Raw genomic sequence first — 57,671 nt, forward strand, 5'->3', positions numbered from 1 at the left:
CGCGCAGGCCGGCGTCCTGGAAGGCGCTCATCATCAGCATCGCGAACTCGTCGTTGTAGCTGAAGAGCGCCGTCAGGCCCAGTCCGGGCCAGCGGGCCGCCAGCTCCGCGGCGGCCGCCTCGGTGTAGTCGAGGTCCAGGCGGGCGACGGTGACCCCGCCGCCCGCCGAATCGGCTGCGGCGCGTACCCCGGCGAGCCGGGGGAGGCTGAAGAGGTCGAGGGCGTGGTCGGTGGGCACGATCACGCCGATGGAGCGGTGGCCCCGGCCGAGCAGGTGCTCGGCGGCGACCACGCCGACCTCCCGCTGGTCCATGAGCAGGGCGTGTGCGCCCGGGACCGGCGGGCCGCCGAGGGTGATCACCGCGCGGGTTCCGGAGCGCTTCAGCAGCTCGGCCGAGCGCGGGGTGAGCGAACCGCCCGGGCCGGCCAGGACGGCGGTCGGGCGCAGCTCGGCCCAGGCCCGCGCTGCGGACTCGCCCTGGTCGTTGCCGTCGCCCGCGTCGCCGTAGAGCACCACGGTGTAGCCGTGGGCGTGCAGCCCGGCGCGCAGTTCCGCGTAGAACTTGTTGAACAGCGGCCCGAAGGGGATGTCGGCGGCGGTCAGCAGCACGATGCCGCTGTGTCCGGCGCGCAGCGCGCGGGCCGCGGCGTGCGGGATGTAGCCGAGTTCGTCGGCCGCGGCGCGGACCCGCTGCCGGGTCTGCTCGCTGACCCGCCCGCCGGCGGTGTCGTTGAGCACGTACGACACGGTGGCCCGGGAGACGCCTGCCCGCCGGGCGACGTCGGCGCTGGTCGGAGAGCCGGTGCCGGCTGCTGATCGCTGTGTCATGTCAATCGGCATCTTTGCAGAACGAAGGGCTGGTGCGGGGGCGGATTGGGTGTTAAATATGGGATTACACGAGTCATCATGACACGTGTAACCAAACCGAAGACGTGTAACCGTGGACCTGGGGAGCCGACCATGGGCAACCACTGCCCCGAGCAGGACGCCATGCGTGAGACCGCCGTCGAAGCCGCCCTGGGGAAACTCGATCTGACCGCCAAGGTCGCCCTGCTCGCCGGCGCCGACATGTGGTCCCTGCCCGCCAACGAGGACATCGGGCTGGGACGGCTGGTGATGTCCGACGGCCCGGCCGGCGTCCGCGGCGAGCGCTGGACCCCTGACGACCCGTCGGTCGCCATCCCGTCGCCGACGGCCCTGGCCGCCACCTGGGACCCGGAACTGGTGCACCGCGTCGGCGGCCTGCTGGCGCAGGAGGCCCGCCGCAAGGGCGTGCACGTGGTCCTGGCACCCACCGTCAACCTGCACCGCAGCCCGCGTGGCGGACGTCACTTCGAGGGCTACTCCGAGGACCCGCTGCTGACCGGCGAGATCGGCGCGGCCCTGGTCGGCGGCGTCCAGGACGGCGGTGTCGCCACCACGCCCAAGCACTGGGTCGCCAACGACTCCGAGACCGAGCGCTACACCGTCGACGTCCGCGCCGACGAGCGCACCCTGCGCGAGCTCTACCTGGCCCCGTTCGAGGCCATCGTGCGCAAGGCCCGCCCCTGGGGCCTGATGGCCGCGTACAACCGGGTCAACGGCCGCAGCATGAGCGAGCACGACGAGCTCAACAACGGTGTGCTGCGCGCGGAGTGGGGCTTCGACGGGATCCTGGTCTCGGACTGGACCGGCGCCCGCGACACCGTCCGCGCCGCCCTCGGCGGCCTGGACATCGCCATGCCGGGACCGGTCACCGTCTACGGCGAGCACCTGGTCGCCGCGGTCCGCGACGGCCGCGTCCCGGAGCAGTCCGTGGACGAGCTGGCCCGCCGGGTGCTGCGGCTGGCCGCCAGGGTCGGCCTGCTGGCGGACGCCCCCGCCGTCGTCGCCGAGCCGCCCGCCCCGGTCGACGGCGAGGCGCTGGCCCGCGAACTGGCCGCGCGCTCGTTCACCCTGGTCGGCAATGACGGCATCCTGCCGTTGGAGCCGGGCCTGGGCTCGGTCGCGCTGATCGGTGCGGCGGCCGCGGAGGCGCGGATCGGCGGAGGCGGCAGCGCCCAGGTCTTCCCGACCCGGGTCACCAGCCCGCTGGACGGGCTGCGCGCCGCACTGCCCGCCGGCACGGCCCTCGGCTACGCCCTGGGCGCGGACCCGCGCACCCATGTGGCCCCGCTCAGGGCCGGGGTGACCGCCGAACTGCTCGGCGCCGCAGGCGAGGTGCTGACGACGGCTCAGCTGCCCGACGGCTCGGTCCGCTGGATCGGCGAACTCCCGGACGGCGTCGGCTTCGACGTCCTGCGGGCCGTCCGCGCCACGGCGACGCTGGTCCTGCAGGCGACGGGCGTGCACCGGCTGGCGATCCGGGGCGCGGGCCGGTTCGTTCTGGAGGCCGCGGGCCGGGTGCTGTTCGACGGCGTGGTGCAGCTGGAGGGCGACGACCCCGCCGCCGCCTTCCTCAACCCGCCGGAGGCCGTGTTCGAGCTGGAGCTACCGGGCGGCGCGCCGGTCGCGGTGACGCTGACGCACACCCTGCCGCAGGCCTCCGGCTTCGCCGGCTTCGGCCTGGTGTCCTTCGCGCTCGGCCATTCCGAGCCGGTGGCCACCGCCGACGAGCTGATCGACGAGGCGGTGGCGTTGGCCGCGGCGGCGGACGTCGCGGTGGTCGTGGTGGCCACCACCGAGGAGGTCGAGAGCGAGGGCGTGGACCGGACCGGCCTGGCGTTGCCCGGCCGCCAGGACGAGCTGGTGGCGCGGGTCGCCGCGGCCAATCCGCGCACGGTGGTCGTGGTCAACGCGGGCGCCCCGGTGCTGATGCCGTGGCGCGAGGACGTCGCCGCCGTGCTGCTGACCTGGTTCCCGGGCCAGCAGGCCGGCGCGGCGCTGGCCGACGTGCTGCTCGGCGCCGTCGAGCCCGGCGGTCGGCTGCCCACCACCTGGCCCGCCGAGGAGGCCGACTGCCCGGTCTGGGAGGTCGTGCCCACCGAGGGCGTGCTCGACTACGACGAGGGCCTGTTCATCGGCTACCCGGCCTGGCAGCGTCGCGGGACCGCGCAGCCCGCGTACTGGTTCGGGCACGGGCTCGGTTACACCGACTGGGAGTACCAGGGGTTGGAGGTGCGGCTCGGCGTGGGCACGGGCGCCGACGCCGCGGACGGTGACGGCGACCCCTACGCCGCGCGCGCCGAAGCGGTGGTGCGGGTGCGCAACACCGGGGCGCGCGTCGGGCGCGAGACCGTCCAGGTCTACCTGGCCCCCGACGGCTCCGACTGCACCCGTCCGGACCGCCGGCTGGCCGGCTTCGCCGTGGTGACGGCCGAGCCGGGCGAGACGGTGGAGGCCCGGGTTCCGCTGCCGCTGCGGTCCTTCCAGACCTGGGGCGACGCGGGCTGGTCGGTCCGGCCCGGGACCTATGCGGTGGAGGCCGGCCGCAGTGTGGCCGACCGGCGGCTGACGGTCGCCCTGGACCTGCCTGCCGCAGGCGGGCGCTAGTCGCCCTGGGCCAGCACCAGGGCGATCAGGTCGGACTGACTGTCCGTCAACTGCGGTTCGGCGCAGTGCACCGGGCTGCGGCCGTCGACGCTGATGGTGTAGTGGAACCCGTCCGGCACTCCGAAGGTCGGCGTCCGGGTGCAGGCCCCGAGGGCTTCGCGTGCCAGCGCGTGGATGTGCGGGGCGTCCGGGCGCCCCTCGGTCTCCAGCACGGAGGCCCGGGGGGCGCCGAGGAAGCCGCCGGAACGGGTCACCTGGATACGCATGGTTGCCAGTGTGCGGCACAGGGTGACCGTTCGACCAGGGGTGCAGCGCCCCATAGGGGCGCGGGGAACTGCGCGAACAACCATCTACGGCGGTCAGGCCGGTGCAACGACCCCGACCTGCACCCACGCATCCCGCACCGCCGCCACCTCCGCCGCGCCGTAGCGCGCCCCCGCCGCGGCCACCGTCGCCGCGGCGAAGGTCGCGAAGTCCGCCGACGCGGGCAGCGTCCCGCCGGTCAGCACGTCGTACCAGATCTGCCCGGTCTTCTCCCAGGCGAAGCCGCCGATCGCGGTGGCCGCCAGGTAGAAGGCGTGGTTGGGGATGCCCGAGTTGAGGTGGACGCCGCCGTTGTCGTCGCTGGTGTCGACATATCCGGCCATGGTGGCCGGCTGCGGGTCCTGACCCAGGTTCGGGTCGTCGTAGGCGGTGCCCGGGGCCTTCATGGAGCGCAGGGCGACCCCGTGCACGCCCGGCGCGAGCAACCCCGCGCCGATGAGCCAGTCGGCCTGGTCCGCCGTCTGCTTGAGGCTGTACTGCTTCACCAGCGAGCCGAAGACGTCCGAGACCGACTCGTTGAGCGCGCCGGACTGGTCCTGGTAGTCCAGGCCGGCGCTGTACTGCGTGACCCCGTGGGTGAGTTCGTGTCCGATCACGTCCACCGAGACGGTGAAGTCGTTGAACAGCGTCCCGTCCCCGTCGCCGAAGATCATGCGCTCGCCGTTCCAGAAGGCGTTGTCGTACCGCTGGCCGTAGTGCACGGTCGCGTCCAGCGGCAGTCCCCGCCCGTCGATGGAGTGCCGGGCGTAGGCGGCCAGGTAGAAGTCGAAGGTCGCCCCGAGGCCGTCGTAGGCGCGGTCCACGGTCTGGTCGGGGACCGGCGCCGCGCCCTCGGTGCGGACCACCCGGCCGGGTAGCCGCTGGGTGTGGTGGTCGTCACAGACGGTGCGCTCCGCGGTGTCCAGGACACGCTCCCGCACGATCCCTTCGGGCGTCGACGGTGCCTCGGCCCGGTGCACGCGGTTGAGCGCGTCCAGGGCCAGCGAGCGCTCCGCGGCCTCCCGGACGGCGTCGTCCTCGGCGTGCGCGACCAGGTGTTCGAGGATGTGCGGAGGGACGATGCCGCAGAAGACCGGTACTGTCATGTCACTCAAAGTGCCACAGCAACGACGCTGTGTCACCACTCGTGCACGGACTTCGGGACCTTTGTCCCGTCTCAAAAGGCGGAACATCCCTGGGTTCTGCTGTGGCGGTCCGTAAGGCTGGGCTAGGGTGGACGCATCATGCGTGCCCGGCTGCTTCTTCTTAGCTGCCGCGGCGAGGGCCTGTAGTTCACACAAGGCCGACTCCCTCGCCGCGGGGAGCTGTGCTGTGCGCTTGTATAGAGCGTCGGTCGTCGGTTTCCTCCGCCCGAACCTCTCAGGGAGCATGAACCCCATGTCCGACACGCCTTTCAACGAGCGGCCCACCCCTGTCACCGCCGCGACCGTGCGCCAGCAGCCGTCCGGGATGCCGTTCCAGCGCTACGTACCCTTCGGCACCGTCGACCTGCCGGACCGCACCTGGCCGTCCAAGGTCATCACCAAGGCCCCCCGCTGGCTGTCCACCGACCTGCGCGACGGCAACCAGGCGCTGATCGACCCGATGTCCCCGGCCCGCAAGCGGGCGATGTTCGACCTGCTGGTGCGGATGGGCTACAAGGAGATCGAGGTCGGCTTCCCGTCCTCCGGCGCCACCGACTTCGACTTCGTGCGCAGCATCGTCGAGGAGGGCGCGATCCCCGAGGACGTCACCATCAGCGTGCTGACCCAGGCCCGCGAGGACCTGATCGCCCGCACCGTGGAGTCGCTGGTCGGCGCTCCCCGGGCGACCGTCCACCTCTACAACGCGACCTCGCCGCTGTTCCGCCGGGTGGTCTTCAAGGGCTCCAGGGACGACATCAGGAACATCGCCGTGGACGGCACCCGGGTGGTGATGGAGTACGCCGAGAAGCTGCTGACCGAGGACACCGTCTTCGGCTACCAGTACTCGCCGGAGATCTTCATCGACACCGAGCTGGACTTCGCGCTGGAGGTCTGCGAGGCGGTGATGGACGTCTGGCAGCCCGCCGAGGGTCGCGAGATCATCCTCAACCTGCCCACCACGGTGGAGCGTTCCACGCCCAACGTCTACGCCGACAAGATCGAGTGGATGTCGCGGAACCTGTCCCGCCGCGAGTTCATCGCGCTGTCCACCCACCCCCACAACGACCGCGGCACCGGCGTGGCCTCCGCCGAGCTGGCCGTGATGGCCGGCGCCGACCGGGTCGAGGGCTGCCTGTTCGGGCAGGGCGAGCGCACCGGCAACCTGGACCTGGTCAACGTCGGGATGAACCTGTTCTCCCAGGGCGTGGACCCGATGATCGACTTCTCGGACATCGACGAGATCCGTCGCACCTACGAGTACTGCAACCAGATGGTCGTCCCCGAGCGCCACCCCTACGCCGGCGACCTGGTCTACACGTCCTTCTCCGGCTCCCACCAGGACGCCATCAAGAAGGGTTTCGACGCCCTGGAGGCCGACGCCGCCGCGGCCGGCCACCCGGTCGGCGAGCACACCTGGGGCGTGCCGTACCTGCCGATCGACCCCAAGGACGTCGGCCGCTCCTACGAGGCCGTGATCCGGGTCAACAGCCAGTCCGGCAAGGGCGGCATCGCCTACGTCCTGAAGAACGACCACAAGCTGGACCTGCCGCGCCGGATGCAGATCGAGTTCTCGAAGATCATCCAGGCCAAGACCGACACCGAGGGCGGCGAGGTCACCCCGGCCGAGATCTGGTCCACCTTCGAGGACGAGTACCTGCCCACCCCGGACGCCCCCTGGGGCCGGATCCAGCTGGGCGCCTACGCCACCGGCAGCACCGCCGAGGGCAAGGACACCATCACCGTCCAGGCCGTGGTGGACGGTTCGCCGGTCGAGCTGTCCGGCACCGGCGACGGCCCGCTGGACGCCTTCTTCGGCGCGCTGGCCTCGATCGGCGTCGACGCCCGGCTGCTGGACTACGTCGAGCACACGCTGAGCCAGGGTTCCGGCGCCCAGGCCGCCTCCTACTGGGAGTGCGCCGTGGACGGACAGGTGCTGTGGGGCGTCGGCATCGACACCAGCATCGTCCGGGCCTCCATCAAGGCCGTCGTCAGCGCCGTCAACCGGGCGCACCGCGGCTGACACCCGGATCGCACCGGATCGCGCCCGGACCGCACCCCTGGCGCATCCGGCCTGGTGGGCACCGGCTCCCGCGCCAAACCTGGCGGGGGCCGGTGATCTCCACCACAAATTTCTGATCCGGCAGCCGCACGGGGTACTGACAGGGTGTCATCGCGCATGGCAGCATCGGTGCAACCGACAGAGGAGTCGGTGCTGCAGGCAGGGGAGTGTGCCGTGACGATGCTGGTGACCCCCAAACTGGTCGAGCTCCGGGCGCGTTGGCGCACCGAGTCGCTCGGGGAGTTCTTCTGCCCGGGCTGCGGCGGTGACCGCAACTACCGCCGCCAGGGCGGTCGCAGGTGGCTGCGGCTGCTCGGGCTGCCGCTGCTGCCGGTGGGCGACGCGGGAATCACCCTGCAGTGCACCGCCTGCCGGGCCCGCTACGGCCTGGACGCCCTGGAGCGTCCCACCTCCGGCAATCTGCTGGCGATGCTGCGCACCGCGCAGTACACCGTGGTGCTGGCCGTCCTCGCCGCCGGCGGCACCGCCCGCAGCACCCGTGACACCGCCCTCGGCGTGATCCACGACGCCGGCTACCCCGAACTGGACGAGCCCCAGGTGCTGGCCGCCCTCGCTGCCCTCACCGGCGGCGACGAGGACCTGGTCGAGCTGTACGGCTGCGGCAGCGGCCTGGCGGTGGAGCTCCACACCGCACTGGAGCCGCTGGCCCCGCACCTGATCGGCCCGGGACGGGAGCGCCTGCTCACCCAGGGCGCCCTGGTCGCGCTCGCCGACGGCCCGTACCGCCCCACCGAGCGCGAGGTGCTGCGCGCGGCCGGGCGCTGCCTCAAGCTCACCCCGGCGCAGATCGACGCGACCCTGGCGGCGGCGACCCGGCAGCCGCACTCCTGAGCGGTCCGGTCCTGCTCCGTCGGTCGGGTGCGCGACAATGGCGGGCATGAGTCTGTTCCGCGACGACGGGGTGGTGCTCCGGACCCAGAAGCTGGGCGAGGCGGACCGCATCATCACCCTGCTCACCCGCCAGCACGGCCGGGTGCGCGCGGTCGCCCGCGGAGTGCGCCGGACCAAGTCCAAGTTCGGCGCCCGGCTGGAACCCTTCTCCCATGTCGACGTGCAGTTCTTCTCCCGCGGCGAGGAACTGGTCGGACGCCATCTGGCGCTGTGCACCCAGGTGGAGACGATCACCCCGTACGGCAGCCGGATCGTCGACGACTACGGCCGCTACACCGCCGCCACCGCGATGCTGGAGACCGCCGAGCGCTTCACCGAGAACGAGGGCGAACCGGCGGTCCAGCAGTACCTGCTGCTGATCGGGGCCCTGCGCACGCTGGCCACCGGCGAGCACGACTCCCCGCTGGTGCTGGACGCCTTCCTGCTGCGCTCGCTCTCCGTCAACGGTTACGCCCCGTCGTTCGGCGACTGCGCCAAGTGCGGGATACCGGGCCCCAACCGCTTCTTCTCGGTGCAGACCGGTGGAGCGCTCTGTCCCGACTGCCGAGTGCCCGGCAGTGTCGTACCCTCCCCTGAGACACTGGTTCTGCTGGGGGCGCTGCTGTCCGGCGACTGGGAGACTGCGGACGCCACCGAGGCCCGGCACGCCCGCGAGGGCAGCGGCCTGGTGGCGGCGTACGTCCAGTGGCACCTGGAGCGGGGGCTTCGCTCGCTCCGGTACGTCGATCGTTGAGTTGGAGAACAGAGAGCTCATGGCAACAGCACGGCGCGGACTCTTCGGCGGCGGTCGGCAGCGGGAGTACCTGCCCCCGTCCCCGCACCCCAGCGGCGCCCGGCCGCCCAAGATCCCGGGCGAGCTGGTCCCCGAGCACGTGGCCGTGGTCATGGACGGGAACGGCCGCTGGGCCAAGGAGCGCGGGCTGCCGCGGACCGAGGGCCACAAGGTCGGCGAGAGCGTCGTGCTGGACGTGCTCAAGGGCTGCATCGAGTTGGGCGTGAAGAACCTCTCGCTCTACGCCTTCTCCACCGAGAACTGGAAGCGGTCGCCCGAGGAGGTCCGCTTCCTGATGAACTTCAACCGCGACGTGATCCACCGGCGCCGCGACGAGATGAACGAGATGGGGATCCGGATCCGCTGGGCCGGGCGGATGCCGAAGCTCTGGAAGAGCGTGGTGCAGGAGCTCCAGGTCGCCGAGGAGATGACCCGCGACAACGACGCGATGACGCTCTACATGTGCGTCAACTACGGCGGCCGCGCGGAGATCGCCGACGCTGCGGCGGCGCTGGCGGCGGACGTGGCCTCCGGCAGGCTTGACCCGAAGAAGGTCAACGAGAAGACCCTCGCCAAGTACATGTACCACCCGGACATGCCGGACGTGGACCTCTTCATCCGCCCCAGTGGGGAGCAGCGGACCTCCAACTTCCTGCTGTGGCAGTCGGCGTACGCGGAGATGGTCTTCCAGGACGTGCTGTGGCCCGACTTCGACCGCCGCGACCTGTGGCGCGCCTGCGAGGAGTTCGCTTCGCGCGACCGCCGCTACGGCGGTGCCCTCCCCAACGAAGTGAGCCTCCCCAAGCAGGGGTGAGCTTTGCGCAGAGGGTGACCGTCGCGGGTGGTTGCCGTTCGCGCAGTTCCCCGCGCCCCCAGCATGTGCAACTGGCTCAGTTGCAGCACCTCAGGGGCGCGGGGAACTGCGCGACAAACCACCCACTGACGTAGAGCCTGTCAGCTAGCCCTCGGACGCTGCGCACTCCGCGCACGTCCCGAAGATCTCCAGTGTGTGGGCCACGTCCACGAACCCGTTGTCGCGGGCGACCCCCTCGGCCCAGCGTTCCACCGCCGGTCCCTCCACCTCGACCGTCCGTCCACAGGACCTGCAGACCAGGTGGTGGTGGTGCCCACTGCTGCACCGTCGGTAGACGGCTTCGCCGTCGTCGGTCCGCAGGACGTCGATCTCGCCGGCGTCCGCCAGCGACTGCAGGGTGCGGTAGACGGTGGTGAGCCCGACCGAGTCGCCCCGGTGCTTCAGCAGGTCGTGCAACTCCTGCGCACTGCGGAAGTCGTCGACCTCGGCGAGCAGCGAGGAGACCGCGGTGCGCTGCCGGGTCGACCGGGCGGGGGACGACGGCTGCGTTGATGCTCGCTGCGCGGGCGACGGCGTCACCGGGACTCCTCTGGGGCGGGCTCTCGAACAGCAGGGTTTCGAACAGCAGGGCTTCGAACGGTGGGGTTTGGAACGGTGGGCTTTCGAACAATCGGTGCCGTCGCCATTGTGCCAGCCGGGACCGGCTTTCCGGCGCCCGCACGCGCCACGGGCCCGGACGCCCACCTCTTGAAAACCATGTTCATCTACAATGGTAACCATTGTCAAACCGAGCCGCCGGGGCCCGCTCGCCGCAACGGATGTGAAACCCCTGCCGCCGGCACCGGTAACCTGAGGTATTCGGTCGCGTTCCCCGGCTCGTTCCCCTGGCCGTGACGCGTCCCGCGTGCAATGAAATCCATCACTGACCGCATTCGTCGTACTGAAGAGAGCACTGTGGCCGCCGACAAGATCGACACCATCGTCAGCCTGAGCAAGCGCCGTGGCTTCGTCTATCCCTGCAGCGAGATCTACGGTGGCCAGAAGGCCGCCTGGGACTACGGGCCGCTGGGTGTCGAGCTGAAGGAGAACATCAAGCGGCAGTGGTGGCGCAACATGGTCACCAGCCGTGAGGACGTTGTCGGCCTCGACTCGTCCGTCATCCTCGCCCGCGAGGTCTGGGAGGCCAGCGGCCACGTCGCGACCTTCAGCGACCCGCTGACCGAGTGCACCTCCTGTCACAAGCGCTACCGCGCCGACCACCTGGAGGAGGCCTACGAGGCCAAGCACGGCCACGTCCCGGCCAACGGCCTCGCCGACATCAACTGCCCCAACTGCGGCAACAAGGGCGGCTTCACCACGCCCAAGCCGATGTCCGGGATGCTGCAGACCCACCTGGGCGCGTTCAACGCGGACGACCCGGCCGGTCTGGCCTACCTGCGCCCGGAGACCGCGCAGGGCATCTTCATCAACTTCGCCGCCGTGCAGCAGACCTCGCGCAAGAAGCCCCCGTTCGGCATCGGCCAGACCGGCAAGAGCTTCCGCAACGAGATCACCCCCGGCAACTTCATCTTCCGCACCCGCGAGTTCGAGCAGATGGAGATGGAGTTCTTCGTCAAGCCCGGCGAGGACGAGAAGTGGCACGAGTACTGGCTGCAGGAGCGCTGGAACTGGTACATCGACCTCGGCATCCGTGAGGAGAACCTGCGCTTCTACGAGCACGCCAAGGAGAAGCTCTCCCACTACGCCAAGCGCACGGTCGACATCGAGTACCGCTTCAACTTCGGCGGCAACGAGTTCGGCGAGCTCGAGGGCATCGCCAACCGCACCGACTACGACCTGACCCAGCACAGCGAGCACTCCGGCCAGGACCTCAAGTACTTCGACCAGGAGTCCGGCGAGCGCTGGTTCCCGTACGTGATCGAGCCCGCGGCCGGTGTCAACCGCGCGATGCTGGCGTTCATGCTGGACGCCTACCGCGAGGACGAGGCCCCCAACGCCAAGGGCGTGATGGAGAAGCGCGTGGTGATGCGCCTGGACCCGCGGCTCGCGCCGGTCAAGGTCGCCGTGCTGCCGCTGTCGCGCAACGCCGCCCTCTCCCCGAAGGCCCGCGGCCTGGCCGCGGACCTGCGCAAGCACTGGAACGTCGAGTTCGACGACGCCGGCGCCATCGGCCGCCGCTACCGCCGCCAGGACGAGATCGGCACGCCGTTCTGCATCACCGTCGACTTCGACACCCTGGACGACAACGCGGTGACCGTGCGCGAGCGCGACACCATGGAGCAGCAGCGGATCTCGCTGGACCAGGTCGAGGGCTTCCTCGCCGGCAAGCTGCTCGGCTGCTGACTGCTGGGCTGCTGACGGTCCGACAGCCGCACACGGCGCCGCCCCCGAACCGGAGACGATCCGGTTCGGGGGCGGCGCCGTGTCGCTGGTCGGGGCGGTCAGGCCGGCTGCGGCAGGGAGCGCAGCGCCAGCCGGGCGCAGAGGCAGGCCAGCGGCAGTTCGGCGAGGACCGCCATGGCCAGTGCGGTGGCCAGGGCCTGGCCCGGGGCGGCGGTGGTCACGTCGAACCAGGCGTCGGTCAGCAGCAGGACCGCGGTGCCCGCGGCGGTGAGGCAGAGCCGCGGATCGGCCCGGCGCAGCAGCAGTCCGGTCAGCACCAGACCCGCCGCCTCCAGGGAGTCCAGCCCGACCCAGTTCCACGCGCCGGAGGCGGCGAGGACGCCGAGCCAGGGGACCAGCACCAGGCCGAGCCCGACCAGGGCGCGGGCGACCAGCTCGGGCCGGGGGAGCGCGGGCCGGGGGAGTACCGGGCGCGGGAGCGCCGGCCGGGGGAGCGGGGTGGCGGTGTACGCGGGCGGGAAGGGCGCGGCGACGAGGAGCATGCTCACCGCGACCACCCCGCGCGCACCCGCAGCCGCTCGCTCGTACCGTCGCGGCGGGTCACGGTCACCCGGTCGAAGCAGCCCTCCAGGGTGGCCAGCCAGAACGATCCGGCCGCGGTGATCGCCTCGGCCGGCTGCCGGGTGTGGTTCCGCTGGGTGCACAGCACCGCCGGTGGTATTCCGTCGGGTGGCAGATGGCCCCAGGCGAGCACCGAGGGACGCCCGTTGGACGAGGCCCGGCGGGCGCCGCGGAGCAGGTCCGCGGCCAGCGGCCGGGCCACCAGGATGTCCAGCAGCAGACCCGCGTTGTAGACCTCCAGGGCGGTCCGCCCCCGCGTCCCCAGCGCGAACCGTACCGACCACGGCGAGTCGAGCAGCGGCAGGTCGTCGAGGTCGAGGTCGAGCGTCGGATAGGGCTGCGGCATGGTCATCAGGGTCCCTCCCCAAGCTGTGAGCCACCTGAAAGGACGCCGTGCGGCCGATGGCTCCCGGTCACAGTGATCAGCCTCCCGGAAACGGGGGCCGGCGTCGGTAGCGCATGGATCCGACCCGGGGGTGGTGCCAGGTACACCCTGACAGGGACTCAGGGTTCATGGCCGGGGGCCGATCGTCTCTCCTAGGCTCTGGCTCATGGCAACGACAACCCCCGGAGCGTCCCGGATGATTCCGCTCCCGACCCGGCGAACGCTGCTGCGGGTGCTGGGCGGACCGGTGCTGCTCTGGGGCTGGCGGGAGACCGGGTTCGTCGCTGCCGGGGTGCCGCTGGCCCTGCTGACCGGGGGCGTGGTCGCGCTGCTGCCGAAGCTGCCGGCGGTCGCAGTGCTGCTGGTGCTGTTCCTGCTGGGCCTGCGGCCGCTGCTCACCCGGCTGCAGCGGAGCCGGTTCCGGTCGCTGCTGGGCCTGGACATCCCGGAGATCCCCGGCCCGGACCGGCCGCTGCACGGTTGGCGCCGGCTGCGGGTGCTCCGGGCCGAGAGCACCTGGCGGCAGTTGGCCTACCACCTGCTGGCCGGGCCGCTGGTGGCCGCGCTGGCGGTGCTGGTGCTGGCCGGCTGGACGGTGGGGCTGGTGCTGTCCACCGTCTACGCCTGGTGGATGCTGGTGCCGTCGGACAGCCTGATCGCCACCCAGTCGGACAAGGGCAACCTCTGGATGACGGTGACGGGGGCGCTGTTCCTCTGGGCGATGCCCTGGGCGGCGCTGCTGGTACGCCAGTTGGACACCAGGGCGGCAGCCGCGCTGCTCGGCCCGAACCGGGCCAGGGAGCTCCAGCGCCGGGTCGAGTCGCTGGCGGAGAGCCGCAGCGAGGTCGTCGACGCGGCGGACGCCGAACGCCGCAGGATCGAGCGCGACCTGCACGACGGCGCCCAGCAGCGGCTGGTCTCCATGGCGATGAACCTGGGACTGGCCCGGCGGATGCTCAAGGGACTCCCGGCGGACGTACAGGCGCCGCGCGCCATGGAGGTGATCGAGGAGGCGCACCGCGAGGCCCAGGCGGCGATCGTGGAACTCCGGGACCTGGTCCGCGGCCTGCACCCGGTGGTGCTGGAGGACCGGGGCCTGGACGCGGCGCTGTCCGGCATCGCCGCCCGCGCCCCGCTCCCGGTCCGGCTGACGGTCGGACTGCAGCAGCGGGCCTCCCCCGCGGTGGAGGCGGTGGCCTACTTCGTGGTCTCCGAGGCGCTGGCGAACACCGCCAAGCACGCGCGCGCCTCGCGGGCCGAGGTGTCGGTACGGCAGAGTGGCTCGCGCATCGTGATCACCGTGCTGGACGACGGGATCGGCGGTGCGGACCCGGCGAAGGGCACCGGGCTCTCCGGGCTGCGGCAGCGCGCCGCCTCGGTGGACGGGACCCTCGCCGTCAGCAGCCCCCCAGGGGGCCCCACCACTCTCACCGTGGAGTTGCCGTGCGTGCTGTGATCGCCGAGGACTCGGTCCTGCTGCGAGTCGGACTGGTCAAGGTGCTGGAGGCGGTCGGCTACGAGGTCGTGGCCGCGGTCGGCGAGGCCGAGGCGCTGCTGGCGGCGGTGGCGGAGCACAGCCCCGACGTGGTGGTGACCGACGTCCGGATGCCGCCCGGATTCACCGACGAGGGCGTGCGCGCGGCCCTGATGATCCGTCAGCAGTGGCCGGCAGTGGCCGTTCTGCTGCTGTCGCAGTACGTGGAGGAGCGCTACGCCGCCGACCTGCTGGTCGGCAACGTCCGTGGCGTCGGCTATCTGCTGAAGGAGCGGGTGGCCAATGTGGACGACTTCCTGGACGCGCTGGAGCGGGTCGCCGCCGGCGGCACCGCGCTGGACCCCGAGGTCGTCTCGCAGCTGCTGCTGCGCCGGCAGAGCGGTCCGCTGGACTCGCTGACCCCGCGCGAACGCGAGGTGCTGTCGCTGATGGCGGAGGGCAGGTCGAACGCGGCCATCGCGCAGGCCCTGGTGGTCAGCGAGAGCGCGGTGGCCAAGCACATCAACAACATCTTCATGAAGCTGGCGCTCTCCCCGACCGAGGGGGAGCACCGCAGGGTGATGGCGGTCCTGCGCTTCCTGGACCAGCGGACCTGACCTTTCTGATGGGGGAGACATGAACCGAGGCGTGATCACGTTCAACGGGCCCGACTCCGTGAAACGGACCCTGTGGTGGGTCGTGGCGCTGGTCACCGCGCTGGCGGTGGCCTCGACCACGGGGCTGCTGCTGGTAGGGAAGCTTGCCCGGCGGGACGCCACCTCGACCTGGACCAGCAGCCATGCGATCTCCAAGGTGCGGATCAACGCGGCCGGGGGCACGGTCGAGGTCGACGGCGGCCCGACCGGCGGCACGGTGACGGCGCGGCAGGACGTCGGCTGGCTCACCTCCAGGCCGGTCGTCAACTACACCTGGGACAAGGACACCCTGGTGGTGTCGGTGTCCTGCTCCGGCGGCGCGTTGCTCGGTTCGCTCAACTGCCAGGCCGACGTGCGGCTGCAGGTTCCGGCCGGCACGGCTGTCGACTCGGTGACCGACTCGGGCCCGGTGGTGGTCAACCGGGTGTCGGGGGCGGTAAACCTCCGCTCGCGCTCGGGTCCGCTGACCGTCAGCGATGTCAGCGGACCGTTGACGCTGTCGTCGGACTCCGGTCCCGTCGAGGGCGACGGTCTGCGGTCCGCCACGGTGGCCGTCCACAGCTCTTCGGGGCCGCAGTCGCTGAACTTCGCGAGCGCACCGCAGTCGGTCACCGCCGACTCGGACTCGGGCCCGATCGACGTCGCCCTTCCCAGGAACACCCACTACCAGGCGACGGCCAGTTCCAGGAGCGGACCGGCCTCGGTGGACGAAGGGCTGGACGACCCGAGCAGCACCGGCACCGTCAAGGTGACCAGCCGTTCGGGCCCGGTGGACATCTCCTACGGCTCATGACGTCGTGGGCAGCCGGCCGGTGTCGGGATCGCGCGAGGTCAGGCAGTAGGTCCCGCCGGCCGGGTCCCGCATCACCGTCCACCGCTGCTCACGACGCACCACCTCGGCCCCGAGCCGCAGGTGCAGCGCCGTGGTCTCGGCGACATCGGCGCAGGCCAGGTCCAGGTGGGCCGAGGTCGGCCGCTCCTCCTCCAGCCGGTGCAGCAGGATCTGCACCGGGATCCCGGCACCGGCCGGGGGCCGCACCATGCGGAACTCCGGCCGGGAGCCACGCTCGGAGCCCCAGCCGGTGAGACCAGCCCAGAAGTCCGTCTCCGCGTCGAAGACGCTCGGCGCGAGGTCGATGGCCACCTGGTCGAGGCGGACGCCGCCCTCGGGCTCGGGGCGTTCGGCCGCGCCGTCCCAGGGCATCACGCAGAACAGCTGACCGCCGGGGGAGCGCAGCACCACCCAACTCCCGTGGTCGGCCACGACGACGGCGCCCGAGGCGACCGCCTCGGACCGGAACACCTCGTAGTCGTCGACGGCCAGGTCCAGATGCGCGCCGCCGTCCCCGTCGACGCCCTGCAGCTTGAGGTGGGCGTCCGCGCCCGCCCGCTGCGGCAGCAGTGTCAGGAACTCGCCCTGCTCGCCACGCGGGGCGGACCGGCCGGTGCCGGTGACAGCCGTCCAGAAGGCGCTGCTCTGCTCGAAGCGGTCGAGCGGCCGGTCGATGAACGCGTACACCCAGCGGATCACTGCGCCAGCCTCTCCCGTGCCTCCATCAGTGCGAATCCCAGCAGGTTCAGCCCGGGCCAGCGGGCCGGGTCGTCGGCCCGCTCGTCGTCGGCCGCCAGCCCGATCCCCCACACCCGGTCCACCGGGCTGGCCTCCACCAGCACCCGGTCCTGGGTCCCCAGCAGATAGTCGCGCAGCGCCGGATCCTGCCCGAACTTGGCGACATTGCCCTGCACCACCAGCTCGAACCGGGCCGCCGTCCACGCCGCGTCGTCGAAGCCGCGCACCAGCCGGCCCCGCTGCTTGGCCTCGGCGGGGGTCCGCGCGGCGAGGATCCCCGGCACCGACTCCTCGTCACCGAACAGCCGCGCCTTGCCCGCCATCATCCAGTGCTCCGCCGAGGCGTACTCCACCCCGTCGACCGCGAACACCGAAGGCCACCACTGACTCAGCGCCCCGGCCCCCACCGAACCGTCCCTCTGCGCCCGATGCCCCCAGAACATCAGCCACTTGGGCCGCGCCCCGGCCGCCACCAGCGCGGCCAGCCCCTCCCGGCTGCGCGTCCGCGCCGGGTGCTGTTTCTCACTCGTCGTCATACCGGTGATCCTTCCATCCGCCACCGACACCAGGCCAAGCAGTTTCCGGCATGCAGCAGGCCCCCGGCCGAGGGTGTCGGCAGGGGGCCTGGAGGCTACGGACCGCGCGGCGGGTCAGCCGATGCGGCGGGGGAGGCGGGTGGAGAGGGCGATGACGGCCAGGGTGAGCACGAACTGCAGGGCCAGCACCAGGGTCAGGGCGTCGTGCATGCCGTGGGTGGGGGAGAGGGTGAGGAAGAGCGTGCCCAGGGTGGCCACGCCGAGGGCGAGGCTGGACTGCTGGGTGGTGGCGAGGATGCCGCCGCCGACGCCGGCCCGCTCGGCCGGGATCTCGGAGAGGATCAGCCGGATCAGCGGGGGCATCACCAGGCCCTGTCCGGTACCGGCGACGACCATGCCGGGCAGCAGCACCAGCGGGCTGAGGCCGGACCAGTCGGTGGCCACGGTGACCGTGAGCACCACCAGGCCCAGGGCCTGGATCACGGCGCCGGTGCGGATCACCTTGCTGCCGTAGCGGGTCAGCAGCCGCGGTCCGGCCAGCGAGGCGACGAAGAAGCCGACGGCCATCGGGACCATGGCCACGCCGGAGGCGATCGGGCCCTCGTTCAGGCCGACCTGCAGGGCCACCGCCATCACCACCATGAAGCCGCCGAAGCCGGTGAAGAAGGGGACGGCCATGGTGAGACCGGTGCGCAGACCGTGGATGCGCAGCAGCGACAGCGGGATCAGCGGGATGTTGCCGGCCTGCTCCGAGCGGCGCTCGGTGCGGACGAAGGCGTAGCCGAGGAAGGGGACGGCGGCCAGCAGGGTCCAGGTCCACCAGGCCCAGCCGACCGCGCGGCCCTCCATCAGCGGGATCAGCAGTGCCAGCAGCGTCGCGGCCAGCAGGCCGGTGCCGGGCAGGTCGACCTTGGCCGGGTTGGCCGAGCGGGTCTCCGGGACGGAGCGCAGTGCCAGCACCGCGGCGACCAGGGCGACCGGGACGTTCACCAGGAAGATGAAGCGCCAGCCGGTGCCGAACAGGTTCGCCGAGAGCAGCACCCCGCCGAGGACCTGGCCGATGACGACCGAGATCCCGCCGACCGCGCCGTAGATGCCCATGGCGCGGGCCTTGCGCTCGCCCTGGGTGGCGGACTGGATGGTGGCCAGCGCCTGCGGCAGCATCAGCGCCGCCGCCGCGCCCTGCAGCACCCGGGCGCCGACCAGCGCCAGCGCGGTCGGGGCCAGGCCGCAGGCCAGCGAGGTCAGGCCGAAGGCCAGGGAGCCGGCGATGAACAGCCGGCGGCGGCCGAAGAGGTCACCGAGCCGTCCGCCGAGGACCAGCAGCACGGCGTAGGCGATGCCGTAGCCGGCCACGAAGAGTTCCAGCGTCGCCGGGCCGGCGACCAGGTCCTTGTCGATGGTGGGCAGGGCGACATTGACGATGAAGAAGTCCAGCATCGGCAGGAAGGCGCCGAGCAGGACGGTGAACAGGCCCAGGGTGCTGAGCCGGGGGGCGGCCGGCGCCGGCTTGGGGCCGGTGCCGCCGAGCTTGGTGACGGTTGGCAGGACGTTCGCCCGGGTTGCGGGTGCGGTCAGTGGAGTAGCCATGGCCACTACTTTCCGCCTCTGCTTAGCCTGGTACCAGTGTCTGGTTATCCTGGTAGCGGTACTACCTGGCACAGGGATGCCCAGGGGTGCATCCTGGTAGACATGGCCACCGCATCAGCTCCCGCCGCCGCCCCGCTCGAACTGGTCCCCTCCGCCGCCCCCGAGGACGTCCGCCGCCGTGAGCTGGCCGGCTTCCTCCGCAGCCGGCGCGAGCGGATCTCGCCCGAGCAGGTCGGCCTGCCCGCGGTCGGCCGGCGCCGGACGCCGGGGCTGCGCCGCGAGGAGGTGGCGCTGCTCGCCGCCGTCGGGGTCACCTGGTACACCTGGCTGGAGCAGGCCCGGGACATCCAGGTCTCCCCGCAGGTACTGGACGCCATCTCGCGGGCCCTGCTGCTGGACGCCAACGAGCGCCAGCACCTGTTCATCCTGGCCGGCACCGTGGACCCGGCGCCCCCGGCGACCTGCCCGACGGTCACCCCGTCGGTCCAGGCGCTGATGAAGCAGCTGGAGCCCTACCCCTGCGCGGCGATGAACAGCCGCTACGACGTCCTGGCCTACAACAGCACCTACCGGCTGCTGGTCACCGACCTGGACGAGGTCGCGCCCGAGGACCGCAACCTGATGCTGCTGGCCTTCACCCACCCGGACTGGAAGCGCAACCTGGTGGACTACGAGCAGGCGACGGCGCTGATGGTGGCCAAGTTCCGCAGCGCCATGGCCGACCATGTCGCCGAGCCGGCCTGGAAGGCGCTGCTCAAGCGGCTGCGGCTGGCCTCGCCCAAGTTCGACGCGCTGTGGCAGCAGCACGAGGTCGGCATGACCGGCAACGGTGAGAAGCGCTTCCTCAACCCGCACGTCGGGCTGCTGCACTTCGAGTTCACCACGCTGTGGCTGGGCCCGCGGCCCAGCACCCGGATCGTCAGCTACACCCCCGCCGACGAGGAGACCCGGGAGCGGATCGAGCGGCTGCACAAGCTGGCCACCTCAAGCTGACCACGGAGAGCCGACCGCTGGGCCTGGCGGCCCGGGCCGCCGGATCGGGGTGGGACAATGGGGGGTCCGCCCAGTGATCAGGAAGAGCGAGAGATGACCAGGACCGTCGCAGCCCCCACCACCGCCCCGCTGAAGCTGGGCGGCATCCAGGTGTGGCCGCCGGTCGTGCTGGCGCCGATGGCGGGCATCACCAACGCCCCGTTCCGCACCCTGTGCCGGGAGCAGTCCGGCGGCAAGGGGCTGTTCGTCTCCGAGATGATCACCACCAGGGCGCTGGTCGAGCGGGACCGCAAGACCATGCGGCTGATCGGCTTCGACGCCTCCGAGACGCCCCGCTCCATCCAGCTGTACGGGGTGGACCCGGTCACCGTCGGCCGCGCCGTCCGCATGATCGCGGACGAGGACCTGGCCGACCACATCGACCTCAACTTCGGCTGCCCGGTGCCCAAGGTGACCCGCAAGGGCGGCGGCTCCGCGCTGCCGTACAAGCGGAACCTGCTGCGGGACATCCTGCGCCAGGCGGTCGGCAACGCCGGCGGGCTGCCGGTCACCATGAAGATGCGCAAGGGCATCGACGACGACCACATGACCTACCTGGACGCCGGGCGGATCGGCGCCGAGGAGGGCGTGTCCGCGATCGCCCTGCACGGGCGCACCGCGATCCAGCACTACAGCGGGGTGGCCGACTGGTCCGCCATCGCCCGGCTGCGCGAGTCCGTCCCGGACCACGTCCCGGTGCTGGGCAACGGCGACATCTGGTCGGCCGACGACGCGGTGCGGATGGTGCGCGAGACCGGCTGCGACGGTGTGGTGGTCGGCCGCGGCTGCCTGGGCCGCCCCTGGCTGTTCAAGGAGCTGGTCTCGGTCTTCGAGGGCGAGACCGAGTACGCGCGGCCGGACTTCTCCTACGTGGCCGGTGTGATGTACCGGCACGCCCAGCTGCTGGGCGAGTGGATCGGCGACGAGAAGCACGGCGTCGTGGACTTCCGCAAGCACGTGGCCTGGTACACCAAGGGCTTCTCGGTCGGCTCCGAGCTGCGCCGCGCGTTGGCCCTGGCCTCCTCGCTGGACGAGCTGGCCGAGCACCTCGCCGCCGTCGACCAGGACCAGCACTGGCCCGAGAGCGCCGACGGCCCGCGCGGCCGGACCTCCGGGGCCAACCGGGTGGTGCTCCCGGAGGGCTGGCTGGACGACCCCTACGACTGCGCCGTACCCAGCGCGGACGCCGAACTGGACACCAGCGGCGGCTGAGGCTTACGGAATCTACGTCCGACAGGTGGCCGGAGGCGTGCGGGGGCACGTGACTCTGGCCACATTGGTGCTCACTTTGCGTCAGAAGGACGCAAAAGCGCAGGTGGGCCGGGGGGCGGAACGGCTTCCGAACGTGCTCGCGTCACCGGGTGGCGCAAACGTCCAGGCAATCAAGCCAAGGCAACGGAAGCGACACCGATCATGAACGCTGAGTAGCGCTGGTGTGATCTTGCGGTTTCGGTCCGTTCAACCTTTGAAGGCGGGCTAACGTCAGGGCGACGATTTCAGTTTCCTAGGCGAAGGCCGATCCGGTGCATTCGATCTACTGGGTTACCGGCGGGTACAAACCACTGACGGCCCAACGGGGGCGCTGAAACGCCTTTGATCTGGGTATGTTTCCGGTCGTCAGGGCAACCGTGCGGCAGGAGAACAGACCCGTGTCGGCAGAGCAGAAATTCGTTTACGACTTCACCGAGGGCAACAAGGATCTCAAGGACCTGCTCGGCGGGAAGGGTGCGAACCTCGCCGAGATGACCAACCTCGGTCTCCCGGTCCCTCCCGGGTTCACCATCACCACCGAGGCCTGCAAGGTCTACCTGGAGACCGGCGACGAGCCGGCCTCGCTCCGCGACGAGGTGAGTGCGCACCTCGACGCGCTGCAGCAGCAGATGGGCAAGCAGCTCGGCGACTCGGCCGACCCGCTGCTGGTCTCGGTCCGCTCGGGTGCCAAGTTCTCCATGCCCGGGATGATGGACACCGTCCTCAACATCGGACTGTCCGACGCCTCGGTGAGCGGCCTGGCCGCCCAGTCCGGCAACGACCGCTTCGCCTGGGACTCCTACCGCCGCCTGATCCAGATGTTCGGCAAGACCGTGCTGGGCGTGGAGGGCGACCTGTTCGAGGAGGCGCTGGAGCGGGCCAAGCAGGCCAAGGGCACCAGCGACGACCTGGACCTGGACGCCGCCGACCTCAAGGCGATCGTCGAGGACTTCAAGGCCATCGTCCGCGACCACACCGGCCGCGACTTCCCGCAGGACCCGCGCGAGCAGATGGACCTCGCCGTCCACGCCGTCTTCGACAGCTGGAACAGCGACCGGGCCAAGCTCTACCGCCGCCAGGAGCGCATCCCCGGCGACCTGGCCACCGCCGTCAACATCTGCTCCATGGTCTTCGGCAACCTGGGCTCCGACTCCGGCACCGGCGTCGCCTTCACCCGCGACCCGGCCAGCGGCCACCAGGGCGTCTACGGCGACTACCTGCAGAACGCGCAGGGCGAGGACGTGGTCGCCGGCATCCGCAACACCATGCAGCTGGCCGAGCTGGAGGGGCTGGACAAGGCCTCCTACGACCAGCTGATGTCCATCATGGAGACCCTGGAGAACCACTACCGGGACCTCTGCGACATCGAGTTCACCATCGAGCGCGGCAAGCTGTGGATGCTGCAGACCCGGGTCGGCAAGCGCACCGCCGCGGCCGCCTTCCGGATCGCCGTCCAGCTGGTCGACCAGGGCCTGATCGACCTGGACGAGGCCCTGCACCGGGTCACCGGCGGCCAGCTGGCCCAGCTGATGTTCCCCCGCTTCGACGAGAAGACCAAGGCCGAGCGGGTCGCCTGGGGCATCGCCGCCTCGCCCGGCGCGGCCGTCGGCAAGGCCGTCTTCGACTCCTACACCGCGGTCAAGTGGTCCCGCTCCGGCGAGCAGGTGATCCTGGTCCGCCGGGAGACCAACCCGGACGACCTGGACGGCATGATCGCCGCCGAGGGCATCCTCACCTCCCGCGGCGGCAAGACCTCGCACGCGGCCGTGGTCGCCCGCGGCATGGGCAAGACCTGTGTCTGCGGCGCCGAGGAGCTGGAGGTCGACACCAAGAAGCGCCGCTTCATGACCGCCGACGGCAAGGTGGTGGAGGAGGGCGACCTGATCTCCATCGACGGCTCCACCGGCAAGGTCTACCTGGGCGAGGTCCCGGTGGTCCCCTCCCCGGTGGTGGAGTACTTCGAGGGCACCCTGCACGCCGGCGCCGACGAGGAGGGCGGCCTGGTCCAGGCGGTGCACCGGCTGATGGCCCACGCCGACGTCCGCCGCAAGCTGCGAGTACGGGCCAACGCCGACAACGCGGACGACGCCAACCGCGCCCGCCGCTTCGGCGCCCAGGGCATCGGGCTGTGCCGCACCGAGCACATGTTCCTCGGCGAGGAGCGGCGCAAGGAGGTCGAGCACCTGATCCTGGCCGACAACGACAAGGACCGCGAGTCGGCCCTGGCGACGCTGATGCCGCTGCAGAAGGGCGACTTCGTCGAGCTGTTCCAGGCCATGGACGGACTGCCGGTGACGGTGCGGCTGCTCGACCCGCCGCTGCACGAGTTCCTGCCCGACATCACCGAGCTCTCGGTGCGGGTCGCCCTCGCCGAGGCCCGCAAGGACCCCAACGAGAACGACCTGCGGCTGCTCCAGGCCGTGCACAAGCTGCACGAGGCCAACCCGATGCTCGGCCTGCGCGGGGTACGCCTCGGCCTGGTCATCCCCGGCCTGTTCGGGATGCAGGTGCGGGCCATCGCCGAGGCCGCCGCAGAGCGCCGCCGCGGCGGCGGGGACCCCCGCCCCGAGGTGATGATCCCGCTGGTCGGGACGGTGCAGGAGCTGGAGATAGTGCGGGACGAGTGCGAGCAGGTGCTGCGCGAGGTCCAGGCCGCGACCGGGGTCAAGCTCGACATCAAGCTCGGCACGATGATCGAGCTGCCGCGCGCCGCGCTGACCGCCGGTCAGATCGCCGAGGCGGCGGAGTTCTTCTCCTTCGGCACCAACGACCTGACCCAGACGGTGTGGGGCTTCTCCCGGGACGACGTGGAGGCCTCCTTCTTCACGGCCTACCTGGAGAAGGGCATCTTCGGGGTCTCCCCGTTCGAGACCATCGACCGCGACGGAGTCGGCGCCCTGGTCAAGCACGCCGTGAAGGAGGGCCGGGCGACCCGCCCCGACCTCAAGCTCGGCGTCTGCGGCGAGCACGGCGGCGACCCGGACTCGGTCCACTTCTTCCACCAGGCCGGGCTGGACTACGTGTCCTGCTCGCCCTTCCGGATCCCGGTGGCGCGCCTGGAGGCAGGCCGCGCCGCCATCGAGACCGCGGGCAGCGACTCGCGCTGACAAACCCTCACCGGAGCCCCTCACTCCGGTTGTCAGCGCGAGGCAACCCCTCCCAACACCCCCGTCCCCGACCAAGGATGAGGGCCGGGAGGGGGCTGCCCGCCCAAGCACGGCGGCGCTCGGCGCAGAGTACCCGCCGTACGGCCGGGGCGGTGGGACGGACAATGGCGTCCGTCCCACCGCCCCGGCCTCTTTTGCGTGCCAGTCTCTTTTGCGCGCCGGGCTACGCCGAGATGAGCGGTCTGGACGGCTCCACCGCGATCCGCGGAGTGGCGACCCGCAGCTCCAGCTGGACCCGGGCCACCGGCCACTCCTCGTCCAGGATCGAGTAGAAGGCCGTGCCCCGGACCAGGCCGTCGAGCCCGCGGGTGTGGGCCCGGTGCACTCCTTCCAGCACCGCGCCCAGCCGCTCGATCGCCGCGCGGGACCGCGCGTTACGGGCGTCGGCGCGCATGGAGATCCGGCGCACGCCCCAGACGTCGAAGGCGTGACGCAGCATCAGCAGCTTGGCCTCGGTGTTGATGCCGGTGCCCTGCGCCCTCGCGGACAGCCAGGTGGCGCCGATCTCGGCGGCGTCCGGGATCGCCGCCAGCGGATCGCCGACCGGGCCGCGTGGGGCCGGCGGCCAGATCACCGGGCCCTGCCAGTAGTCCAGCTCGCAGAACCGGGTCGAGCCGACCACCGTGCCGTCACTGACCCGGACGGTGGCGAAGGGCACGGCGCGGCCGGCCTCCTGGGCGGCCAGCGCTTCCGCCACGTAGCGGGCGGTCGCCTCGATGCCGTGCGGGACGGGGGTGAAGGCGTAACTGCTGCGGTCCTCCGCCGCCGCGGCGGCGAGGGGTTCGATGTGACGTACGTCGAGTGGCTCCAGCCGCACCGAGCGGCCGACGAGGGAGACAGGTACGGGCACGGGCCTTGTGTCCTTCAGGCGGCGGGACATGGGGGTGCGCCCAGCGGTTCCGGGTACGGCGACGGAGCGCGTCAGCCGTGGCGGCGCGGGGAGCGAGGGGACAGTTTCTGTCCGGGAGATGGCCGAGGAAGGAACGAGAGCGCGAAGGACAGCGGGCGGCCAGGTGAAGGCAAGGTGCGATACGAGGGTGCTGCGGGGTCGTGCGGGGGTACAGCTGTGGCAAGGTCTGCGGACGGCAGCGATGCAGTGCAGCGAGAGGACCATACCCGCAGTCGACGCCCAAGTCACTCCGGCTCGCGGCGGGGTTTGCACGGCTGCTTCGCGCGGCTCGGCCGAACAGGCAGGAACGGCTCCGGGTGGGGGTGGATTCGGGAATACTGCGCTGGTCGGGGATGCTGGTGGCTGTGTAGTGGAGTTCGCCCGCAGCGAGGTGCGGACCTCGGGAGATTGGGTTCACCGTGCTTGATCCGAAGGCGCTGTACGCATTCGAGCCGCAGGCTCTGGAGGCCGTCGAGACGGCTTTCGGCGCAGGCGCGCACGCGGGCGCGGGGGAGAGCTCTGGCACCGGTCCGGTCCTGCTGCACTTCTTCGAGGGCTTCATGGACGCCGGCGAGGTCGGCGAGCAGGTCGTCGACCACCTCCTGGAGGACCCCGAGCGCAAGCGACTGGTCCGCTTCGACGCCGACCGGCTGGTCGACTACCGGGCCAGGCGGCCCGCGATGGTCTTCGACCGGGACCGCTGGACCAGCTACGACGCCCCCGCCCTCGACCTCTACCTGCTGCACGACTCGGTCGGCGCGCCGTTCCTGCTGCTGAGCGGCCCGGAGCCGGACGTGGAGTGGGAGCGCTTCGCCACGGCCGTGCGCCAGGTGGTGGAGCAGCTGGGCGTGCGGCTCGCGGTGAACTTCCACGGCATCCCCATGGGCGTCCCGCACACCCGCCCGGTCGGGCTGACCCCGCACGGCAACCGGGAGGACCTGCTCGGGCTCTACCCGCGCTGGTTCGAGAAGGTGCAGGTGCCGGCCAGCGTCGCGGCGATGCTGGAGTACCGCCTGGCCGAGCACGGCCACGACGTGCTGGGCTTCGCCGCGCACGTCCCGCACTACCTGGCGCGCACCCCCTACCCGCAGGCCGCCGTGGCGGTGCTGGAGGCCGTCCAGGCGGCCACCGGGCTGGTGCTGCCGGGGCTGTCGCTGCGGGCCAAGCTGGACGAGGTCCGCGCCGACATCGACCAGCAGATCGCCGAGGGCGACGACGAGCTGCGCGGCGCCGTCATCGGCCTGGAGCAGCAGTACGACGCCGTCGCCGGCGCGGCCGACCGGGAGAACCTGCTGGCGGAGCCGGCCGACCTGCCCTCGGCCGACGAGCTCGGCCGCGCCTTCGAGGCGTTCCTGGCGGAGCAGGGCGACACCCCGGGGGCCTCGGGGGACGTCCAGTAGCTCCTCCGGCCCGCCGGCCCGCCGGCCGGCCCGCCTGCTCAGTGGTGGGCGGCGCTCGGCGAGGCGTGCTTGGGCGTCGGCTCCTTCTTCGGAGCCGGCGCCTTCTTCTTGGGCGGGACGACCACGTGGGCCGGGTCGAGCTCGTTGCTCATCCAGTGCAACGCGGTCGGGAGCATCCGCAGCCAGGTGTTGGGGCTGTGGCCGCCGGTGGCCAGCACCAGGGGCTCGGCGACCAGGGTCGGCGGGATGGCCACCCGCTGCAGCGCGGTCAGATTGGACGGCGGGCTGGAACGGTCCTTCGCCGATGTGGCCAGGAACAGCGAGACGCGCGGCCACTTGGCCGCCAGTTCCAGCGGACTGTTCTGCTTGCGCAGGGTGGGGTCGGTCAGTACGGAGGGGTCGCCGGCGAAGGGGTCGGGGCTCATCGCCGCCGCGGTGGCGAACAGGTTCGGGTACTGCATGGCGAGCTTGACCGAGCACAGGCCGCCGGTGGAGAAGCCGATCAGCCCCCAGGCCTTGGCCTCCGGCAGGACCCGGAACTGGCTGTGGATCAGCTCGGGCACGTCCTTGGCCAGCCAGGTGGCGTTCTTCCTGGTGGGGGTGTCGCTGCAGTCGGTGTCGATGCCGCCCGGGTCGATCACCGGCATCACCACGATGGCCGGTTTGACCTCGCCGTCCGCCATCATCTTGGCGATGGTGCCGGGCATGCCCATGCCCTCGACCCAGGACAGCGGCGAGCCGGGGACGCCGTGCAGCATCATGATCACCGGAAAGCTCTTGTTGCGGTACTGCCGCTCGTCGTACTGCGGCGGGGTCCAGACCAGGACCTGGCCGGAGAGCTTGGAGTGGGTGCCGTGGACGTAGGTCTCCAGCAGGCCGTTGGCGGAGCGGGTGAACATCGCCCGGTCCGGCGGCGGACCCGGCATGGCGGCGGTCTGGGTGCCGTTGTCGCGTCCCAGCAGGTCGTTCCAGTCGGTGTAGAGGCCGTAGCTGTTGTTGATCCACACCGCCACCACGGCGATGGCGGTGACCTGGCAGATGGCGATCATGACGATCCTGGTCAGCCAGCGCACCGGACGGGGCCCGCGGACCGCGCCCCAGGCGAACAGCGTGGCCACCATGGCCAGTGCCGTGGCCGCGATGAGGACGTAGAAGAAAGCCGTCCCGGTCAGACTCATGGGTCAGGCCCCCTGCGTTCTCGACACTGCAATCTGTGCGGGGGCTGAGCCGTCCCGTCGTATTGGCACCTTAACCGACAGAAGTGGGTCAATTGTCCAGGAAGGTAAGAGCACGCAGCCGTGGCTCCGCGGAGGCGGCGGACGAGTGCGGCATACTGCCGAAAACAGGGGCACGGAGACGCTTGGTGACGGCCTGTCGCCTTACCAGGGTCAAGGAAACGGCCGTGTCGACCTGCAGAGGTGTACGGGTCGCCTGATCGGTGCATATCATCCGACCCGTTAGTTTGTCCGGAAAGGAGCGCGTCGACGTGACCCGTTCGCAGTGGCGTGTGCTCACGCGCGTCGCCGGTGTGGTCGCGTTCACGGTCTGCTTCGCCCTGGCGCTGGAGTACAGCCAGGGCAGGACGGGCTCGGCCGCCCCCGCCAGGCCGTCGCCGCGGTCGGCGCCGGCCGCCGACGCCCTGGTCGCGGTGCCCGCGGTGCTGGCCGGGCCACGGGTGGCCGCCACGGCGGGGACCAGCGCGAGCTTCACCGGGCTGCCGAGTGTCGGTGCCCTCTTCGGCGCCGACGGGGCGAAGGCGGCGGACAGCCACCACTTCTGCTCGGCCAGTGTCGTCGACAGCCCGGGCGGCAATGTGGTGGCGACGGCGGCGCACTGCGTGGTGACGCCGGGCGGCAAGACCGACGCGCCCGCTCAGGTGGTCTTCGTCCCGGGCTACCACGACAAGCAGGAGCCCTACGGGGAGTGGACCTCCGCCCGGATCCTGGTCGACCCCCGCTGGGCCGCGGACGGGGACCCCGACTACGACGTGGCCTTCCTGGTCGTCGAGCGTGCCGGTGATCCCTCGGCCCGGCTGTCGGACCTCGTCGGCGCCCAGGGGATAGCGTTCGGGACCCAGCTGCCGCAGCCGGTCGGGGTGATCGGCTACCCCTCGGCCGCGGAGCAGCCGGTGGCCTGCCACAACACGCTGAAGCCGTACTCGCCCACCCAGTCCGAGTTCGACTGCCCCGGCTACGCCGACGGCAGCAGCGGCGGCCCGATGCTGACCGGGATCGACGCACGGACCGGGCGGGGCACGCTGGTCGGCGTCATAGGGGGCTACGAGCAGGGCGGCTACACCGACTCCGTCTCCTACGCCAGCTCCTTCGGCGACGCCGTCAAGGCCCTCTACGAACAAGCCACCGTCCTGGGCTGATGCCCGCCGATGCCCCGCGCACCCCGCGATGGTTACTCACCCCCGACCCCGCATCCCCGTGAGAGCCGGGAAACGCGGTGTGACGGGGGTGCAACTGGCTGGAAACACCCGTCCGGCAGGCTGGGCGCCATGACGCCGACCGACTCCACACCCGACCAGGGCCCGCTCGGCAGCAGCCATGCCGAGCTGATCGCGGAGATCGCCCACCGCTTCACGCCCCGCCCCGCGGACCCGCCCCGGCGCCTGCACGCCGTCGGACCGCGGTCCCCGCGGACCGCCCCGCGGCCGGTGCTGGTGGCCGTGGCGCACGGCTCCCGCGACCCCGCCGCGCTGGCGACCGCGCTGCGGCTGCTGGACCAGGTCCGCGCCACGCGCCCGGGGCTCGACGTCCGGCTGGCCCATCTGGACCTGAACGAGCCCCGGCTCGACGACGTCCTCGGCGGCCTGCCCCGGTCCGGCCGCAGCGAGGTGGTGCTGGTCCCGCTGCTGCTGGGGCGCGGCTACCACGTGCGCATCGACATCCCCGAGCAGTTGGCGCGCCACCCGCACCTGGACGCCGCCGTCGCCGCGCCGCTCGGCCCGCACCCGCTGCTCGCCGAGGCGCTGCAGCTGCGGCTGGCCGAGGCGGGCTGGGACGACCCGGAGAACGTCAGGCTGCGCCGGCGCGAGGCCAGGGACGCCGTCGTGCTGGCCGCCTCCGGGTCCAAGGACCCGGCCTCGGCCAAGGACGCGCAGACCCAGGCGCTGCTGCTGGCCGCCAGGCTGCACGTCCCGGTGGTGCCCGCGTTCGTCTCGGCGGCCGCGCCGACGGTGCCCCAGGCGGTGGCCGCGCTCTGCGCCCGCGGCTACCGGCGGATCGCCGTGGCCTCCTACTTCGCCGCCCCGGGGGACTTCGCCCGGCTGGCCGCCGCCGCCGCGCCCTGGCTGGTCGCGGCACCGCTCGGGGCCCAGGAGGCGATGGCCGCGCTGGTGCTGGAGCGCTACGACCGGGCCGCAGCCGGACACCGCGTCCTGGCTGCCGCGCAAGCGGTCTGACGATCACTCCGGAGGCGTGTCCCGCGGTTTCTGTCGTACCGGCCGGATACGGTTTCCGGATATGGACGACAAGGAACAGGCCAGCGCCGGCTACACCACGGCGGCGCAGGCCCGCTGGGTGGAGGAGCCGGACAAGCGACCGGGCCGGACCGCCTTCCAGCGGGACCGGGCCCGGGTGCTGCACTCCGCCGCGCTGCGCCGGCTGGCCGGAACGACCCAGGTCGTCGCCCCGCTGGCCAGCGACTTCCCGCGGACCCGGCTGACCCACTCGCTGGAGTGCGCCCAGATCGGCCGGGAGCTGGGCGCCGCGCTGGGCTGCGACCCGGACCTGATGGAAACCGCCTGCCTGTCTCACGACATCGGCCACCCGCCGTTCGGCCACACCGGCGAGCAGGCCCTGGACCGGGCCGCCGCCGGCTGCGGGGGCTTCGAGGGCAACGCCCAGAGCCTGCGCATCCTGACCCGGCTGGAACCCAAGCGGTTCGACGACCTCCCCGGCGGCGACGGCCGCAGCGTCGGGCTGAACCTCACCCGGGCCGCGCTGGACGCGGCCACCAAGTACCCCTGGACCAGGGGCAGCCACCCCGAACTCCCGCAGAAGTACGGCGTCTACACCGACGACCTGGCCGTCTTCGACTGGCTGCGCCAGGGCGCGCCGGAGCTCCACCGCTGCTTCGAGGCCCAGGTGATGGACTGGTCCGACGACGTCGCCTACTCCGTCCACGACGTCGAGGACGGTCTGCAGGCCGGCCATGTCGAGCCGGCCGCGCTGCGCTCGGCCACCGAGCGGGCCGAACTGTTCGAGGTAGCCGCCCAGTACGCCCCCGGCGCGACGGAGGACGAACTGGCCGAGGCGCTGGACCGGTTGCAGGCCGAGGACTGGTGGCCGGACAGCTACGACGGCTCGGCCCGGGGCCGGGCCGCCCTCAAGGACGCCACCAGCCAGCTGATCGGACGCTTCTGCACCGCCGCCGAGCAGGCCACCCGGGCCCGCTACGGCCCCGGCCCGCTCAGCCGCTACCGGGCCGACCTGATCGTCCCGCGCGGGGTCCGGCTGGAGTGCGCGGTGCTCAAGGCCGTCGCCGTCCGCTATGTGATGCAGCGTGACGACCAGGGACAGCTGCGCACCTGGCAGCGGGCGGTGATCGGGGAGCTGGCCGAGGCGCTGGTCGCCGCCGCACCGGTCGGCCTGGACCCGGTGTTCCGGGCGCTCTACGAGGAGGCCGCGGACGACGCGGGCCGGCTGCGCGCGGTGGTGGACCAGATCGCCACCCTGACCGACGCCTCGGCGGCCGCCCGGCACCGGGAGTTCGCCGCCGGGTAGCCGAGCACGCGTGCGGTTGTTTGCCTGGGCTTTGCCGCGGCCTTTTCCGCGGGGCACACCAGGCGCTATGAAGGTTGCGGGCCGAACGGACGAAGGAGACCACGATGGTGGAAGCACACGAGACCCATGTCATCGTCGGGGCCGGGCTGGCGGGGGCGAAGGCCGCCGAGACCCTGCGCGCCGAGGGCTTCACCGGACGGGTCATCCTGGTCGGCGAGGAGCGTGAGGCACCGTACGAGCGCCCCGGTCTGTCCAAGGGCTTCCTCACCGGCGCCGCGTCCCGGGACGACCTCTTCGTCCACGACTCGCACTGGTACACCGAGCACGACATCGAGCTGCGGATCGGCGACCCGGCGACCCGGCTGGACCGGCAGTCCCGGACCCTCCAGCTCGCCGACGGCACCGTGCTCACCTACGACAAGCTGCTGATCGCGACCGGCTCGGCGCCGCGCACCCTGGACGTCCCCGGGATCGACCTCGGCGGGGTCCACTACCTGCGCAAGCTGCCCGACGCCGAGCGGCTGCGGGCCTCGCTGCAGACCCTGGGCCGGGAGAACGGCCGGCTGCTGCTGGTCGGCGCGGGCTGGATCGGTCTGGAGGTCGCCGCGGCGGCGCGCGGCTACGGGGCCGAGGTGACCGTCGTCGAGCCGCAGCCGACCCCGCTGCACGGGGTGCTCGGCCCCGAGCTCGGCGAGTTCTTCGCCCGGCTGCACGAGGACCGCGGCGTGCACTTCCACTTCGGCGCCGGGGTCACCGAGATCGAGGGCGAGGACGGCATGGTGCTGGCCGCGCACACCGACGACGGCGACGAGCACCCGGCGCACGCGGTGCTGATCGGCATCGGCGCCGCCCCGCAGACCGCCCTCGCCGAGGCCGCCGGGCTGGCCCTGGCCCCGCGCGAGGAGGGCGGCGGCATCGCCGTGGACTCCGCGCTGCGCAGCTCCGACCCGGACGTCTTCGCGGCCGGCGACGTCGCGGCGGCCGAGCACCCGCTGTTCGGCCGGCGGCTGCGGGTCGAGCACTGGGCCAACGCGCTCAACGGCGGCCCGGCGGCGGCCCGGTCGATGCTGGGGCAGCCGGTGGTCTACGACCGGGTCCCCTACTTCTTCTCGGACCAGTACGACCTCGGCCTGGAGTACTCCGGCTACGCCGCCCCCGGCTCCTACGACCACGTGGTGGTGCGGGGGGACGCGGGCAAGCGGGAGTTCATCGCCTTCTGGCAGGACCCGGCCGGCCGGGTGCTGGCCGGGATGAACGTCAACGTCTGGGACGTGGCCGGCGGCATCCAGCAGCTGGTCCGCTCCGGGCGCCCGATCGACCCGGACCGGCTGGCCGACCCGGCGATCCCGCTCGGCGAGCTCTGAGCCGACCGCCGGGCGGACAGCTGAGCTCCCGCGCACCGTCCGGCACTGTCGGCCCCCGGGCATACACTGCACGACGTGGCAGGTCGGATCAGGGACGAGGACGTGGACGCGGTTCGGGCCGCCGTCCGGATCGATGCTGTCGTGGGGGAGTACGTCCAGCTCACCAATGGCGGCGGCGGCCAGCTCAAGGGTCTCTGCCCGTTCCACGACGAGAAGTCGGCGTCGTTCTACGTGAACCCGAGCAAGGGCGTCTACAGCTGCTTCGGCTGCCAGGAGAGCGGGGACACCCTCGGCTTCGTGATGAAGATCGAGCACCTGTCGTTCGTGGAGACGGTCGAACGGCTGGCGCCCACCGTCGGCATCACCCTGCGCTACGAGGGCGGCGGCTACCAGCCGGGCCAGCAGAAGGGCGAGCGGACCAGGCTGCTGGAGATCAACAAGATCGCCGCCGCCTGGTTCACCGAGCAGCTGAGCAGTCCCGAGGCCGAAATCGGTCGGCGCTTCCTCAAGGAGCGGGGCTTCGAGGCCGAGGCCGCCGCGCACTTCAGCCTGGGCTACGCCCCCGGCGGCTTCGAGCACCTCACCCGCTTCCTGCGCGGCCGCGGCTTCTCCGACCGCGAACTGCTGCTCTCCGGCATCTGCTCGGAGGGGCAGCGCGGCCCGATGGACCGCTTCCGCGGCCGGCTGGTCTGGCCGATCCGTGACATCACCGGCGAGGTCGTCGGCTTCGGCGCACGCAAGCTGCGCGAGGACGACAACGGCCCCAAGTACCTGAACACCCCGGAGACCCCGCTCTACAAGAAGTCCAACGTCCTGTACGGGATCGACCTGGCCAAGAAGGACATCGCCAAGACCGGCCGGGCGGTGGTGGTCGAGGGCTACACCGATGTGATGGCCTGTCACCTCGCGGGCGTCACCACGGCGGTGGCCACCTGCGGCACCGCCTTCGCCGAGGACCACATCAAGATCCTGCGCCGGCTGCTGATGGACACCTCGGCCTACCGCGGCGAGGTGGTGTTCACCTTCGACGGCGACGCGGCCGGGCAGAAGGCCGCGCTGCGGGCCTTCGAGGACGACCAGAAGTTCGCCGCCAGGACCTCCATCGCCATCAGCCCCGGCGGGATGGACCCCTGCGAACTGCGGCTGGCCCAGGGCGACGAGGCGGTGCGCACGCTGATCGAGCACCCGGTCCCGCTGTTCCTGTTCGCCATCCGCGCCGCCGTCGCCAGTCACAACCTGGAGACCGCGGAAGGCCGTTCGGCCGCGCTGGAGCAGGCCGCGCCGATCGTCGCCCGGATCAAGGACGGCTCGATCCAGCACGACTACGCGGTCCAACTCGCCGGCATGGTCGGCATCCTGGACGAGCAGTTCGTGGTCCGCCGGGTCAACCAGCTGGCCCGCTGGCAGCGCGAGCGGGACCAGCAGGCGGCGCGCTCGGGCGTCCGCCGCCAGGGGCAGCAGCAGGGCCAGGCCCCCGCCGCGGCGGCGCCGATGCGCCCGGCGTACCGGCTCAACCCGCGCGACCCGGCCCAGTTCGTGGAGCGGGAGCTGCTGAAGCTCGCGCTGCAGCACCCGGTGCTGGTCGCCCCCACCTTCGACTTCTACGCCCAGGACGAGTTCCCCACCCCGCCCTACGCCGCGGTGCGGGCCGCCATCGCGGCGGCCGGCGGTGTCGAGGCCGGGGCGGCCGCCCCCGACGCCTGGTCCGGCCTGGTCCGCGCGGCCGCGCCGGACGACGGCGTGCGCGGGCTGATCACCGAGCTGACCGTGGAACCGGTCCGCACCCGTCGCGCCGCCGACGCGGTCTACGCCGGGGAGTTCCTGGTCAAGCTGCGGCTGCAGGCGGTGGACCGCAGGGTCGCCGACTGCCGCGCCCACCTCCAGCGGCTCGGCCCCCGGGCCACGCCGGAGCAGCTCTCGGCCGTCCAGGGCGAGCTCTGGGCGCTCCAGCAGTACGGCCAGTCGCTGCGCGAACGCGGCGCCGCCGCGCTCTAGCGGGCCTGCGCGCGGTCCGTCCCGGCGTCGCCGCAGGCGTTCAGCGGCACATGCCAGTCACGGTGCGTACCGAGAAAGTCCGCGCACACGTCTCTGCCTGAGCGTCAGCACAGGAGCACACTGGGTTGCGGTGCCCGACTCATCAGAGCGCGAGACCGTCGAGCCCGGCGGAACCTCGCCTACCGTGTCACGGACGGAGGGCGGCGAGGCCCCCGCCGTCCCGATGCAGCGTGCTCTGCCGCCCTCCTCCAGGCTCCGCAGTTCCTCGAACGGTCCCAGCCCCGGCCAGCAGGCGTCGGCCCCCTCGTCCGCAGTGCGACATCCGGCGCCGGAAGGGAAGGACGTGGACCTCGCCACGGCCATCCGCCCAGCCCCGCAGGACAGTCCCGAGCAGTCCGCGCAGGCGCAGCCCGCCGCGCCCGACGAGCCGCCGCCCGAACTCCTCCTCGTCGACGAGGAGGTCGACCTCATCGACGGGCCCGCCGTCGACGGGGCGGTCGGGCCCGCGGACCGGACCGGCGACCGCGCCGACGACCGCTCGGACGCCCCGGTCCCGTCCCTCGACGACACCGCCGGGCCCTCCGCCGACCTGTTCCGCCAGTACCTCCGCGAGATCGGCCGCATTCCGCTGCTCACCGCGGTCGACGAGGTGGAGCTGGCCCGCCAGGTCGAGGCCGGGCTCTTCGCCGAGGAGTACCTCAACGCCCGCCCCGGCCTGGACGACGACCGCCTGGTCGGCGATCTGGACCGGCTGATCGTGCTGGGCCGGATCGCCAAGCGCCGGCTCATCGAGGCCAATCTGCGCCTGGTCGTCTCGGTGGCGAAACGCTACGTCGGACGCGGCCTGACCATGCTCGACCTGGTGCAGGAGGGCAACCTCGGTCTGATCCGCGCGGTCGAGAAGTTCGACTACGCCCGCGGCTACAAGTTCTCCACCTACGCCACCTGGTGGATCCGGCAGGCGATGAGCCGGGCGCTGGCCGACCAGGCCCGGACCATCCGGGTGCCGGTGCACGTGGTGGAGCTGATCAACCGGGTGGTGCGGGTGCAGCGGCGGCTGCTCCAGGAGCGCGGCAGCGAGCCCACCCCGGCCGAGGTGGCCGCGGTGCTGGAACTGCCGGCCGAGCGGGTGGTCGAGGTGCTGCGGCTGGCCCAGGAGCCGGTCTCGCTGCACGCCCCGGTCGGCGAGGAGGACGACGTCGCGCTCGGTGACCTGATCGAGGACGGCGACGCGACCTCCCCGGTGGAGTCGGCCGCGTTCATCCTGCTGCGCCAGCACCTGGAGGCGGTGCTCTCCACCCTCGGCGAACGCGAGCGCCGGGTGGTCCAGCTCCGCTACGGGCTGATCGACGGGCGCCCGCGCACCCTGGAGGAGATCGGGCGGATGTTCGGGGTGACCCGCGAACGGATCCGCCAGATCGAGTCCAAGACCCTCAACAAGCTGCGCGACCACGCCTTCGCCGACCAGCTCCGCGGCTACCTCGACTAGGGGTGCCCGGCGCTAGCCCAGCTCGGGGTGGGCCTGCGACCGTACCGCGGCGAACTGCTGGCGCACCGCGCGGCCGACGCTGACGTCCTCGCCCGGGTCGATGGTCACCGCGTCGCGCAGCGGCCACGCGGGCGGCAGGGCCGTGCCCGCCAGCGCCCAGGCGGCCTGGCGGGCGGCCCCGATCGCGGCGTAGTCGCCGGGCGCGGGGACCACCACCGGCACGCCCAGGACCAGCGGCGCGATGCTCTGCACGGCGGCCAGCCGCCCGGCGGAACCGGTCAGGAACACCCGACGGATCGTCACCCCGTGGCTCCGGAGCACGTCCAGCGCGTCCGCGAGCCCGCACAGCATGCCCTCGACCGCCGCCCTGGCCAGGTGCTCCGGACGCATCGACTCGATCCGCAGCCCGGCCAGGGTGCCGGCCGCGTGCGGCAGCCTCGGGGTGCGCTCGCCGTCCAGGTAGGGGAGCAGCACCAGCCCGTACGAGCCGGGGGTGGAGCGCAGCGCCAGGTCGCTGAGCCCGGACGCGTCGGTGCGCAGCAGTTCGGCGGTGGCCTGCAGCACCCGGGCCGCGTTCAGCGTGGTGACCTGCGGCAGATGGCGTCCGGTGGCGTCGGCGAAGCTGGTGACGATGCCGGCCGGGTCGATGACGGGCTTGTCGTGGACGGCGTGGATGGTGCCGTTGCTGCCGAGGGAGACCATCGCGTCGCCGGGCTCCAGGCCGAGGCCGAGCAGGGTCGCCATGGTGCTGCCGGTGCCGGCCGAGATCAGCAGGCCCTCGGGGCTGTGCCCGGCGGCTTCGGCGGGACCGAGCACATCGGGCACGGCGGCCTCGTGGCCGAGGGCCAGCGCCAGCAGTTCGCCCCGGTAGCGGCCGGTCGCGGAGGACCAGTAGCCGGTGCCGGAGGCGTCGCCACGGTCGGTGGTGCGCCGGGCCGGGTGGCCCAGCAGCTGCCAGACCAGCCAGTCGTGCGGGAGCAGGACCTCGGCGACGCGGTGGGCCGACTGCGGTTCGTGCTCGGCCAGCCAGCGGAGCTTGGCGATGGTCGAGCCGGTGGTGGGCACCCCGCCGACCGCCTCGGTCCAGGCGCTGGGACCGCCGAGGGCGGACACCAGCTGGGCCGCCGCGCTCGCGGCGCGCGGGTCGGCGCGCAGCAGCGCCGGGCGCACCAGTACCCCGCCGGCGTCCTGGACCAGTACGCCCTGCTGCTGGGCGCTGACGCCGATGGCCCGCACCCCTTCGAGCATCCCGCCGTCGGCGGCGGTGCCCAGCGAGCGGAGCCAGGACTGCGGGTCGATCTCGGCCACCGAGCTCCCCGCCGCGGCCGCACCGGGGTGCGGGGCACGGCTCTCGCGCAGGACGGCGCCCGTGTCGGTGTCGCAGACCACGATCCTGGTGTTCTGGGTGGAGCAGTCGATGCCAGCCGAAATCGCCATAGCACGAGATCATGCCGCACCCAGGCGGCCGACAGCACCACCCCGGCGCGTGGGTACGCGCCCGGGCCCGTCGCGGGCGGCTGTCTCGACGGCTACTGCCCGGTGCTCCCCCAGGCGTCGTTCTTCGCGGCCGCGGTGCGTTCCCGCAGGTAGGGAACCCGGTCGGTGACCGAGGTGGGCAACTTGTCGCCGACCCGGCCGGCCACCGCGTCGGCGGCCCGGCCCGCCGCGCCGCCCGCCGCGTCCTTGGCGCTGCGGGTGGCGCTCTGCACGGCCGGCGTCTGCGAGAGATCACGGGCGGTCTTGCGGAGCTGCTCGTAGCGTTCGCGTCCGGCTCGGGTGCCGAGTACGTAGCCGAGGGCCAGCCCCATGATGAAAGTGAGCTTGCGCATGTCGCCTCCACCTCTCTCCGTGCGGGGGCCCGCCGGCTCCGTCCGGGTCCGCGCCGCATCCTGCTTCGGAGCCTACGGGGCTCGTCCGGGCTCGCCTACCCGCCACGACGAGGGCCGAACCAGGCAGGTACGGGTGGGGCGGGGGTAACGATTGGCGGAGCACCCCCCTACGTGCGCTAATGTATGACCCGCAGCAAGCGCCGCCCAGCAGTCCGACGGAGTCGGGTCGGGTCGTCGCAGCCGTACTTTCCCCCATAGCTCAATTGGCAGAGCAGCCGACTGTTAATCGGCAGGTTATTGGTTCGAGTCCAATTGGGGGAGCTGCCGGAAGCCAGACCGGCGAGATGAACGATCCTCCATAGCTCAATTGGCAGAGCAGCCGACTGTTAATCGGCAGGTTATTGGTTCGAGTCCAATTGGAGGAGCTCCACCCGGAGGCCCCGACCACGGTCGGGGCCTCCGTCGTCGCGTCCGGAAGCCGTCGCCCGAACGTGCTTGACCTGGAGCGCGCTCCAGCAGCCAGACTCCCTGTCAGGGCCCGCAAGTGACGGGCCGTGACCGGAGGAGTACCCGTGCGCAACCGTACGATCGGCACCGACCCCGCCACCCGCCGTGACGTGAGCGTGCTCAGCCTCGGCGCCATGCGGATGGGCAGCAGCACCGACGAGGCGACCTCCTTCGCCATCCTGGACCGCTACGTCGAGGCCGGTGGCAACTTCATCGACACCTCCGACAACTACGCCTTCTGGGACGACGGAAGCCAGGGCGGCCAGAGCGAGGAACTGCTCGGACGCTGGCGCCGCAGCCGCGGGATCGGGGACGAGATCACCATCGCGACCAAGCTCGGCGCCCGTCCGCTGGCTCCCGGCACCGGCTACATCGACAACCCCGAGGGGCTGTCGGCCAAGGTGATCCGCGAGTCCGCCGAGCGCAGCCGGGAGCGGCTGGGCCTGGACCGGCTGCCGCTGCTCTACGCCCACATCGAGGACCCGCGGGTGGAGCTGCGGGAGACCGTGGAGGGCTTCGCCGAGCTGGTCGCCGAGGGCACCGTCGGGCTGCTGGGCGTCAGCAACCACTGGGCCTGGCGGGTGGAGCGGGCCAGGAACATCGCGGCGGCGGCCGGACTGCCGGGCTACGAGGTGCTGCAGTACCGCCACACCTACCTGCGCCCGCGCGCCGACCTGCCGGGCCAGCTCTCCCGGGACGGCGACCACGGACTGGTCGGCGCCGACCTGCTCAGCTACCTGCGGGAGGACCCCCGGCTGACCATGGTCGCCTACTCCCCGCTGGCCGACGGCGGCTACACCCGCAGCGACAAGCCGCTGAACGCCGCCTTCGACCACCCCGGCACCGAGGTCAGGCTGGCGGCGCTGCGCCAGGTCGCCGGCGAGACCGGGGCCACCCTCAACCAGGTGGTGCTGTCCTGGCTGATCGGCGGTGAGGTCCCGATCCTCCCGCTGGTCGGCGCCTCCTCGGTGGCCCAGCTGGAGGAGAGCCTGGCCGCCGTCGACCTGGAACTGACGGAGGACCAGCGCACCCGCCTGGACGCCGCCCGCTGACCCCGGGAGACGCCCGGCCGGCTCGCGGACCGTCGAGAGGTGCGGCGCGGGCCAGACCCGTTCGAGTGGAAAAGGGCCCCGCGATGCATGCATCGCGGGGCCCTTCATCTAACGTAGTGGCTGATCTGATCAAGCCCTACTGCCTGCGGTGGGGCGGGTGGGACTCGAACCCACGACCAAGGGATTATGAGTCCCCTGCTCTAACCGGCTGAGCTACCGCCCCCTGGCAACCCGGTCGGCGGACCGTCCGGGGATCCCATGCACGCGGACCAGTAGCGAACATACTGACTGATCGTCGTACATCAGGACGAGCGGCTCTGGTGAGCACCGCTCGCCGCAGCATAGCTGGTGGGACGCGCTGTTCGCGCGGGGGGTTCCTATTGGGTGGATCTTTCCAGGGGGCCCACAGGGCATTCGCGCTGCGCCGGCAGGGCTGTCGTGAGCCGTAGCTCGGCCGCGTGACGGCAGCGCAGCAACCGGGTGACGGCGACCCCGAGCAGGAGGAGGCCGAAGACCGAGTAGACCGAGGAGAGCGGCTGCTCCCAGGAGTGCAGCCGGAGGCTGGCGTCCGGGCTGTGCGGCGTTAGCCACATGCTGAAGCCCAGGAAGCAGACCAGGGCACCGCCGAGGACCGGTCGCCAGCGCAGGTGGCGCAAGGCCTGCGGCCGGGCCTGCTCCGCCGCGGCCTCGGCGGCCAGCAGGACCAGGATGGGGACGCACCAGACCCAGTGGTGGGTCCAGCTGATCGGCGAGATCAGCAGCGCGGTGACGGCCGCGCAGACCACGCCCCAGGCCTCGGCGCGGGGGAGGTGCTGCCGGTTGCGCACGATGGCGGCGGCGGTGCCGAGGCCGGCCAGTGCGGTCAGTGCGGCGAGGACCGCCCAGGACAGAGTGGGGTCGGGTTCGTGCAGCAGCCGGGCCAGGGTGCCGCGTACCGACTGGTTGTCGGAGATCTGGGTCCGCCCGACCCGGTGCGAGTCGTAGAGGTAGTGGGTCCAGAAGTGCCAGGAGTCGTTCGGCAGCGCGATCCCGCCGAGCAGCACCGTGCCGAGGAAGGCGGCGAAGGAGGTGAGCGCCGCCCGGGGGCGGCCGGTGAGCAGCAGGTAGACGCCGAAGAGGCCGGGGGTGAGCTTGATCCCGGCGGCGACGCCGATCAGCAGCCCCTTGCGGCGCGAGCCGTCCGGCCGGTTGAGGTCGGCCAGGACCAGGCAGGCGAGCAGCAGGTTGATCTGCCCGTACTTGAGCGTCGTCCAGACCGGTTCCAGCCAGACGCCCAGCCCCACGGCGAGGACCACCGCCTGGGGCCGCAGCGGGCGCCGGGGCCAGCCGACGAGCCGGAAGGCGAGCTGGGCCAGCGTGCCCAGCAGGGCGAAGTTGCCGACCGTGACCAGCACCCGCAGCACGCCGACCGGGACGAAGGAGGTGGGGACGAACAGCAGCGCCGCGAACGGCGGATAGGTCGCGGAGAGGTTGAACTGCGGCACGACCATGGCGTAGAGGTCCTGGCCGTGGCGCACGGTGTCGCCCTCGGCGCGGTAGACCACCATGTCCACCATGTCGACCCGGGTGAAGTGGCGCACCACCGCGTAGCCGAGCAGGGAGATCAGGGTGCCGCCGACGACCCACCGCGTCGAGCGGCGCGGGTCGGGCCGAATACGGTCCGGGGATTCCCCCGTACGGCCGAGCCGAGGACCGCCGTCCAGGCCTTCGACGCTCCGTGTGACCGTGCCGTGCTGACTGCCGTCCACTGCGTTGACTGCCACATCCCCCGCCATGTCCCCCGTTGGAATCCCGCGTCCGACGAGTCCCCTGTCGACTCGTCATCCGCGGGAGTCTAGCGGCTGGCTCGGACCGGAACGTCCCCCCGGCAGGAGGGGAAGGAGTCATCCTTTGGGATCACAAATGGCTCTGATCTGCGCCTTTTCGTACACCGACGCAGGCGGGCTCAGTGCTGCTGCGCGCCCTCGACGATGCGCTGCAGCAGGTCGCGCAGCTGCTCGCGCTCGGTCGGCTCCAGGGCCGCCAGCGGCGCGCGGGCGAAGTTCAGCGACTCGCGGAGCTCCTCGGAGGCGGTGCGGCCGGCCTCGGTCGCGGCGACGCGCTTGATCCGCCGGTCGTCGGGGTCGGCCTGACGCGCCACCAGGCCGCGCAGCTCCAGCCGGTCGACGATGCCGGTGATGTTGGAGGGTTCGCAGCTCAGCGTCTGGGCGATCTGCCGCATCGGCATCGGTCCGCGCCGCAGCAGGGCCAGCACCTTGGCCTGGGCGCCGGTGAGCGAGCGGGCCGAGGCGGCCTCCTCGTACTCCTTGTGGAAGAGCGCGACCAGGTTGGCCATCAGGTCGACGACTTCGAGGGAGAGCGGATCCAGCTGCTGCGACATACGCTCAGGGTAGCTGAATATTTGACATGGTGAACCTTTCTGCAGCAAGGTTGCTTTCGGTAGTCAACTAAAGATGTAGTCAATGAACGAGAAAGTAAAGGAACCCGTCATGGCGCAGCAGACCCTTCCCGCGACCGGCCGTGAGTGGCATCTGGCGGCCCGGCCCAGCGGCTGGCCGACCCCCGAGGACTTCGCGCTGGTCGAGGCGCCGGTGTCGGCGCCCGGGGCCGGGCAGATCGTGGTCCGCAACGAGTTCCTGTCGGTCGACCCCTATATGCGGGGCCGGATGAACGACGTGAAGTCCTACGTCCCGCCGTTCCGGCTCGGCGCGGTGATGGACGGCGGCGCGGTCGGCCGGGTGGTCGCCTCCGAGGCCGAGGGCTTCGCGGTGGGCGACGCCGTGCTGCACGGTCTGGGCTGGCGCGAGTACGCCACCCTGGACGCCGCCAAGGCGGTCAAGGTGGACGACTCGCTGCCGCTGCAGGCCTACCTGGGCGTGCTCGGCATGACCGGACTCACCGCCTACGCGGGGCTGCTGGAGGTCGGCTCGTTCAAGGAGGGCGAGGCGGTCTTCGTCTCCGGCGCCGCCGGTGCCGTGGGCAGCATGGTCGGCCAGATCGCCAAGCTCCGCGGCGCCTCGCTGGTCGTCGGCAGCGCGGGCTCGCCGGAGAAGGTCCGCAAGCTGGTCGACGAGTTCGGCTTCGACGCCGCCTTCGACTACAAGGCCGGACCGGTCGCCGAGCAGCTCGCCAAGGCCGCTCCCGAGGGCATCGACGTCTACTTCGACAATGTCGGCGGTGAGCACCTGGAGGCTGCCATCGGCGCCCTGACGCTGCGGGGCCGCGCGGTGCTGTGCGGGGCGATCGCCCAGTACAACGAGGCCGGCGCCCCGGTCGGACCGCGCAACCTGGCGCTGGCGATCGGCAAGCGGCTGCGCCTGGAGGGGATGCTGGTCGGCGACCACTACGCGCTGCAGCCGGCCTTCGCCGCCGAGGTCGGCGGCTGGCTGCGGGAGGGCAGGCTGCACGTGGAGGAGACCGTGGTGGACGGCTTCGAGCACAGCGTGGACGCCTTCATCGGGATGCTGCGCGGGGCCAACACCGGCAAGATGCTGGTGCGCGTGGAGGGCTGACGCCCCCTCGGCTGCGGCGGCCGCCCGGCCGTCGTTTGCCCAGGCCCCGCCCGGGCTCCTGCCCCGGCTCCTGCCCAGGCCCCGCCCGGGCTCCTGCCCCGGCCGTCGCCCTTCGCAGTGGAGGGCGACGGCCGGGGTGCGCCCGGATGTGCGTGGGCAGGATGCGGGAGCGGCGCGGGAGCCGTGCGGGAACGGCGCGGGGAGGGGCGAAAGGGTTTCGGCGGCCCGTTTACTTCTGCGCAATCTATTGACGATCCCCACATGTGAGCGTTAACAATTGACCACGCCGCCAGCACGGAGGGGTCGACGGACCCTCGGATCCGCCGCGATCACCGCTGCGACGGCCCTCGTTTGCCGCCTGTCAGCTGTCCCGCTGGGATCGCCGCTTCCTCGGAGAGCCAATTGTGAGCGTTAACATTCCCACCCCCGTCACCGTGGGGATCGACTTCGGGACCCTCTCCGGCCGAGCCGTCGTCGTCTCCGTCGCGGACGGCACCCAGCTCGCCGACGCCGTCCACGAGTACCGGTACGGGGTGATCGACACCGTCCTGCCGGACGGCACGACCACCCTGCCGCCGGACTGGGCGCTGCAGCTGCCGCAGGACTGGCGGGACGTGCTGAGCAACGCCGTCCCCAGGGCGCTGGAGCTCGCCGGGGTCACCGCTGACCAGGTCGTCGGCATCGGGACCGACTTCACCGCCTGCACCGTGCTGCCGACCACCACCGACGGCACTCCGCTGTGCGAACTCCCCGGTCTGGCCGGACGTCCGCACGCCTACCCCAAGCTCTGGCGCCACCACGCCGCCCAGCCGCAGGCCGACCGGATCAACGCGCTCGCCGCAGAGCTGGGGGAGCCCTGGCTGGCCCGCTACGGCGGGAAGATCTCCAGCGAGTGGGAGTACGCCAAGGCGCTGCAGCTGCTGGAGGAGGACCCCGAGCTCTACGCCGCCGCCGACCGCTGGATCGAGGCCGCGGACTGGATCGTCTGGGAGCTCACCGGCGCCGAGAACCGCAACCTCTGCACCGCCGGCTACAAGGGCATCCACCAGCCCGACCTGCTGCCCGCCGAGGACGGCGCCCGACCCGGCGCGGACTACCTGGGCCGGCTGAACCCGGGCTTCACCGGCTTCACCGCCAAACTGGACCACCCGCTCGCCGCCCTCGGCGACGCAGCGGGAACACTGACCGCCCGGGCGGCGGCTCTGACCGGGCTCAATGAGGGGACCCCGGTCAGCGTGGGCAATGTCGACGCCCATGTCACCAACGCCGCCGCCCGGGCTCTCGACCCCGGGCACATGCTCGCCATCATGGGCACCAGCACCTGCCACATCCTCAACTCCGACGTCCTCGCCGAGGTCCCCGGCATGTGCGGGGTTGTGCGCGACGGCGTGGTCCCCGGGCTGTGGGGGTACGAGGCCGGGCAGAGCGGCGTCGGCGACATCTTCGCCTGGGCCGTCCGCACCGCGGCGCCCGAGTCCTACGCCGTCGAGGCCCGCGAGCGCGGGCTGAGCCTGCACGAGCTGCTCACCGAGAAGGCCGCAGCCCAACCGGTCGGCGCGCACGGCCTGGTGGCGCTGGACTGGCACAGCGGCAACCGCTCGGTGCTGGTGGACCACCACCTCTCCGGGCTGGTCCTGGGGCTCACCCTGGACACCCGCCCCGAGGAGATCTACCGGGCGCTGCTGGAGGCCACCGCCTTCGGCACCAGGGTCATCGTCGAGGCCTTCGAGGAGGCCGGGGTACCGGTGACCGAGTTCACCGTGGCTGGCGGGCTGCCCAAGAACCACTTCCTGATGCAGATCTACAGCGACGTGCTGCGCCGCCCGGTCAACGTCATCGGCTCCGAGCAGGGCGGGGCCCTGGGCTCGGCGATCCACGCCGCGGTCGCGGCCGGGGCGTACCCGGACATCCGCACCGCCTCGGCGGCCATGGGCCGGATCAACCTCGCCGTGCACACCCCGGACGAGGCGCGCGCCGACGCCTACGACCTGCTCTTCGCCGAGTACCGCGAACTGCACGACCACTTCGGCCGGGGCGGCAGCGACGCCCTGCACCGGCTGCGCGCCCTGCGCGACGCGGCACGCACCGCGGGCACCGTCCCGGCGGACCCCACCCTGGAGCTGGAGGAAGCCCGATGACCACCCCTCTCGACCGGCTGAAGGCGGAGGTCTGCGCCCTGCACGCGGAACTGCTGCGGTGGGGGCTGGTCGCCTGGACCAGCGGCAACGTCAGCGGCCGGCTCCCCGGCAGCGAGCTGATGGTGATCAAGCCGAGCGGGCTGTCCTACGACGAGCTCACGCCCGAGCAGATGATCGTCTGCGATCTGGACGGCAAGGTGGTCGAGGGCGAGCTGTCCCCCTCCAGCGACACCGCCGCCCACGCCTACGTCTACCGCAACCGGCCCGACGTCGGCGGTGTGGTGCACACCCACTCCCCGTACGCCACCGCCTGGTCGGCGGTGGGCGAGCCGATCCCGTGCGCCATCACCGCCATGGGAGACGAGTTCGGCGACGACATCCCGGTCGGCCCGTTCGCCCTGATCGGCGACGACTCCATCGGCCAGGGCATCGTCGCGACCCTGGACGGGCACCGCTCGCCCGCCGTGCTGATGCGCCAGCACGGGGTGTTCACCATCGGCAAGAACGCCAAGGCCGCCGTGAAGGCCGCGGTGATGTGCGAGGACGTGGCCCGCACCGTCCACCTGGCCCGGCAGCTGGGTCCGGTGAGCCGGCTGCCGCAGCAGGACATCGACCGGCTCTACGACCGCTACCAGAACGTCTACGGCCAGGCCCCGGCCGCCCCCGCCCAGGCCTCGGCCGCCCCCGCCCCGGCCCAGGCCCCCGTGACCGTCGGCTCCGAAGGAGAACCCGCATGACCGCCTCCTCCTCCCAGTTCCCCACCCGCCAGGTCTGGTACCTCACCGGCAGCCAGGGCCTGTACGGAGCGGAGACGCTGCGTCAGGTCGCGGACCAGTCCGGGCAGATAGCCGCGACCCTGGCCGCCGGGCTGCCGGTCGAGCTGGTGGTCAAGCCGGTGCTCACCGACGCCTCGGCGATCCACCGGGTGATGCTGGAGGCCAACGCCGACGACTCCTGCATCGGCGTGATCGCCTGGATGCACACCTTCTCCCCGGCCAAGATGTGGATCGCCGGACTGGACGCGCTGCGCAAGCCGCTGCTGCACCTGCACACCCAGTCCAACGTCCGGCTGCCGTGGGCCACCATCGACATGGACTTCATGAACCTGAACCAGGCCGCCCACGGCGACCGCGAGTTCGGCTACATCCAGTCCCGGCTCGGGGTCGCCCGCAAGACGGTGGCCGGCCATGTCAGCGACCCGGTGACGATCGCGCGGGTGGCGGGTTGGGTCCGCTCCGCCGTCGGCCGGGCCGAGCTGCGGACCCTCAAGCTGGCCCGCTTCGGCGACAACATGCGCGACGTCGCGGTCACCGAGGGCGACAAGGTCGAGGCGCAGCTGCGCTTCGGCGTCTCGGTCAACACTTACGGCGTCAACGACCTGGTCGAGGTGGTGGACGCGGCCTCCGACTCCGCCGTCTCCGAGCTGGTCAAGGAGTACGAGGACCGCTACCGGGTCGCCGCCGAGCTGCGCCAGGGCGGCGAGCGGCACGAGTCGCTGCGCTACGCCGCCCGGATCGAGCTCGGGCTGCGGAGCTTCCTCGGCGAGGGCGGCTTCGGCGCCTTCACCACCAACTTCGAGGACCTGGGCGGCCTGCGGCAGCTCCCCGGCCTGGCCGTGCAGCGGCTGATGGCCGACGGCTACGGCTTCGGCGGCGAGGGCGACTGGAAGACCTCCGCGCTGCTGCGCACCCTCAAGTCCATGACGGTGGGCCTGCCCGGCGGTACCTCGTTCATGGAGGACTACACCTACGACCTGACCCCTGGTCAGGAGCTGATCCTGGGCGCCCACATGCTGGAGGTGTGCCCCACCATCGCGGTGGACACCCCCAGCGTGGAGATCCACCCGCTGGGCATCGGCGGCCGGGAGGACCCGGTCCGGATGGTGTTCGACGCCGCACCGGGCCCGGCGATCGTGGTCGGCCTCGCCGACCTGGGCGACCGCTTCCGGCTGGTGGCCAACGAGATCGACACGGTCGCCCCGCCGGAGCCGCTGCCCGAGCTCCCGGTCGCCCGCGCGGTCTGGCGCCCCCGTCCCGACCTGCGGACCTCCACCGAGTCCTGGCTCACCGCCGGCGGCCCGCACCACACGGTCTACTCCAGCGCCGTGGGCGCGGAGGAGCTCGCCGACCTGGCCGAGATGACCGGAACCGAACTCGCCCTGGTCGACGCGGACACCACCACCCGCCGGCTGACCCGGGAACTGCGCTGGAACCAGGCCTACTACCGCCTGGCGCAGGGGTTCTGAGGCGCTGTCATACGGAGGCGCTGTCATGCAGGCCTCACCTACTTGTCCGGCGATGCACGTGCGTGGAGCGGAACCACTGCGGCATCGCCGGGCAGCAAGACCGGGTGCGGGGTTTTGACCGATCCGCTGGGCCCCGCACCCGCTGTACCTCCCGCGATCCCCGAAAGGCAGCCATGTCCAGCAAGGCGCGCATCGTCCTCGACCCCGCGTTCTCCGTCGGCACGGTGGACCCGCGCCTCTTCGGCTCCTTCGTCGAGCACCTGGGCCGCTGCGTCTACACCGGCATCTACGAGCCGGGCCATCCGACGGCGGACGGTGCGGGACTGCGCACCGATGTGCTGGAGCTGGTACGCGAGTTGGGCGTGACCGCGATCCGTTACCCCGGCGGCAACTTCGTCTCCGGGTTCAAGTGGGAGGACGGCGTCGGCCCAGCGGAGGACCGGCCCCGCCGGCTGGACCTGGCCTGGCGCTCCACCGAGACCAACCGGTTCGGGCTCTCCGAGTTCATGGACTTCCTCCGCAAAGTCGAGGGCACCTCGCCGATGCTCGCGGTCAACCTCGGCACCCGCGGCGTCCAGGAGGCCCTGGAGCTCCAGGAGTACGCCAACCACCCGTCCGGCACCGACCTTGCCGAGCGCAGGATCGGCCACGGCGACAAGGACCCCTTCGACGTCCGGCTGTGGTGCCTGGGCAACGAGATGGACGGCCCCTGGCAGATCGGTGCCAAGGACGCCGACGAGTACGGCCGGCTGGCCGCCCAGACCGCGCGCGCGATGCGCATGATCGACCCCGATCTGGAGCTGGTCGCCTGCGGCAGCTCGTCGCAGTCCATGCCCACCTTCGCCGCCTGGGAGGCCACCGTCCTCCAGCACACCTACGACGTCGTGGACTACATCTCCATGCACGCCTACTACGAGGAGCTGGAGGGCGACCGCGACTCCTTCCTGGCCTCGGCGGTCGACATGGAGTCCTTCATCGAGAACGTGGTGGCCACCTGCGACCACGTGGGCGCGAAGCTCAAGTCGTCCAAGAAGATCAACATCTCCTTCGACGAGTGGAACGTCTGGTACCTGACGAAGGCCCAGGCCGCCGAGCCGCTCAACTGGGAGGAGGCGCCGCGGCTGCTGGAGGACGTCTACTCGGTCACCGACGCCGTCGTCTTCGGCTCGCTGCTGATCGCCCTGCTCCGCCACGCCGACCGGGTCACCGTCGCCTGCCTGGCCCAACTGGTGAACGTGATCGCCCCGATCATGACCGAGCCCGGCGGCCCGGCCTGGCGGCAGACCACCTTCTACCCCTTCGCCCAGGCCTCGGCCCACGGTCGCGGCCGTGTGCTGACCGTCAACGTCGACAGCCCGACCTACCCCACCGCCAAGTACGGCGAGGTACCGCTGCTGCACGCCACCGCCACCATCGACGACGAGACCGGCGCGGTCACCGTCTTCGCCGTCAACCGCAGCCAGACCGAGGCGCTTCCGTTGACCGTCGACCTGCGCGGGCTGAACCTGATCCGGGTCGTCGAGCACTCGGTCCTGACCGATGCCGACCCGGACGCCCGCAACACCCTGGAGCAGCCGGAACGGGTCGTGCCGAGGGCGGTGGAGGGGACCGCCCTGGGCGGCTCGGCGGCGGACGGCGTACCGGGCACGACGCTGAACGCGGTGCTCCCGCCGCTGTCGTGGAACATGATCCGGCTGGCGTGAGGCAGTGCGGACGGACAGCTCTTCACGCCGCCGGCACGCAGCCGCAACCGCAGCCGCAGCCGTCGTGCAGTGCGGCGTGGGTGGTGTGGCGGGGTGCGTAGTGCGGCCGAGCCCCCGTCCTGAGGCCGTGTCCGACGTGCGTGTTCGCTCCCGCTGACTGTTCGTCGCCTCCGTGGGGCACGACGGTTGGTCCCGGGCTGGGGTGGCTCGCTGTCGCTCGCGGCCAACTGCGCGGAGGGGGGAGGGTGGTGGGGCGTGCGTTGCCGGGCGGCGGGTCGGTGCCCTTCCGGGCGGGGGTCTGGAGAAACGTTCCTGCGTGGCGTCTTCCGCTGAACTGGGGTCACTTTTGGTACACCGGGTCATTCTTGGTACGGGCATATGCGGGTTAATCGGGCATATCGGCAAGATCAAGTGACACCTTGTCCCGAAAGTGACCCCGGTTTGCCCGATCCCCCGGGGTCAGAGCGGCGCACGCGCCCCAGCCCAGCCCAGCCCCGCGCCGTCGCCGCACGCTCCGCGCCGGGCCCGGGCACCCCCCGCCCTTGTTGCCGGCGCGAAGCGCCTTCTTTCCGGGCGTGAGCCCGGGAGACGGCGGTCGACTCGCCCCACCACACGTTGCCGTTGCAGGCGTGGAGCGCGCCTCCCGGCGCTGTACTGCAACGAACGACGATTCATCACGTCTGGGTGGGCCAACGAGCCGCGCCGGCTCTGATCTCGCGGGTGTGGCCGGGGAAGTACTCCCTGAGGAACCATCGGCGGCTGTAGCCGGGGCGGATTCTTCGTCCCGTTCGCGAGTGCCTGGCTTCGGGGCGTTCTGCCATGGCGTGTTCGGCGGCGGGGATGGCCTGTTGGTGCCACGGCCACGGGTCGTCCGTTGTCTGTCGGGCCGCGAGCAGGACCACGGTGTGGTCGGGGGTGGGTGTGGTGGCGAAGACGATCCGGATCTCGCCGTTGGCCGTGCCTCCCGGATGCAGTTCGTAGAGGTTCTTGTCCCTTGGCGGAGCCGGAGCCGGTGGGGGCGGTGGAGGGGACAGTCGTGGGGCCAGGAACGGATCGTTGCGGACCTCTTGCTCCAGGGCCTTGGTCGTTGCCAACAGTCCGTCAATTTTCGCCTGCGCCGCCGCGAGTCTGGCGCCGGCGTCCGGGCCGGTCCGGGTTTCCGGATCGGTCTCGTCGTGGCCCGCAAGGACGGCGTTGAGTTCTGCCGTGACCACCTCGGTGTTGTACACCGCCTTGACGACCTCCTTGTAGGTCCGGAACCGGTCCACCTCCCGCTGGAGCCGATGGCTCAGTTCCGTGAGGCGCTCCATCTCCTGCGGTGGAGCGGCGCGGCCCGTGGAGAGGTTGGCGATGCCCCGACGGACCTGCTGCATCAGGTCGAGCTGGGTCTGGTAGGCGTGGTCGAGTACCAGGGCGGGGTCCGGCTCCAGGAGCACCGAGGTCAGCCTGACGACCAACGGCTCGCCGGGTAGCGTTCCGGCGGTGAGAAGGGCCGTCACCGCCTCTCCGACGAGGCGGGCGGCCGGCGGGTCGGCGGTGCCGAGCTCGCGTAGCCAGCTCCGAACCGCAGGTGCTATTTCAAGCCAGTACCTCACGATGCCCTCCCCGTGTCCGTCCGGGGTCACCATCGCGGTGCCCACCGGGACCGGACAACCGGACAAGCACACAATCGGACGTTACTCCGCGAGTACTTCGCCGACGATGCGTCTGGCCACCGCCATCAGGACCGGGTTGGTGTTCCAGTAGTACGGCATGATGATCAGCGCGATGGAGAGGGCCCAGCCGCGTCCCCGGCTCCAGGTGGCCTCGTCCGTGTCGACGGCGTCTCGGAAGGCGGTTCGGGACTCGCCGGAGAAGAGGGCCCAGGCCGGGAGCAGGTCGACGGCCGGGTCGCCGGTGCCCAGGGTGCCGAAGTCGATGACGGCGCTGAGGCGGCCCTGCTGGACCAGGAGGTTTCCGGGCAGCAGGTCCCCGTGGAGCCAGACGGGTGGTTTCTGCCAGGAGGGGGCCTGCAGCGACTCTTCCCATACCTGCCCGAGGGTCTTCAGGTCGTCCTCGGGCAGTCGGCCCCGCAGGGCGGTGAGGGCCTCGCGGGCGGGGGTGTCGCGTGGGGCGAGGGGTGTCCCTCGGCCGGCGGCGGGGCCGTCGGTGGGGTCGATGCGGCGTAGCGCGGTGATGAATTCGGCCAGGGCGACGGCCGCTGCGGTGGGGTCCGCGAAGGCCGAGTCGGTGAGGGTCTCTCCGTCGAGCCAGCGGCAGATCGACCAGGACCACGGATAGCCGGCGCCGGGTTCGCCCACCGCCACCGGCGTGGGGACGGCCAGGGGCAGGTGCGGGGCGAGCCGGGGCAGCCAGTGCGCCTCCTTCTCGGCCTGGCCGGCCGAGTGCGGGAGGCGGGGTAGCCGTACGGCGAGGTCCGGGCCCAGTCGGAACAGGGCGTTGTCGGTGCCGGCGGACGGGACCCGGGAGAGGGGCAGGTCGGACCACTGCGGGAACTGGGCCCTGATCAACCGTCCGACCAGTGCGGCGTCGATGTCCGCCTCGTCGGCGTGCATCTTCTGGACCGGCATGCGTGCCTTTCGGGGACGGGACGGGACGGGACGGGGCAGGGCGGGACAGTGGTGTCGCGTGGCCGTGCCGAGCACTCAAGCAGGCCAGCGGCCGGTGGTGCCACCGGTTTTCGCCGGATCGCCGTCCCGCCGCGCCCCGGCCGGCCGGCGCGCTCCCGGCTTGTTGTCGGCCGGCTGTCAGGTAGCCGAAACGTGACCTGCACAACCCGTTGACGCGTTGTCATGTGAGCGTTAACAATGCAGTGTCGGAAACGGCGGGGAAACAGATGCCGTACCTTGTCGAACAGTCCCGAATGCTCAGGAACGCCATATCGGCGCAGGTCGGAGTGAGGAATCCATGGGAGCAGCGAACACCGTCAACGGGCGTCAGCCGGTCATGGCCGACGTCGCGCGGCTGGCGGGTGTCTCGCACCAGACGGTCTCCCGGGTGCTCAACGACAATCCGCACGTCAAGGAGGAGACCAGGGAGCGGGTACTGCTCGCGATCCGGGAGCTGGACTACCGTCCGAACTCGGCCGCACGCACCCTGGTCACGCGCAGGTCGCAGACCCTGGGGGTGGTCAGTTTCGACACCACCCTCTACGGTCCGGCCTCGATGCTCTACGGGATCGAGCAGGCCGCCCGCAGCGCGGGCTACTTCGTCAGCATCGCGAGCCTGCGCTCGCTGGACGGGCGCTCGGTGCAGGAGGCCGTGGACCGGCTCAGGGACCAGGCGGTGGAGGGTGTGCTGGTGATCGCGCCGCAGACCTCGGCCGTCGGGGCGCTGGCGCAGGTCCGCAGTGCGGTCCCGGTGGTCGCCGTCGGTTCGGGCTCCCAGGCCAGGGTGCCCGGGGCGGCGGTCGACAACGAGGCCGGGGCCAGGGCGGCCACGCAGTACCTGCTCCATCTGGGGCACCGCACCGTGCACCATGTGGCGGGGCCCTCGAACTGGCTGGACGCCCAGGCCCGGCGCGCCGGCTGGCGTTCGGTGCTGGCGGACGCGGGTGCTCCGGTGCCCGAGGTCGTCAGCGGGGACTGGAGTGCCAGGTCCGGCTACGAGGCCGGGCTGCACCTTCTGGAGAACCCGGAGGTCACGGCCGTCTTCTGCGCCAACGACCACATGGCGCTCGGGGTGCTGCGGGCGCTGAACGAGGCCGGGCGCGGCATCCCGGGCGACATCAGCGTGGTGGGCTTCGACGACATCCCCGAGGCCTCCTACTTCACTCCGCCGCTCACCACCGTGCGCCAGGACTTCGGCGAGTTGGGCCGCCGCGGCCTGGAACTGCTGGTGGCGCAGGTCGAGGGTGAGGCCGGCACCAAGGAGAGGGTGCTGGTCGCCCCTGAGCTGGTGATTCGGGGGAGTACGGCGGCGGCACCACCCGCCCCCGCCGGTGGCTGAGGGCTGCTCGACAAGCTGAGGGTCCGAGCACCTGAGGGCCCGAGGGCCGCACGGAAGTACAGCTGCACAGAACCACGGAAGCACATCCGCACACGCTCGAATGTTCGTCGCACCTGCTCAATTGATAGCTGTCGTCTGCTCAATTGTTAGCGCAAACAATTCTGGCGGGGTGTTCGCTCCGCCGTGCCTGGAAACCGATCGAGAGGACCACCACCATGCCGTCCGCACTCAACTCCAGTAGCACGAGATCCAAGAAGCTCGCCGTCGTGGCCACCGCGCTGCTGCTCGCCCTCGGCGCCTCCGCCTGCAGCAAGACCGGTGCCGCGGGCAGTGGCAGCACCTCGGCCGCCGCATCCGCCGGCGGCAGCAGCTCCGCCCCGGCCGTCACCCTGTCGGGTGACATCTCGTTCAACGACGCCAACCTCACCAAGCTCGACGCCGCGATCAAGACCGCACTCGCGGGCAAGGACCTGTCCAAGCTGGACGAGGCCATGGTGGTCAACGTCGCGGTGGACTACTGGAACGCGGGCAAGGTCGGCTTCAACAAGGGCCTGTCCGACCTCGGCATCAAGGGCACCTTCCAGGCCCCGGCCAACGGCCGGCTGGACCAGCAGCTGTCCATCATCCAGACCCTGCGCGGCCAGGGCATCACCGGCTTCACCGTCTCCGCGATCGACCCGACCGCCATCAAGGCCCCGATCGCCTCCGCCAACTCGGCCGGCATCCCGGTGGTGGCCATCGACTCCCCGCTGCCCGCCGAGGACGGCTCCGCGCTCTACCTGGGCAGCCTCAACGAGGAGTTGGGCGAGAAGGCCGGCGAGGCGATGAAGCAGGTGCTCAACAACCAGGGCGAGGTGGTGATCCTCACCGGGTCGCTGACCGCCTCCAACTCGCTGGAGCGCATCGCCGGGTTCAAGAAGGCCCTGGAAGGCTCCAACATCAAGATCACGCAGACCCTGAACGACGGCACGGACGCCTCCAAGGCCCTGTCCAACGCCTCCACCTCGTTCCAGACCGACCCCAACGTCAAGGGCCTGTACGGGGTCTACTCCTACGACGGACCCGCTGCCGGGCAGGCCGTGCAGTCGGCCGGCAAGACCGGTGCGATCAAGGTCATCTCCTCCGACAGCGACGCGCAGACGCTCAAGTTCATCCAGAGCGGCGTCATCCAGGCCACCGTGCTGCAGCAGCCCTACCAGCAGGGCTACACCGGCGCCTTCCTGCTGGCGGCGTTCAAGGTGCTCGGCAAGGACGCCACCCTGGCGCTGGTCAAGCCCTACCTGGAGAGCGACGGGACCACCCTGAGCACCGGCGCGGGCGTGGTGACCCAGTCCAACATCGCCGACTACCAGGCCATGCTGACCAAGCTCGGCATAGGCTGAGGTCGACGAGATGGCAGCCGTGCAAGCACGGACCGAGGGGGACACGGCGGCTCGGGTCGCCGTGTCCCTTCGGGGAGTGAGCAAGAGCTACGGGCCGGTCAAGGTGCTGGACATCCCGGAGCTGGAACTGACCAGCGGTCAGATCGTGGGCGTGGTCGGCGAGAACGGCGCCGGCAAGTCCACGCTGATGGGGGTGCTGTCCGGCACCGTGGCCGCGAGCACCGGCAGTATCGTGATCGACGGGCAGGAGCTGCACAGCGGTCGCCCGGACCACGCGCAGAGCCTCGGTGTCAGCCTGGTGGCCCAGGAGTTCCCCCTGGTGGGGAAGTTGAGCGTGGCCGAGAACCTGCTGCTGGGCCGGCGCCCGGCGAGCAGCGAGGGCCGCCGCTTCGGCAGCTGGCGCTACGACCGGGCCGGCACCAGGGCCGAGGCCCGGGCGCTGCTGGCGGACGTCGGGGTCGAGGGGGTGGACGTCGACCGCCCGGTCGAGCGGCTGCCCGTCCCGGTCCGGCAGATGATCGAGATCGCCAAGGCCTGGGGCCACCACCCGCTGGTGCTGATCCTGGACGAGCCGACCTCCTCGCTGGGGCCGGTGGAGGCGGACAAGGTGCTCGCGCTGGCCCGGCGGCACGCCGAGGCGGGCGGAGCGGTGCTGTTCATCGGGCACCGGCTGGACGAGGTGCGGGCGCTGGCCGACCGGGTGATCGTGCTGCGCGGCGGCCGGCTGGTCGCCGACCTGACGCCGGAGCAGGCCTCCGAGGAGCGGCTGATCCGGGAGATGGTCGGCAGCGAGCTGGCCAAGGCCGACGTCAGCCCGCCGCCCTCGGTCGAGCGCGAGGTGGTGCTGCGCACCGAGGGGCTGACCGCCGACGGGCTGGGCCCGGTCGACCTGGAGGTGCGGGCCGGGGAGATCCTCGGCGTGGCCGGGCTGATGGGGTCGGGCCGCAGCCGGCTGCTGCACACCGTGATGGGCGCCCAGCCCAGGACCGGTGGCACCGTCGAGTTCCAGGGCCGGGCGTTCCACCCGCGCCATCCGGCCGACTCGGTGGCGGCCGGGATCGGCCTGGTGCCGGAGGACCGCAAGGAGCAGTCCCTGGTGCTGGGCGCCTCGGTGCGCTGGAACATCACCCTGGCCACGCTGCGCCGGATCAGCCGCCGCGGGGTGCTCACCCCGCGCGCCGACCGCGAGCACGCGGGCCGGCTGGTGCAGGAGCTGGGCGTGCGGCTGCACTCGGCCGAGCAGCCGGTCGGCGACCTGTCCGGCGGCAACCAGCAGAAGGTGGTCTTCGGCCGCTGGCTGGCCGCCGAACCGCGGCTGCTGCTGCTGGACGAGCCGACCCGCGGCGTGGACGTGGGTGCCAAGGCGGAGATCTACGGCCTGATCGACGAGGCCGCCAAGGAGGGTCTGGCGGTGGTCGCGGCCTCCTCCGAGCTGGAGGAGCTGCTGTGGATCTGCCACCGGATCGTGGTGATGGCGCACGGCCGGGTGGTCGCCGACATCCCCAGGGAGCGGTTCAGCAAGGAACTGATCATGACGGCCGCAGCGGGGACGCAGAGCGCGCCGTCCCCGGACCCGCAGGCCGCGGCGAAAGAGGCGATGGCATGAGCAGCAGTACGGACACCGCGCCCGCCCCGGCGGCGGCCGCCCCGCCGAAGCCCGGCGCCGGCCTGCTCCGGCGGCTGGTGGAGACGCCCGAGGTGGGCGTGGTCGTGGCCTGCGTGGTGGTGTTCACCGCGCTGGCGATCGACAAGTCGACCTTCGCCAGCGCGGTCAACCTGCAGGGCATGGGCTTCGACCTGGCCCAGTACGGACTGATCGCGATCGGCGAGTCGCTGGTGATCCTGACCGGCGGCATCGACCTGTCGGTGGGAGCGCTCCTGGGCACCAGCGTCATCCTGGCCTCCTGGTTCAACGTCAGGGCCGGGCTGCCGGCCGGGGTGGCGATCCTGTTCACGCTGGCGATCTGCGGCACGGTGGGCCTGATCCACGGGCTGGCGGTGACCCGGCTGAAGATGCCGCCGTTCGTGACCACCCTGGTGACCTACACCGTCGCCCAGGGCGTGACCCTGGCCATCACCTCCGGCACCTCGATCCCCGGCATCTCCGGCTTCTTCAGCGACCTGGGCCAGAGCTACCTGGCGCAGATCCCGGTGCCGCTGGTGCTGTTCGTCATCGTCGCGGTGGCGGCCTGGTTCTTCCTGGAGCGCACCTACCAGGGCCGCCAGGTGTACGCGGTCGGCGGCAACGCCGAGGCGGCCCGGCTGGCCGGCATCCGCGGCGACCGGCGGGTGGTGTCCATGTACGTCACCAGCTCGCTGCTCTCCGGGCTCGGCGGCATGCTGGTGCTGGGCCGGATGGGCGTGGGCTCCGCCAGCGGGGTCGGCGTGGGCTGGGAGCTCTCGGCCATCGCCGCCGCGGTCATCGGCGGGGTGAGCCTGATGGGCGGTCAGGGCCGGATCATGGGCATCGTCGCCGGCGCGGTGCTGCTGGAGCTGATCAACAACGGGCTGACCACGCTGCAGATCAACTCCAACTACACCCAGATCGTGCTGGGCGCGGTGCTGGGCATCGCCATCACCGCGGACCGGCTGCGGGCCCGGAGGCTGGCCAAGCGGCGCTGAGCAGCAGCACAACCAACAAGCAGTGGGTAACAACTGACCGACCGACAGCAGAGAGCTGACGCGGGTCGGTGACCGGGAGGCCGGTCGCCGACCCGCGCGAGCCCTCGGCTCGGCATGCCCTGGCCGCCCCCGGCTCGACTCGTCACACACATCGTCACAGCACCGTACGGATCGGGATCCATCGTCAGCTGAGAGGTGTCATGTTCATATCAAGAATGAGACGGGGGCGCGGTCGCGCCGTCGCTCTCGCCGCCACCACGGCCCTGCTCCTCGGCGGCCTCACCACCGCGATGGGCAGCGGCACGGCGGGAGCGGCCACCACCGCGCCCAGTCTCGCCGCCCATCTGGCACTGGACGAGGGCAGTGGCACCACCGCCGCCGACTCCTCCGGCAACGGCCACACCGGCACCCTCGGCAGCGGCGTCATTTGGAGCGCCGGCCAGGTCGGTGCCCACGCGGTCAGCCTCAACGGCACCACCAACGGGAACATCGACATCCCCACCCCGGTCGTCGACACCTCCCAGAGCTTCACCGTCTCCGCCTGGGTCAAGCTGAACAACACCTCCGGCTACCAGACCGCGGTCAGCATCGACGGCACCAACGTCAGCGGCTTCTACCTGCAACTACGGGGCGACACCGGCGACTTCGCGTTCACCCGGCTCTCCTCCGACAGCACCAGCGCCACCACCTCGGCGATCGCCACCGACGGCACCGCCCCCAGCACCGGTACCTGGTACCACCTGGTCGGCGTCGACGACGAG

47 protein-coding genes and 3 tRNA genes (2 of these 50 only partly in view) are annotated in these 57,671 nt (G+C 71.8%); 32 read left to right on the top strand and 18 right to left on the bottom strand.

The window, feature by feature from the left end:
• Positions 1-829 carry the 5' portion of a LacI family DNA-binding transcriptional regulator gene (locus tag IF29_RS0106660; RefSeq protein WP_030250921.1) on the bottom strand. The gene continues 203 nt to the left of window position 1, outside the view, so only the first 829 of its 1,032 coding nucleotides appear in the window; its start codon is at positions 827-829; its stop codon lies off the left edge, out of view.
• A 132-nt stretch (positions 830-961) separates the two neighbouring features.
• Here IF29_RS0106660 and IF29_RS0106665 point away from each other — a divergent pair, with 132 nt between their 5' ends.
• Positions 962-3,472: a beta-glucosidase family protein gene (locus IF29_RS0106665; protein WP_030250923.1), complete on the top strand. Its 2,511-nt coding sequence runs from the start codon at positions 962-964 to the stop codon at positions 3,470-3,472.
• Here the strand turns inward: IF29_RS0106665 and IF29_RS0106670 are convergent.
• Both IF29_RS0106670 and IF29_RS0106675 read right to left on the bottom strand, forming a co-directional pair.
• Complete coding sequence (locus IF29_RS0106670; protein WP_030250925.1) at positions 3,469-3,738, bottom strand: protealysin inhibitor emfourin; 270 nt, start codon at positions 3,736-3,738, stop codon at positions 3,469-3,471. The genes IF29_RS0106665 and IF29_RS0106670 overlap by 4 nt on opposite strands.
• A 93-nt stretch (positions 3,739-3,831) precedes the next feature.
• A complete protein-coding gene (locus IF29_RS0106675) occupies positions 3,832-4,881 on the bottom strand; it encodes a M4 family metallopeptidase (RefSeq protein WP_030250927.1) in 1,050 nt (349 codons plus the stop codon).
• Between the two features lie 292 nt (positions 4,882-5,173).
• Here IF29_RS0106675 and leuA point away from each other — a divergent pair, with 292 nt between their 5' ends.
• From leuA to IF29_RS0106695, 4 genes are all read left to right on the top strand, one after another.
• Positions 5,174-6,940, top strand: coding sequence for a 2-isopropylmalate synthase (gene leuA, locus IF29_RS0106680; RefSeq protein ID WP_030250929.1), 1,767 nt, complete (start codon positions 5,174-5,176; stop codon positions 6,938-6,940).
• 219 nt (positions 6,941-7,159) lie between these two features.
• Positions 7,160-7,831, top strand: a complete 672-nt coding sequence (locus IF29_RS0106685) for a TerB family tellurite resistance protein (protein ID WP_030250931.1) — start codon at positions 7,160-7,162, stop codon at positions 7,829-7,831.
• A gap of 46 nt (positions 7,832-7,877) precedes the next feature.
• Complete coding sequence (recO, locus tag IF29_RS0106690) at positions 7,878-8,624, top strand: DNA repair protein RecO (protein ID WP_030250934.1); 747 nt, start codon at positions 7,878-7,880, stop codon at positions 8,622-8,624.
• 19 nt (positions 8,625-8,643) lie between these two features.
• On the top strand, positions 8,644-9,477 hold the full coding sequence (locus tag IF29_RS0106695) for an isoprenyl transferase (protein WP_030250937.1): 834 nt from the start codon (positions 8,644-8,646) through the stop codon (positions 9,475-9,477).
• A gap of 144 nt (positions 9,478-9,621) precedes the next feature.
• Here IF29_RS0106695 and IF29_RS0106700 read toward each other — a convergent pair whose 3' ends face one another.
• Positions 9,622-10,056, bottom strand: coding sequence for a Fur family transcriptional regulator (locus IF29_RS0106700; protein WP_030250940.1), 435 nt, complete (start codon positions 10,054-10,056; stop codon positions 9,622-9,624).
• Between the two features lie 375 nt (positions 10,057-10,431).
• Here IF29_RS0106700 and IF29_RS0106705 point away from each other — a divergent pair, with 375 nt between their 5' ends.
• Positions 10,432-11,820 (top strand): glycine--tRNA ligase, encoded by a 1,389-nt coding sequence (locus IF29_RS0106705; RefSeq protein ID WP_030250943.1) that lies wholly within the window; start codon positions 10,432-10,434, stop codon positions 11,818-11,820.
• A gap of 98 nt (positions 11,821-11,918) precedes the next feature.
• Here the strand turns inward: IF29_RS0106705 and IF29_RS0106710 are convergent, their stop codons facing one another.
• Positions 11,919-12,362 carry a hypothetical protein gene (locus tag IF29_RS0106710; protein WP_030250945.1) on the bottom strand — a complete coding sequence of 148 codons (444 nt, stop codon included), beginning with the start codon at positions 12,360-12,362 and terminating at the stop codon, positions 11,919-11,921.
• A gap of 2 nt (positions 12,363-12,364) precedes the next feature.
• A complete protein-coding gene (locus tag IF29_RS0106715) occupies positions 12,365-12,793 on the bottom strand; it encodes a hypothetical protein (RefSeq protein WP_030250948.1) in 429 nt (142 codons plus the stop codon).
• A 199-nt stretch (positions 12,794-12,992) separates the two neighbouring features.
• Here IF29_RS0106715 and IF29_RS0106720 point away from each other — a divergent pair, with 199 nt between their 5' ends.
• Genes IF29_RS0106720 through IF29_RS43255 form a run of 3 tightly spaced genes read left to right on the top strand, consistent with a single transcriptional unit; the run spans position 12,993 to position 15,749 of the window.
• Positions 12,993-14,282 carry a sensor histidine kinase gene (locus tag IF29_RS0106720; protein WP_232242045.1) on the top strand — a complete coding sequence of 430 codons (1,290 nt, stop codon included), beginning with the start codon at positions 12,993-12,995 and terminating at the stop codon, positions 14,280-14,282.
• Entirely contained in the window at positions 14,270-14,917 is a 648-nt protein-coding gene (locus IF29_RS0106725) for a response regulator (protein ID WP_030250952.1), read from the top strand. The genes IF29_RS0106720 and IF29_RS0106725 overlap by 13 nt, the downstream gene beginning before the upstream one ends.
• Before the next feature lie 31 nt (positions 14,918-14,948).
• Entirely contained in the window at positions 14,949-15,749 is an 801-nt protein-coding gene (locus IF29_RS43255; protein ID WP_051724962.1) for a DUF4097 family beta strand repeat-containing protein, read from the top strand.
• Here IF29_RS43255 and IF29_RS0106735 read toward each other — a convergent pair.
• From IF29_RS0106735 to IF29_RS0106745, 3 genes are all read right to left on the bottom strand, one after another.
• Positions 15,744-16,487, bottom strand: a complete 744-nt coding sequence (locus IF29_RS0106735; protein WP_030250958.1) for a VOC family protein — start codon at positions 16,485-16,487, stop codon at positions 15,744-15,746. The genes IF29_RS43255 and IF29_RS0106735 overlap by 6 nt on opposite strands.
• Positions 16,484-17,062 carry an NADAR family protein gene (locus tag IF29_RS0106740; RefSeq protein WP_051724963.1) on the bottom strand — a complete coding sequence of 193 codons (579 nt, stop codon included), beginning with the start codon at positions 17,060-17,062 and terminating at the stop codon, positions 16,484-16,486. The genes IF29_RS0106735 and IF29_RS0106740 overlap by 4 nt, the downstream gene beginning before the upstream one ends.
• A 114-nt stretch (positions 17,063-17,176) precedes the next feature.
• On the bottom strand, positions 17,177-18,652 hold the full coding sequence (locus IF29_RS0106745; protein ID WP_037594434.1) for an MFS transporter: 1,476 nt from the start codon (positions 18,650-18,652) through the stop codon (positions 17,177-17,179).
• A 102-nt stretch (positions 18,653-18,754) separates the two neighbouring features.
• On the opposite strand from IF29_RS0106745, the gene IF29_RS0106750 reads away from it, so the two are divergent.
• The 3 genes from IF29_RS0106750 to ppdK all read left to right on the top strand — a co-directional run bounded on the left by IF29_RS0106750 (position 18,755) and on the right by ppdK (position 24,042).
• The gene (locus tag IF29_RS0106750; protein ID WP_030250966.1) at positions 18,755-19,645 is read left to right on the top strand and encodes a helix-turn-helix transcriptional regulator; all 891 of its coding nucleotides are present in this window, start codon (positions 18,755-18,757) and stop codon (positions 19,643-19,645) included.
• Positions 19,646-19,738: 93 nt separating this feature from the next.
• Positions 19,739-20,896, top strand: coding sequence for a tRNA dihydrouridine synthase DusB (dusB, locus tag IF29_RS0106755; protein WP_030250969.1), 1,158 nt, complete (start codon positions 19,739-19,741; stop codon positions 20,894-20,896).
• Positions 20,897-21,288: 392 nt separating this feature from the next.
• On the top strand, positions 21,289-24,042 hold the full coding sequence (ppdK, locus tag IF29_RS0106760) for a pyruvate, phosphate dikinase (RefSeq protein ID WP_051724964.1): 2,754 nt from the start codon (positions 21,289-21,291) through the stop codon (positions 24,040-24,042).
• Between the two features lie 223 nt (positions 24,043-24,265).
• Here the strand turns inward: ppdK and IF29_RS0106765 are convergent, their stop codons facing one another.
• Positions 24,266-24,952, bottom strand: a complete 687-nt coding sequence (locus IF29_RS0106765) for a GNAT family N-acetyltransferase (protein ID WP_030250974.1) — start codon at positions 24,950-24,952, stop codon at positions 24,266-24,268.
• A gap of 458 nt (positions 24,953-25,410) precedes the next feature.
• On the opposite strand from IF29_RS0106765, the gene IF29_RS0106770 reads away from it, so the two are divergent.
• Positions 25,411-26,391, top strand: coding sequence for a proteasome assembly chaperone family protein (locus tag IF29_RS0106770; RefSeq protein WP_030250977.1), 981 nt, complete (start codon positions 25,411-25,413; stop codon positions 26,389-26,391).
• A gap of 38 nt (positions 26,392-26,429) precedes the next feature.
• On the opposite strand, the gene IF29_RS0106775 is transcribed toward IF29_RS0106770, so the two are convergent.
• Positions 26,430-27,569, bottom strand: coding sequence for an alpha/beta hydrolase (locus tag IF29_RS0106775; RefSeq protein WP_063757442.1), 1,140 nt, complete (start codon positions 27,567-27,569; stop codon positions 26,430-26,432).
• 308 nt (positions 27,570-27,877) lie between these two features.
• Between IF29_RS0106775 and IF29_RS0106780 the strand changes: the two genes are divergently transcribed.
• From IF29_RS0106780 to IF29_RS0106805, 6 genes are all read left to right on the top strand, one after another.
• A complete protein-coding gene (locus IF29_RS0106780; RefSeq protein ID WP_051724965.1) occupies positions 27,878-28,765 on the top strand; it encodes a trypsin-like serine peptidase in 888 nt (295 codons plus the stop codon).
• Between the two features lie 129 nt (positions 28,766-28,894).
• The gene (locus IF29_RS0106785; protein WP_084713658.1) at positions 28,895-29,800 is read left to right on the top strand and encodes a sirohydrochlorin chelatase; all 906 of its coding nucleotides are present in this window, start codon (positions 28,895-28,897) and stop codon (positions 29,798-29,800) included.
• 61 nt (positions 29,801-29,861) lie between these two features.
• On the top strand, positions 29,862-31,124 hold the full coding sequence (locus IF29_RS0106790) for a deoxyguanosinetriphosphate triphosphohydrolase (protein ID WP_030250988.1): 1,263 nt from the start codon (positions 29,862-29,864) through the stop codon (positions 31,122-31,124).
• Between the two features lie 104 nt (positions 31,125-31,228).
• The gene (locus IF29_RS0106795) at positions 31,229-32,488 is read left to right on the top strand and encodes an NAD(P)/FAD-dependent oxidoreductase (protein WP_030250991.1); all 1,260 of its coding nucleotides are present in this window, start codon (positions 31,229-31,231) and stop codon (positions 32,486-32,488) included.
• A gap of 75 nt (positions 32,489-32,563) precedes the next feature.
• Positions 32,564-34,483, top strand: a complete 1,920-nt coding sequence (gene dnaG / locus IF29_RS0106800; protein ID WP_030250994.1) for a DNA primase — start codon at positions 32,564-32,566, stop codon at positions 34,481-34,483.
• Between the two features lie 130 nt (positions 34,484-34,613).
• On the top strand, positions 34,614-35,972 hold the full coding sequence (locus tag IF29_RS0106805) for an RNA polymerase sigma factor (RefSeq protein WP_030250997.1): 1,359 nt from the start codon (positions 34,614-34,616) through the stop codon (positions 35,970-35,972).
• Positions 35,973-35,984: 12 nt separating this feature from the next.
• On the opposite strand, the gene IF29_RS0106810 is transcribed toward IF29_RS0106805, so the two are convergent.
• The gene (locus tag IF29_RS0106810; protein WP_030251000.1) at positions 35,985-37,409 is read right to left on the bottom strand and encodes an FGGY family carbohydrate kinase; all 1,425 of its coding nucleotides are present in this window, start codon (positions 37,407-37,409) and stop codon (positions 35,985-35,987) included.
• A 92-nt stretch (positions 37,410-37,501) separates the two neighbouring features.
• Positions 37,502-37,801: a hypothetical protein gene (locus IF29_RS0106815; protein ID WP_030251003.1), complete on the bottom strand. Its 300-nt coding sequence runs from the start codon at positions 37,799-37,801 to the stop codon at positions 37,502-37,504.
• A 248-nt stretch (positions 37,802-38,049) separates the two neighbouring features.
• On the opposite strand from IF29_RS0106815, the gene IF29_RS0106820 reads away from it, so the two are divergent.
• The 3 genes from IF29_RS0106820 to IF29_RS0106830 all read left to right on the top strand — a co-directional run bounded on the left by IF29_RS0106820 (position 38,050) and on the right by IF29_RS0106830 (position 39,360).
• A tRNA-Asn gene (locus tag IF29_RS0106820) sits at positions 38,050-38,122 on the top strand.
• Between the two features lie 31 nt (positions 38,123-38,153).
• Positions 38,154-38,226 (top strand) — tRNA-Asn (locus IF29_RS0106825).
• Between the two features lie 147 nt (positions 38,227-38,373).
• On the top strand, positions 38,374-39,360 hold the full coding sequence (locus IF29_RS0106830; protein ID WP_030251005.1) for an aldo/keto reductase: 987 nt from the start codon (positions 38,374-38,376) through the stop codon (positions 39,358-39,360).
• Between the two features lie 149 nt (positions 39,361-39,509).
• Here the strand turns inward: IF29_RS0106830 and IF29_RS0106835 are convergent.
• The 3 genes from IF29_RS0106835 to IF29_RS0106845 all read right to left on the bottom strand — a co-directional run bounded on the left by IF29_RS0106835 (position 39,510) and on the right by IF29_RS0106845 (position 41,740).
• Positions 39,510-39,583: transfer RNA gene (locus IF29_RS0106835), tRNA-Ile, on the bottom strand.
• Between the two features lie 154 nt (positions 39,584-39,737).
• Positions 39,738-41,123: a glycosyltransferase 87 family protein gene (locus tag IF29_RS0106840; RefSeq protein ID WP_232242046.1), complete on the bottom strand. Its 1,386-nt coding sequence runs from the start codon at positions 41,121-41,123 to the stop codon at positions 39,738-39,740.
• Positions 41,124-41,305: 182 nt separating this feature from the next.
• A complete protein-coding gene (locus IF29_RS0106845; protein WP_030251010.1) occupies positions 41,306-41,740 on the bottom strand; it encodes a MarR family winged helix-turn-helix transcriptional regulator in 435 nt (144 codons plus the stop codon).
• Between the two features lie 109 nt (positions 41,741-41,849).
• Here IF29_RS0106845 and IF29_RS0106850 point away from each other — a divergent pair, with 109 nt between their 5' ends.
• From IF29_RS0106850 to arfA, 5 genes are all read left to right on the top strand, one after another.
• Positions 41,850-42,872, top strand: coding sequence for an NADP-dependent oxidoreductase (locus tag IF29_RS0106850; RefSeq protein WP_030251012.1), 1,023 nt, complete (start codon positions 41,850-41,852; stop codon positions 42,870-42,872).
• 404 nt (positions 42,873-43,276) lie between these two features.
• On the top strand, positions 43,277-45,010 hold the full coding sequence (gene araB, locus IF29_RS0106855; protein WP_037594439.1) for a ribulokinase: 1,734 nt from the start codon (positions 43,277-43,279) through the stop codon (positions 45,008-45,010).
• On the top strand, positions 45,007-45,747 hold the full coding sequence (locus tag IF29_RS0106860) for an L-ribulose-5-phosphate 4-epimerase (RefSeq protein ID WP_084713662.1): 741 nt from the start codon (positions 45,007-45,009) through the stop codon (positions 45,745-45,747). The genes araB and IF29_RS0106860 overlap by 4 nt, the downstream gene beginning before the upstream one ends.
• Entirely contained in the window at positions 45,744-47,255 is a 1,512-nt protein-coding gene (gene araA / locus IF29_RS0106865; protein WP_030251020.1) for an L-arabinose isomerase, read from the top strand. The genes IF29_RS0106860 and araA overlap by 4 nt, the downstream gene beginning before the upstream one ends.
• A 173-nt stretch (positions 47,256-47,428) precedes the next feature.
• Positions 47,429-48,958: an arabinosylfuranosidase ArfA gene (arfA, locus tag IF29_RS0106870; RefSeq protein ID WP_030251022.1), complete on the top strand. Its 1,530-nt coding sequence runs from the start codon at positions 47,429-47,431 to the stop codon at positions 48,956-48,958.
• A gap of 674 nt (positions 48,959-49,632) precedes the next feature.
• On the opposite strand, the gene IF29_RS0106875 is transcribed toward arfA, so the two are convergent.
• On the bottom strand, positions 49,633-50,457 hold the full coding sequence (locus tag IF29_RS0106875; RefSeq protein WP_157623630.1) for a hypothetical protein: 825 nt from the start codon (positions 50,455-50,457) through the stop codon (positions 49,633-49,635).
• Positions 50,458-50,634: 177 nt separating this feature from the next.
• On the bottom strand, positions 50,635-51,528 hold the full coding sequence (locus tag IF29_RS0106880) for an aminoglycoside phosphotransferase family protein (RefSeq protein WP_030251028.1): 894 nt from the start codon (positions 51,526-51,528) through the stop codon (positions 50,635-50,637).
• A gap of 337 nt (positions 51,529-51,865) precedes the next feature.
• Between IF29_RS0106880 and IF29_RS0106885 the strand changes: the two genes are divergently transcribed.
• From IF29_RS0106885 to IF29_RS44350, 5 genes are all read left to right on the top strand, one after another.
• Positions 51,866-52,906, top strand: coding sequence for a LacI family DNA-binding transcriptional regulator (locus tag IF29_RS0106885; RefSeq protein WP_051724968.1), 1,041 nt, complete (start codon positions 51,866-51,868; stop codon positions 52,904-52,906).
• Between the two features lie 215 nt (positions 52,907-53,121).
• Positions 53,122-54,288 (top strand): substrate-binding domain-containing protein, encoded by a 1,167-nt coding sequence (locus tag IF29_RS0106890; protein ID WP_030251034.1) that lies wholly within the window; start codon positions 53,122-53,124, stop codon positions 54,286-54,288.
• Positions 54,289-54,298: 10 nt separating this feature from the next.
• Positions 54,299-55,894 carry a sugar ABC transporter ATP-binding protein gene (locus tag IF29_RS0106895; RefSeq protein WP_051724969.1) on the top strand — a complete coding sequence of 532 codons (1,596 nt, stop codon included), beginning with the start codon at positions 54,299-54,301 and terminating at the stop codon, positions 55,892-55,894.
• Entirely contained in the window at positions 55,891-56,910 is a 1,020-nt protein-coding gene (locus IF29_RS0106900; RefSeq protein ID WP_030251040.1) for an ABC transporter permease, read from the top strand. The genes IF29_RS0106895 and IF29_RS0106900 overlap by 4 nt, the downstream gene beginning before the upstream one ends.
• A gap of 215 nt (positions 56,911-57,125) precedes the next feature.
• Positions 57,126-57,671, top strand: the beginning of a protein-coding gene (locus tag IF29_RS44350) for a LamG-like jellyroll fold domain-containing protein (protein ID WP_030251042.1). 2,664 nt of this gene lie beyond the right edge of the window; 546 of the gene's 3,210 nt are visible here — the first part of the coding sequence; the start codon lies at positions 57,126-57,128; the stop codon falls past the right edge of the window.

Origin of the sequence: Streptacidiphilus jeojiense, assembly GCF_000719095.1 — a bacterium.
GTDB lineage: Bacteria > Actinomycetota > Actinomycetes > Streptomycetales > Streptomycetaceae > Streptacidiphilus > Streptacidiphilus jeojiensis.

What these genes read in the sequence shown, in the direction of transcription:
- IF29_RS0106665 (WP_030250923.1), top strand. Translation starts at nt 962, where the DNA reads ATGGGCAACCACTGCCCCGAGCAGGACGCCATGCGTGAGACCGCCGTC.
- IF29_RS0106670 (WP_030250925.1), bottom strand. Translation starts at nt 3,738, where the DNA reads ATGCGTATCCAGGTGACCCGTTCCGGCGGCTTCCTCGGCGCCCCCCGG.
- IF29_RS0106675 (WP_030250927.1), bottom strand. Translation starts at nt 4,881, where the DNA reads ATGACAGTACCGGTCTTCTGCGGCATCGTCCCTCCGCACATCCTCGAA.
- leuA (WP_030250929.1), top strand. Translation starts at nt 5,174, where the DNA reads ATGTCCGACACGCCTTTCAACGAGCGGCCCACCCCTGTCACCGCCGCG.
- IF29_RS0106685 (WP_030250931.1), top strand. Translation starts at nt 7,160, where the DNA reads ATGCTGGTGACCCCCAAACTGGTCGAGCTCCGGGCGCGTTGGCGCACC.
- recO (WP_030250934.1), top strand. Translation starts at nt 7,878, where the DNA reads ATGAGTCTGTTCCGCGACGACGGGGTGGTGCTCCGGACCCAGAAGCTG.
- IF29_RS0106695 (WP_030250937.1), top strand. Translation starts at nt 8,644, where the DNA reads ATGGCAACAGCACGGCGCGGACTCTTCGGCGGCGGTCGGCAGCGGGAG.
- IF29_RS0106710 (WP_030250945.1), bottom strand. Translation starts at nt 12,362, where the DNA reads ATGCTCCTCGTCGCCGCGCCCTTCCCGCCCGCGTACACCGCCACCCCG.
- IF29_RS0106715 (WP_030250948.1), bottom strand. Translation starts at nt 12,793, where the DNA reads ATGACCATGCCGCAGCCCTATCCGACGCTCGACCTCGACCTCGACGAC.
- IF29_RS0106720 (WP_232242045.1), top strand. Translation starts at nt 12,993, where the DNA reads ATGGCAACGACAACCCCCGGAGCGTCCCGGATGATTCCGCTCCCGACC.
- IF29_RS0106740 (WP_051724963.1), bottom strand. Translation starts at nt 17,062, where the DNA reads ATGACGACGAGTGAGAAACAGCACCCGGCGCGGACGCGCAGCCGGGAG.
- IF29_RS0106745 (WP_037594434.1), bottom strand. Translation starts at nt 18,652, where the DNA reads ATGGCTACTCCACTGACCGCACCCGCAACCCGGGCGAACGTCCTGCCA.
- IF29_RS0106750 (WP_030250966.1), top strand. Translation starts at nt 18,755, where the DNA reads ATGGCCACCGCATCAGCTCCCGCCGCCGCCCCGCTCGAACTGGTCCCC.
- dusB (WP_030250969.1), top strand. Translation starts at nt 19,739, where the DNA reads ATGACCAGGACCGTCGCAGCCCCCACCACCGCCCCGCTGAAGCTGGGC.
- ppdK (WP_051724964.1), top strand. Translation starts at nt 21,289, where the DNA reads ATGTTTCCGGTCGTCAGGGCAACCGTGCGGCAGGAGAACAGACCCGTG.
- IF29_RS0106775 (WP_063757442.1), bottom strand. Translation starts at nt 27,569, where the DNA reads ATGAGTCTGACCGGGACGGCTTTCTTCTACGTCCTCATCGCGGCCACG.
- IF29_RS0106785 (WP_084713658.1), top strand. Translation starts at nt 28,895, where the DNA reads ATGACGCCGACCGACTCCACACCCGACCAGGGCCCGCTCGGCAGCAGC.
- IF29_RS0106790 (WP_030250988.1), top strand. Translation starts at nt 29,862, where the DNA reads ATGGACGACAAGGAACAGGCCAGCGCCGGCTACACCACGGCGGCGCAG.
- IF29_RS0106795 (WP_030250991.1), top strand. Translation starts at nt 31,229, where the DNA reads ATGGTGGAAGCACACGAGACCCATGTCATCGTCGGGGCCGGGCTGGCG.
- IF29_RS0106810 (WP_030251000.1), bottom strand. Translation starts at nt 37,409, where the DNA reads ATGGCGATTTCGGCTGGCATCGACTGCTCCACCCAGAACACCAGGATC.
- IF29_RS0106815 (WP_030251003.1), bottom strand. Translation starts at nt 37,801, where the DNA reads ATGCGCAAGCTCACTTTCATCATGGGGCTGGCCCTCGGCTACGTACTC.
- IF29_RS0106845 (WP_030251010.1), bottom strand. Translation starts at nt 41,740, where the DNA reads ATGTCGCAGCAGCTGGATCCGCTCTCCCTCGAAGTCGTCGACCTGATG.
- IF29_RS0106850 (WP_030251012.1), top strand. Translation starts at nt 41,850, where the DNA reads ATGGCGCAGCAGACCCTTCCCGCGACCGGCCGTGAGTGGCATCTGGCG.
- IF29_RS0106860 (WP_084713662.1), top strand. Translation starts at nt 45,007, where the DNA reads ATGACCACCCCTCTCGACCGGCTGAAGGCGGAGGTCTGCGCCCTGCAC.
- araA (WP_030251020.1), top strand. Translation starts at nt 45,744, where the DNA reads ATGACCGCCTCCTCCTCCCAGTTCCCCACCCGCCAGGTCTGGTACCTC.
- arfA (WP_030251022.1), top strand. Translation starts at nt 47,429, where the DNA reads ATGTCCAGCAAGGCGCGCATCGTCCTCGACCCCGCGTTCTCCGTCGGC.
- IF29_RS0106880 (WP_030251028.1), bottom strand. Translation starts at nt 51,528, where the DNA reads ATGCCGGTCCAGAAGATGCACGCCGACGAGGCGGACATCGACGCCGCA.
- IF29_RS0106885 (WP_051724968.1), top strand. Translation starts at nt 51,866, where the DNA reads ATGGGAGCAGCGAACACCGTCAACGGGCGTCAGCCGGTCATGGCCGAC.
- IF29_RS0106890 (WP_030251034.1), top strand. Translation starts at nt 53,122, where the DNA reads ATGCCGTCCGCACTCAACTCCAGTAGCACGAGATCCAAGAAGCTCGCC.
- IF29_RS0106895 (WP_051724969.1), top strand. Translation starts at nt 54,299, where the DNA reads ATGGCAGCCGTGCAAGCACGGACCGAGGGGGACACGGCGGCTCGGGTC.
- IF29_RS0106900 (WP_030251040.1), top strand. Translation starts at nt 55,891, where the DNA reads ATGAGCAGCAGTACGGACACCGCGCCCGCCCCGGCGGCGGCCGCCCCG.